Genomic DNA, 55,075 nt, shown 5'->3' on the forward strand with positions numbered 1-55,075 from the left:
GGCCACGCCCCGCTCACCGCCGATAAAGGTTCCGGCGCCCAGCAGTGCGGTTAGGGGGTTGCGGTACCACAGACGCAGGGAGACGGTGCGCGGTTTCGATCCCAGGACACCCCATTCGGTGTTGAAGGGACCACTGAGGCGCAAGCCTTGGCCGTCTTTGGCCGGTATCCAGCTACAGGTGCTGCTGGGCAACCAGTGCGGTGTCATGTTCCGCCAAGGCCTGGCCTCTCGGTGTTCGCTGGGCGGGCGGTGTTTGGTCAAGTAATCGGAGAGCTGGCTATCCCAAGGATCCCCCATCAGGCTCAGCCGCAGGTAGGCGCTACCGGGCTCGGCCCCGGGCAAGTCGATGGTCAGGGAGTCGATGGTGCTTTCGCCGCCCAACCCCAAGGGACTAGAGTGAAAGCCCATGTCCAAGTGGCTCTTCATGCTGACTTGAACGCTATCGTCATGGCGCTTGTCCCCACGGTGGGAGCGGGCTTGACCCGCGATGCGATGTGACTGAAGAGCCGCTATCGCGGGGCAAGCTGAACTGGTCAAGTAATCCTGGACACCCGTTAAGGTTTACGCCGCCAGCTTCTCTGCCTCGACCGGCGACCGGTATCCGTTGTAGCTGTGAGGCCTAGTGGTGTTGTAGCGGGTGATAAAGCGCTGCACATCCATTCGGGCCTCATGCTCCGAGTCGTAGCCATCTTCGGGTACCCACTCAGATTTCAGGCTTCCAAAAAACCGCTCCATCGGGGCGTTGTCCCAGCACTCGCCTTTACGGCTCATGCTCTGCCGGTGCCCATGCTCGCGCAGCTCATTTCTGAACTTGTGGCTGGTGTACTGACAGCCTTGGTCAGAGTGAAATAGCACACCCTTGGGGCGTCCGCGCAGCTCGGTTGCCATGCGTAAGGCCGCGCAGGTCAGTTCAGCATCCGAGATCATCGAGAACGACCAGCCGACAATCCGCCGTGCAAACAAGTCCAAGACAGCCGCGAAGTACAGCCAGCGCTTACCAGCCTTGATGTACGTTACATCTCCGCACCAGACCTCATTTGTCGCCCGCACATCGAATTGCCGTTTGAGCTCGTGCGGTGCGGTCAGGGCTTCAACGCCTGAAGATTTGTATTTGTGGCGTCTGCGTTGACGGCTGCTGATCCCAGCTTCTTGCATCAGGCGGCGCGCCTTGAAGCGGCCGACTGGGTGTCCACTGGCTTGCAGCATCTTGGCCAAGGTGCGCGAACCTGCCGCCCCTCTCGACTCACGATGATGTCTGATCAACTGGGCCTTGAGTTTTTCCCGTCCGGGGTAACGCCGGTCCTTACGCTGGCGCCAGCAGTAGAAACTGCTGCGGCTGACCCCAAGCACCCGACAACACTCATTAACGCCGTATTGCTCACCCAGCTCATCGATCAACGCGAGTGATCTTTGGCGTCCAAAAGCAGGAGAGCGCTGGCCTTTTTTAGGATTTCGATATCCCGGTCTTTCTGCTTGAGCAGGGCTTTGAGCCGTTGGATTTCCTGCTGGTCTGCCGTTATTGCCTTGGCACCCACAGGGGTTAAGCCTTGACGCTCCTGGCGCAGTTGATCGACCCAACGACGCAACGCTGTAGGGCCAATGCCTAAACTGGCACAGACCTGTGGAACTGATTGGCCTTCGTCCAGCACCATGCTGGCCGCCTGTAGCTTGAAGTCACTCGAGTAAGAATTACGCATATCCAAACACCTCAGGTTTGGGCGCCATCATAGCGCCCGATTGAGGTGTCCAGGATCATTAGGCCAGTTCAAGCCCGCTCCCACCGAGCCAGGTTTTCCGTTTCGCTATTTGAAAGCTGCATCAGGTTTGTTTCTGTGCCGCCAGTGCAGCCAATTCAGCCTCACGCTCGGCGATGGCGATTTCCAATTCAGGGGAGCGCTTGGCCCACTGTTCGGGCGGCAGTGGTTTGGACCACTCGATGATGGCGGGGTAGGTCAGGCTTGGAGGTGGGTTCAGTTTCCAGCGCTCAATAACGTCTATAAGTAGCGTGTTGAAAATGAAAATTCCGCAGAAACCTTCCCAAATAAGAGTGATGAACCAGCCCCTTAACTTTGCAGCCTTGACAAGGTCGTCCAGGTAGGTCGCCCATATACCTTTAGATCTGTCGAAGCGTGCAGTCAGATCTTCAACGGCGTCCGGTCCAACTTCCATGTAACTGCGGATGCACTCCCACAACGCCATGGCGGTGGTGCCGCCACCACAGTTGAAGCCCATTGAATAATGTTTGTGTTCGTCCTTGGCCTGCGGGTCGGGGTTCTCAAAGCCGATGACCAATAAGCCCATGGTATTTTTACCCGCTTGGCTTACCGACGAGTGTTGTGTCGCTGCGGCCGTCACGCTTTCCCACGGGACAATCCAGTACTCGCCATCCGCCTGAGGTACGCACACTTCGCGGCGTTGTCGATTGAAACGCACGGGTAGAGGGGTGTCGCGGAAAAGCCCCAATATAAACAAAAATACACCGGGGGCCATAATAATTGCACCCATTATCAAAGTAACTTGACTGTCGTCAGTATTGAAGTTTCGGGTGAAGTAAGCGATGGTTAAGAACAGCATTACCATCGGCCACATCACTAGCACTGCCGAACCGATGTTGTAATTGCTGATATCAAGAAATACCTCGTTCTTGCGCCAAATGATGTTAAGCACATCAGAAGGCTTTCTACCCGTAGGAATAGGCAACGGGGCCAAATAGTCATTACGCGAAAACAAACGTTTTTTCGTGGTACCTGCTGGTGGCGTACTCATGTGTTGTCCTTGGGTTGCAGGTAATGGGCACCGGGAAGGCCTGCGCCGAGCTCGAATTTCGGCATCTGGTCCAGTTCTGGAGTTGGGTCGTTGCGCAGGGCAACGACGCCTGCGTGGTCATTCAGGGTGAAGGCCACGCCCCGTTCACCACCGATAAAGGTTCCGGCGCCCAGCAGTGCGGTTAAGGGGTTGCGGTACCACAGACGCAGGGAGACGGTGCGCGGTTTTGATCCCAGGACACCCCATTCGGTGTTGAAGGGACCACTGAGGCGCAAGCCTTGGCCGTCTTTGGCCGGTATCCAGCTACAGGTGCTGCTGGGCAACCAGTGCGGTGTCATGTTCCGCCAAGGCCTGGCCTCTCGGTGTTCGCTGGGCGGGCGGTGTTTGGTCAAATAGTCGGAGAGCTGGCTATCCCATGGATCACCCATCAGGCTAAGTCGCAGGTAGGCGCTAGCGGGCTCGGCCCCAGGCAAGTCGATGGTCAGGGAGTCGATAGTGCTTTCGCCGCCCAACCCCAAGGGACTAGGGTAAAAGCCCATGTCCAAGTGGCTCTTCATGCTCACCCGGGGGGTATAGAGGATGTTGTACAGGTGGTTGAGTTCGGCTTGTTGGGCTTTGGCTGGAATAGGCCCCAGATTGCCTGCCCGCAGTTTTGACCAGCAACAGCCGCTGAGGAAATTCTGCGTCGGTGTTTGTTGAAACAACCAGGTGATCAGGTACAGCACGCCCAGCGCGACGATGATCCAGTTCAGCGGGCCCATGAACAGTGAATAGCGCATGATGGCAACTTCAACTTCCACTAAACCGGCTAAGGCTTTGCCCGTCTGCACTACTCCCAATAGTGCCTGAGCCCCATAGGCCGCTATCTGGCCCCCGACCACGGTCTGACGCATCTCTAGCCATGGGTCGACCCGAGTCTGGGCACTTTCTAGCTGACCTTTCAGGGACTGGAATTCTGCAAATGCTGCACGGGCGGATAATCCACCAATCACCCCACCAAACAGGGTCAGGGTGGGGGTCGGAGCTGAACGAAATAGGAAGCGATCTTTTCCAAGCCCCTTGCGCACCTGATTATCAATCACCGCCGTCAGCGCGGCAGCGGTATACAAAGTCGTGGAAACAGTGTCTTTAACACGCTGATCGTCCATCCCCTCCAAAGCCCCAGCCTGACTCAGGTAATTACTCGCATTCAGCGAATTCAGCAGCAAAACCAACAGTGGCACCACCCCACCGCTATTGGTCACAAAGGGGGAACCAGCAATCCGCTTCACGTGCCCGCCACCAATCGCTTTCCCGGTATCACGCGCCCAGCGGGTCAACCCTTCGGCGTTTTCCCCGAGCAACCGCCAGAGCCGTCGGCCACCCTCGGTCACTGACTGCAAACGCGTGCCGCTGCCCAGGCGCTCAACGATGAACACGCCGAGCCAGGCGCTGCTGAAGGCGTTGCCGTCTTTGAGCAACAGCAAGGCCGCCGCCAGGCGGTTGACCAACACGCTCCACGAATGGGGGGCGTGTTGGGCCATGTTTGCCAGGTCGTCCAGAATCAACTTGCCCAGTGGCGCCAGGACTTGGCGGGTGGCGTCGAGGTTTTCGGCGGCCAGCGCTGTCAGCAGTTCGCCCAGGCGTGTGGAGGTGTTGAGGGCGGCATCGAGCGAGGGCGTCCAGGCACGGAACAGGTGAGTGAGGGCACCACCATCGGCAGCACGCACGTAGTCGGCGTATTGTTCGGCGCCATGGGTGCGGATGCACTGGGCGGTCAGGCAGGCGGTGGCCAGTTGGGTCAGCCATTGGCGGTGGTCGCGGTCGTGGTAGTCGACAAACCAGGTGCCGTTGTTTGAGCGCTTGAGGAATACGCCCCGGTCACGATACAGGGCGGTATGGCGTTGTTCGACATGCTGGAAATGCGCGGGCGCGGTGGTATCAAGCCAGGTGTTCATCGCCTCGAGGTCGATGTATTCAGCGACCTTGTCGCTGAGGAAATCGTTATCGAGGTTTGCCTGTTTTTTCTCGCGGTATTGGCGCACCAGTTCTTGCGCGTCGTAGTACAGATCTGCCGGAATAAAGGCCCTCACCGGTGCAAGGATTGCGGCAATGCGCGCATCGCGGGCATCGGCTTCAGCCTGGGTGGGGTGACCACCGTAACGGCGCGCCTGGGTTTCCGCTTTAAGTTCAGCGTCCAGTTGGTGCTGGCGATCCCGGGCGTCGAGCATGACCTTGCCCTGTTCAGGCGTGAGGCTGAAGCCGCGGCCCCTGTAGCTGTAGTTGAGCGTACCCGCCAGTTCAGCACCGTCTTCGCTGACCAGGCTGCGCACAAACCCGCCGACGCTCAGGCGCAGGTTGTTGTCGCCGACCCACTGTTCGTGTCGCGCTTCCACCCACTCTTGCTCATGGTTGATATCACGCAGTACGCCGAGGTCGTCGTCCAGGCAGGCAAACACCGGGTACCAGCCTTTGGCCTGGGCCTGGGCGCTTTCCAGCCAGTCCCGGGTGCTTTGCCCCTGCCATGCTTCGGCACTCCACTGGCCCGGCGCCTCGTCACTGGCCTCGGGGTGTTGGTGGATGAAATTTTCCCGTTCACGGGCGCGGTGCATCGCCTTGGTGTAGGCATCGATAGTGGCGGTGGTGGGTTCTTTCATGACCGCCGCCCCCAGCGCGGCGGTGTCGTCATCACCGTTTTTGTAATCGGCCTTCAACGCGCGGGCGTAGGTGGTGGGGATCAGTTCGGCGATGACCTGATCGGCGCAGCTCAGCGGTGGGCAGTGCGGCGCCTGCAGCTCGTTGGCCACCGTGCGCAAGGCGATGCGGCGCATGTGCGTGTTGCGCAGGGCATTGCTGGTGCTTAACGCCTCGCACTGTTCCAGGGGCAGGGGGTATTCGCAGTAGAGCATCCAGGCGTCATGGACTTTTGCCAGGGCCAACCCCGCCAGGGTGCCTTCGATCAAGCGGGTGTCGTCTTCGTCCAGCGTTTGTTCGCTGAGCAAACCGTTCTGCCCGACGGCATAGCGCTTGAGCGGGCCCTGGTGTTGCCACAGGTAGAGAAAGCCGCTGCGCAAGCGGCGAGCCGCCAAGGGATGGCTGCGGGTGGTAACGCCGGGGGTGCAACTGGGGTGGGCTGCGGGTTCTTCGGCCAGGGCATAGCGCACCGGGACCACGAACAGGTCAGGTTTACTGGCAAGGCAGGGCGTGATGTAGCTGTTGATATCTTCGTGGGGCAGCGCTTTGGCGGCGCGGTCGGCCTGAGCCAATCGGTCGACCATTGCCAGTTTTTCTGCACTCATGCGATCAGTTCCTTCTCGGTGAGCAGTTGGCGTTGAAGCTCGGCACTTAGGTTGTCGAGACGTTGTGCAGGCAATACGCCTTTCTTGTCCAAGATCCGGCGGTAAACCGCGTGGTCTGCCGCGTTAGGGAATTCGTCGCCTAGCACGGCGCGAAGGTTGGCCCAACACGTGACTTGATCGACGGCGCTGTAGCCGTGGCGCTCAGCGCTGCACTGACAATCCAAAGCCCACTGCTGTTGTGCAGCGAGATCCAGGCCTTGCAGACGCTGGGGAACGTATTGCTGGCAATGCTCGATCAGTTGCTCGGTCAGGCGCTGGCGTTTGGCACCGTTCAAATGCGCCACCTGTTCGGGGGAAAGGAATAGCCAAGGCTTATCCCTGTACTGCGCGATGGGCTGCTCAGGGCTTTCCTGGCGAATGATCCCGCCGGGGTACAGCGACTCCGGCAATGAAATCAGGCGGATCGGCCCCATCAACCGATCCCGCTCCCGGGGTTCCAGGCCTGCCAGCCATAGGTGCGTGATTCGGGGGTCGTAGTAACGAAAGAACACGCTGACGTCACCCTCGACGCGGACGTGAACCAGGCTGCGCAGGTGCTGCATTAGCACTGACTCTTTCGCCTCGGACTCCAGCCAAATACCCGACGTCTCATTCCACTCCTGGGCAAAATGCAGTGCTAGCGGGCTGCCCGGAATAACCGGCACCAACACCGGGCTCACCGCCAGCAGCGCGCGGTACGCCGTGTGTTGATACAGCGATTGATACGGTGTACTGCCGGTAAGCGCCAGCAGGCGGCCCGGCAGGTTATCGATCAGGGCACCATCGAGCAGTAGATAAGCCTGATTCATGGGTTCGGCTCCGCCAATTTTTGACAGGCGGCACAGAAAGGGGCGGCTTGCTGAGCGGTTTGTATCAATGTCGCTTGTTGGTCAACCAGCGACAACGCAGGCGGCGCCTCGGTGGCTATCGGTGCAACTGGCAAAGCCTGCTCTACGGGAGTCCCCAAAATCGGCGCGCCACCCAGAACGATGGGTACGCTACTGAAAACACCCCCAGGCCCGATCACAATGTGCTGACCACCACCGTTCAAACTGATGCTGGCCCCGGCATCGAGCACCACCTGGGCTCCGGCCTTGAGGTGCACTTGCTGACCGGCATCGGTCACCAGCGTTTGCCCGACCTGGGAATGACTGCTGTTGGCGACGTGCAGGTAGTCGTTGGCTTGCAGCTCGACTTTACGGTCGCCGCTCACCCTGTGCTGCTCTTCAGCTTCGAGCATCACGATGCTGTTGCCCTTGATGGTTGCCCGCCGCTCGTTACCGACTTCCAGGCGGCTGTCGTTCTCGATCTTTTGCGCCATATCGCGCTGGGCCCGCAGGTAGATCAGCTCCTGACCGCTGCGGTCTTCGATCGACAGTTCGTTGTAGCCGCTGCTGTTGGGCGTGCTGCGGCTGCGCAACACGGTCTTGGTCTTGTTGGCGGGCAAAGGGTAGGGCGTTGGTGTGAGCTTGTTGGCAATGCAGCCGCTGATCAGCGGCTGGTCGGGGTCGCCCTCCAGATAGGTCACCAGCACTTCCATGCCGATGCGCGGCACCGTCACTGCGCCAAACCCCGGACCCGCCCAGTTGGAGGCCACCCGCAACCAGCAACTGCTTTTGTCGCTGTTCAGCTCGGCACGGTCCCAGTGGAACTCGACTTTCACCCGGCCGAATTCATCGCAGTAGATTTCTTCGCCCTCGGGGCCGGTGACGCGTGCGGTCTGGCTGACCAACACCGCTTCACGGGTGACCAGCGGCGGTCGGTAGAACACGTCCCAGGGAATGGTGCTGAAACTGTTGCGATAGCCTTGGCTGAAGCCGTCTTCGGTTTGCCCGCCGCTGTTGGCTGACTCCTCAAACACCTGCGGCTGCTTGCCTTCGTGGGTCACGCTGAGCAGCAGCCACAAGTTGTTGCAGGCTTTGCGCGGGTGTTCGATCAGGTCGAAAAAATGACCGCTGCGCAACTCGGGTTGATCGCTTGTTCCTTCGACCAGTTGGTAGTCGATCCGGTGCCGCTCCAAGGCTTGGCGGGCCAGCCGTTTGCTGTGCTCTTCAGTGTTGAAGGGTATGGGGTAGCGGTAGTCTTCAAGGACAGGGCTGAAGTCGGCGCTGGATTGGCTTTCCAGTAACCGGCTCGGGCGTTTAAGGTCATAGTCGCGGTGAGTGACGCGGCTGGTACGTGTGCTGAGGCGTTGGGAGAACCGGTTGACCACTGGGTGCTCGGCCACCCTGCCGCTGTCCTGCTGAAAAGGCGTCGCCCCGAGTTTGGGGAAGAAGGTCTGATGGTCGGTGAACACCAGTTGGTGGCCATCGCAGCTATGCTCGTGGTGCCAGGCAATGCCTTCTTCGCTGCATAGCCTCTGGATGAAGTCAAAGTCAGAGGCATCGTCATACTGCGTGCAGTATTCGCGTTCCGGGCTGGGGCTGACATGGAAGGTAAAAGCATCGGCCTGAATGCCATGCTCCTGGAGCACCTGGGTAATAATCTGCGGCACGCTCAGTTGCTGGAAAATCCGCTGGTTGTGGCTGAACTGCAGGTAATGCAGGGCCGGGACCAGGGTGAGGTGATAGCGGGTCAGGCGTGTGCCCGGCTCACTGATCTGGGCGTTTTCGATCTGGCCGTGGAGGCCTTCGCCGTTGCGGCCGAATTGCAGGAAGGCGGGTTGGCCGAGCAGGCTTTCGATAGCGAAGTTGGCGTATTCACTGACCAACTCCACCTGAATCGCGTACAGGGAACTGATGGTTTCAGTGCCGTGGAAGCCCAGGACCTTGAAGTCGTTGCGAACTGAAGGGATTTCTAGCGTAAAGTGCGCAGTGTTGGCAGGCATGTGTTTTTCCTTAAACGGGAAGAAAATCAACCCGGAAACACTACCTGGCTCTGCTGGGAGATGATGTCAGACGCTTCCGAAAATGCGTCGGCATTTATCGATGGTGGGGGCTACTGATTGGAGGCCTTGCCCGAGTGACCGTTGACCAAGAGGCCAGCGCGCCGCCACTGGGCAAGACTGTTGCTCTACCGTGTGAGTGTGGATTACAGGTCCAGCACCAGGCGTGCTGAACGTGCGCGCGACACGCAGAGCATGATGCTTTGCTGTGCGGCTTTTTCGTCATCGCTCAAGTACTGGTCGAAGTGCTCGGCTTCACCTTCCAGGATGGCGGTTTCGCAGGTGCCACACACACCTTCACGGCACAGGCACTCGACCTTGGCAGCCTTGGATTTCTCGATGGCCTGAAGAATGCTCATGCCTTCTTCTACCTGCAGCTCAATACCTGATTGCGCCAGTACCACGGTGAAGGCAGCACCGCTCACCGGTGCGGCGGCGAACTGTTCCCAATGCACGCGCTGCTCGGCAATACCGGCCTTGGCGGCCGTGGCGATCACGGCATCGATCAACGGCTTGGGCCCGCACACGTACAGGTGAGCATCGTCAGCCAGGTTGGCGCACAGGGCGCTCAGGTCAAGCTTGCGATCCAGGCTGTCGATGTAGAAGTGGGTGTTGTCGGCATGTGGGCCGCTGGCCAGTTGCTCCTGGAACGCACCGTGCTCCGGCGCGCGGAAGGCGTAGTGCAGTTCGTAGCCGGTGGCGCCGCCTTCGAGCTCGTGCAACTGGGCCAGGAACGGGGTGATGCCGATGCCGCCTGCGATCAACACATGGCGACCGGCAGTGGGGTCGAGGGCGAACAGGTTGTTGGGCGAGGAGATGGTCAAGCGGGTGCCAACCTGCACCTGCTGGTGCATGAACGCCGAACCGCCTTTGGACTGCTCTTCCAGGCGCACACCGATCTGGTAGCTGCGGGTGTCGCGCGGGTCGCTCATTAGCGAGTAAGCATTGCTGAGCTGGCTGCCATCAGCGCCCTGCATCTGTACGATGACATGGCTGCCGCCGGTGAAGGCGGGCATTGGCGCGCCGTCTTCGCGGGCCAGGGTGAAGCGCTTGATCAGCGGCGTAGCCTGTTCGACTGCGGTTACCTGGACGCTGAACATTTCATATTTGTTGGCCATGATTCACCTCGACTGCAAGGGCGCGCGGCAGGCCCTGCCGCGTCCCGAAACCCGTGTTCGCTCAAACGGCGAGGCACAGGTATTTGATTTCCAGATAATCTTCGATGCCGTATTTGGAGCCTTCACGGCCCAGGCCCGATTGCTTGATGCCACCGAACGGCGCGACCTCGTTGGAGATCAAGCCGGTGTTGACGCCGACCATGCCGTACTCCAGTTGCTCGGCGACCTTGAACACCCGGGCGATATCACGGCTGTAGAAGTAGGCGGCGAGGCCGTACTGGGTGGCGTTGGCCAGGGCGATGACTTCGGCGTCGCTGCTAAAGCGCACCAGCGCTGCCACCGGGCCGAAGATTTCCTCTTCCAGCAGTTCCATGCCCGGGCCGATATTGGCCAGCACGGTCGGCTCGAAGAAGTTGCCACCCAAGGCATGCGCCTGGCCGCCAAGGACCAGTTCGGCGCCTTTGCCGACGGCGTCGTCGATCAGGCTGCGCACCTTGGCCACTGCCTTGTCGCTGATCAGCGGACCGATCTGCGTGCCTTCGGCGCTGCCATGGCCGACGCCCAGTTGCTGCACACGCTCAATGAAGCGTTGGCTGAACTGGTCGTACACGCTGTCGTGGATGTAGAAGCGGTTAACGCACACGCAGGTCTGACCGGCGTTGCGGTACTTGGCGATCAGTGCGCCTTCGACTGCCGCCTCGATGTCGGCATCGTCAAAGACAATGAACGGCGCGTTGCCGCCCAGTTCCAGGCTGACTTTCTTGATGGTTTCAGCGCACTGGCCCATCAATAGGCGACCCACTGGCGTGGAACCGGTGAAGCTCAGCTTGCGGACCGAAGGGTGGCCCGTGAACTGCGCGCCAATTGCCGGTGCATCACCGGTTACTACGCTGAACACGCCGGCCGGTACGCCGGCACGTTCGGCCAGTTCAGCCAGGGCCAGGGCGCAGTAGGGCGTTTCGTTGGCGGGTTTGACCACGATGGTGCAGCCGGCGGCCAGGGCAGGGGCGACCTTGCGGGTAATCATCGCTGCCGGGAAGTTCCACGGCGTGATGGCGGCGCACACGCCGATGCCTTGCTTGATTACCAGCAGACGCTTGTCATTGGCCGGGCTTGGAATCACGTCGCCGTAGATGCGTTTGCCTTCTTCGGCGAACCACTCGACGAACGATGCGGCATAGCGAATTTCGCCCAGGGCTTCGTGCAGCGGTTTGCCCTGTTCGAAGGTCATCAGGCGTGCCAGGTCCTGCTCGTGTTCGAGCAGCAGTTCGAACCAGCGGCGTAGAATCTGCGCACGTTCTTTGGCGGTGCGCGCGCGCCAGTCGCCCAAGGCGGCTTCGGCCGCTTCGATGGCGCGGACCGCTTCGGCACCAGCCATCAGCGGCACGCTGCCGAGCACTTCACCGTTGGCCGGGTCGGTGACCGCCAGGCTGCGGCCATCATCGGCGTCGCACCAGCGTCCGGCGATGTACGCCTGCTGGCGGAACAGCTTATTGTCATTGAGTTTCACGCAAGGCACTCCGAAGGCCGCCGCAGGCTGTGAAGCCTGCGGCGCGGGTTATCAGTCGTTGAGGTGGGCGACGGCGATCAGGTTGTGGAAGTGGGCGATGCCGTGCTCGCTCATGCCGCTGCGCTCACGGTCAGCCATGATCCGGCCCTGGCCACGGTAACCGCGGGACTTGAGGCCCTTCTGCACGCTTTCGACCAGACGCAGGTCTTCAGGGCGGAACACTTCGCGGTACCAGTCGATCAGCTTCTGCTGCTCTTCGGTGATGTCCTTGTTGAGGAAGTAGATGTCGTAGTGCTGCAGGGTGGTTTCAGCGTCAACCGGGAACTCGTAGATCACGGTCATGAAGTTCGCTCCTGGCGGCACGTTGAACATGGTGCACGGCCAGGCCCAGAAACCGGCGAAGGAGGGGTCTTTGACGTCTTCGTCGAACTTGAACGACTGCTCCGATGGCTTGGCCAGACCGTACTGCAAGGTCCAGTTGCCGAACATGGTGTGGCTGTACTGGCCAACGTCGACCGAGTCGGAGAAACCAGGGTGAGCCGGAGCGCAGTGGTAGCACTCGAGGTAGTTGTCGACGATCGATTTCCAGTTGGCTGGCGTGTCGCTGACAAAACGCGCGGCCAGGTGCAAGTCGTCGATCACTGCGCAGGCTTCACGCATACGCTTTTGCAGACCTGGCAACTGGTCTTCTACCGAGCCTGCTTCCATGTCCATGTTGATGAAGATAAAGCCTGCGTACTCTTCGACGCGCAGTTGCACCAGCGACGAGTTCTCTTTGTCGAAGTTCACCACGTTGTCGCAGTTACGGGCGTGGGCCAGGTCGCCATCGAGCTTGAAGGTCCAGGCGTGGTAAGGGCAGGTAATGACGTTCTTGGCCTTGCCGTTGCCGCTGAGCAGCTGGTGACCACGGTGCGGGCACACGTTGTAGAAAGCGCGCAGCACGCTGTCGCGACCGCGCACAACGATGATGCTCTCGCCGATCACTTCGCGGGTGATGTAGGCGTTGTTTTCTGCCACTTCACTGCGGTGGCCGACGCAGATCCAGCTGCGCGCGAAGATGTTTTCTTTCTCGTGCTCGAACACTGCCGCTTGGGTGTAGAAGCTGGCAGGGATGGTGAACGCCTCTTCGGCGTTGGCGCAGAAATCGGCGGGCAGGCGTTTGAAGTCATTCATGATCAGGTCTCACAAGCTCGGTTTTTTAGTTATCAGTTAACGTGTATCTATCAGTTAACAAGCAAGGCAAAAAAATTTGTCTGGTGGGAGCGGGCTTGCCCCGCGATGCGTCATGGCTGACACACCGCGATCGCGGGGCAACCCCGCTCCTACAGCGGGTGTTTAGTGCACGGCAGCAGCGCTGCGTGGGGCCTGGTGTTGCGGCTCCTCACCGGCCATACGCGCCGCTTCTTCTTCAATGCGGTAGGCCGGTACCTGGCCGTAGTCCTGGATCATCCACTTGAAGAAGCCATAGATCTTCACCAGCAGGATCACCATGAACGGGATCGCGGTCAGCACCACAGCGGTTTTCATGGTCGACAACGAGGCCTTGGCAAACAGCATGGCCAGCGGCACCAGGGTCAGCACCACACACCAGAACAGGCGATGGGTTGGCGTCGGGTCGTCGCCTTCGCTGAGGTTACGGGTGCTGGTCGCGGCTACCGCATAGGCGGCAGCGTCCATGTGCGATGCACAGAAGATCGCCATGATGAACAGGTACACGCCAAGGAACACCTGGCCCCACGGCAAGGCAAGCAACAGGTGGGTCACGGCCGACTCACCGCCTTGTTCGCTGAGCATTTTCGGCACGTCCACGGCACCGCTGATGAACTGGTGCATGCTGTAGCTTTCCAGGGCGCCGAAGAAGAACCAGCAACCGAAGCTACCACCGAGCAGCAGGGCGAAGACCACTTCCTTGATCTGCCGGCCGCGCGATACGCGGGTCACGAACATCGCCACGCCTGGAGCGTAGGACACCCACCAGAGCCAGTAGAACACGGTCCAGTTACGGGTGAAGGCACCGTCGCCGGCCGGGTCGGTGAACAGGCTCATGTGCACGTAGTTCTGGATCATCAGACCCACGGCATTGGCGGTGTTGTTGATGGTGAACTGGGTCGGGCCGACCAGCAGCACCACCGCTGCAAACACCAGTGCGCCGATGCACACCATTTTGCTCAAGCGCTGCAGGCCGCCATCAATACCGATGTAGGAACTGAGCGAGAACATGATTGCCACCGCACCGATCACCATCAACTGCACGGTGAAAGTGTCCGGGGTGCCGGCCAGGTCATGCAGGCCGCGGGTCAGGGTCGAGGCGGTGAGGGCCAGCGATACGGTCAGGGCACCCATCATGGTCAGCAGGAAGATCAGGTCGACGGTACGGCCGACAGGGCCAGTGGCCTTGAAGCCGGTAACCGCTTCAACGATCGAGGCCAGGTTCAGGCCGCTTTTCTTGCGGACATGGAAGTGATACGCCATCGCCAGCGACGCCAGGGCGTAGATCGACCAGGCACTGACGCCCCAGTGGAAGAACGAGTAGCTGATACTGTACTCAAGCGCCTTGGGCGTCGCCGCGGCGATGTTCAGGCCAGGGGTCTGGTAGTAGTAAGCCCATTCCATCACCCCCCAGTACAGGGTCGAGGACCCCATGCCGGCGCAGATGAACATGAACACCCAGGTCGCCGTGGCGTACTCGGGTTTACCACTGCCAAGGCGGATGTTGCCGTATTTGCTGAAGGCCAGGTACAGCACAGCCAGGGAACTACCGAACACCAGCACTTGAACGCTGGTGCCAAAGGTGCGGGTAGACAATTCGAACAACTGGTTAGCGGCGCTTTCAGCTTCGCTAGGGAATACAGCAAGGCCTATTACAGTGAGCAGCACGGCAATCAAACTCACAGCAATCAGGAACACATCAATCTTTTTATTTTTGTGCGACATCATCGTCTCCTGGACGTTGGCGTACTTATCTATACCCGGCAGGCGTTCCGGGGTGTTGCGGTGTAGCTCCTTCCTTGGTTTGTTAACTTAGGGTTAACGTGAATCTTTTGGTTAACAGATTCTGCATTCAATCGTTGCCGCTCGCAAGAGGGAAGGGGCCGGTTTGTCAGACAATTCTGATAATCGGCCCCCACTCATCACGCTTCGATCAATGCAGTGATCGCCTGACCCACTTCCTGGGTCGACTTGCTGCCACCCATGTCGCGGGTGGTGTTGCCGCTGGCAATGACTTGCTCAATGGCCTTGAGAATGTCGTCATGCGCGGCGCGATAGCGCGGGTCACTGCCGTCATTGCCGAGGAATTCGAGCATCAGCGCACCGGACCAGATCATCGCGATCGGGTTGGCGATGTTCTTGCCGAAGATGTCCGGGGCCGAGCCGTGCACCGGTTCGAACAGCGACGGGAACTTGCGCTCGGGGTTGAGGTTGGCCGATGGCGCGATGCCGATGGTGCCAGCGCAGGCCGGGCCGAGGTCGGAGAGGATGTCGCCGAACAGGTTCGACGCCACCACCACATCGAAGCGCTCCGGCTGCAGCACGAAGCGGGCGCAGAGAATATCAATGTGCTGCTTGTCCCAGCTGATTTCCGGATAATTGGCAGCCATGGCGGCGGTGCGCTCGTCCCAGTACGGCATGCTCACGGCCATGCCGTTGGACTTGGTGGCCGAGGTTACGTGCTTGCGCTCGCGGGTTTGCGCCACATCGAAGGCGTACTTGAGGATGCGATCGACACCACGGCGGGTGAACACCGACTCCTGCAGGACGAACTCGTTTTCGGTGCCTTCGAACATGCGTCCGCCCAGCGACGAGTACTCGCCTTCGGTGTTCTCGCGGATCACCACGAAGTCGATATCACCGGGCTCGCGACCGGCCAATGGGCACGGCACGCCGGGGAACAGGCGCACCGGGCGGATGTTTACATACTGGTCGAAGTCGCGGCGGAACTTGAGCAGCGAGCCCCACAGGGAGATGTGGTCCGGGACCTTGTCTGGCCAACCGACGGCACCAAAGTACAAGGCGTCGAAGCCCTTGAGCTGCTCGAACCAGTCGTCTGGCATCATCTTGCCGTGGGCCAGGTAGTAGTCGCAGCTGGCCCATTCGAAGAATTCAAAGCTGATATCCAGGCCATGCTTGCGGGCAGCGGCCTCGACCACGCGGATACCTTCAGGAAGTACTTCGATGCCGATGCCGTCGCCAGGGATCGCAGCGATTTTGAATGTCTTGCTCATGAGGGGCGCACTCGTTGTCTAGGGAACAGGTGCGGCTCATGCTATAAGGGCTTGATTCAGAGATAATCTCGCCATTCATAGATTCTTAGTGCACAAAACGTGAATAATCTACCGAGCCTCGACGACCTCAATATTTTCTTGCAAGTGGCCAAGCGTGCCAGCTTCGCCGCCGTGGCCGACGAACTGGGCATGTCGGCGGCGTTCATCAGCAAGCGCATTCGTGTGCTTGAACAAACGCTGGAGGTGCGCTTGCTGCACCGCACCACCCGGCGGGTGACGGTGAGCGAGGAGGGCGAGCGGGTCTACCAGTGGGCGCAGCAGATTTTCGATGCTGTGCAGCGTATGGGCGATGACATCAGCTCGCAGCACCGCGAACCAGCCGGGCAACTGCGGATTGCCAGCAGCCTGGGCCTGGGGCGGCGGTTCGTGGCGCCAGCCTTGTCGGAGCTGGCCGAGCGTTATCCGCGCCTGGACATTCGCCTGGATGTGCATGATCGGTTGGTCGACCTGATCGAAGAAGGCGTGGACCTGGATATCCGCGTAGGCAACGTGATTGCCCCTAACCTGATTGCCAAGCCGTTGGCCCGCAACCGCCGGGTGCTGTGCGCCTCACCGGCGTACCTGGCGCGGCGTGGTACGCCGAAAGTGCTGGCTGAGCTGGCCAGTCATGATTGCCTGGTGATCAAAGAGCGCGACCACCCCTTTGGGATCTGGCAACTGGAAGGGCCCACGGGTGAAGAGAGTGTGCGCGTCACTGGCAGCCTGTCGAGCAACCATGGTGAAGTGGCACACCAATGGTGCCTGGATGGGCGCGGGATATTGCTGCGCTCATGGTGGGATGTGCATGACAGCCTGGCCGATGGACGCCTGGTGCAGGTGTTGGCCGACTACCATCAACCGGCGGATATCTGGGCGGTGTACACCTCGCCGCTGGCCAGTTCGGCCAAGGTGCGGGTGGCGGTGGAGTTCTTCCGTCAATATTTTGCCGAGCGCTACACCCTGCCCGCTCCTACAAACCGCGCCTCCGGTGGGAGCAGCTTGCCCCGCGATCGCGGTTAGTCAGGCACATCGCCTCGCGGGGCAAGCCCGCTCCTACAAACCGCGCCTCCGGTGGGAGCGGGCTTGCCCCGCGATCGCGGTTAGTCAGGCACATCGCTTCGCGGGTCAAGCCCGCGCCTACGGCGAGATCTTTAGCCAGGGCCAACGGGACTGGTAACTTTTGGCTTTTTGCTCAAACAGATCCGGCTGCGGGTTTTTCGGGTTGATGCGCAACAGTCCGTGTTCAATGTCTTCCAGGCCATACGGCGCATACACCTCGCCACTGGCAACATCCAACCCGATACAGGTACCGGCAATCAGGTAACGATCAACGCCATCCCTGGCCGAAAGCAACTGCGGATAAGGCCGACCAAAACGCGCTGTGTACCAAAGGTGCACGCGCGCCTGGTTCTTGACCTCGATATTCACCTCAAGGTCTTGAAACAGCTTTTGCGCCGCCTGAATCACCTCGTTCTCGGCTTCCCAGGACAAGTCATTGTCGAAGTAAAAAACGTCGTAATCCTTGATGCCCCACGCCGTGGGCAATTGCGCCTGATGGTTCCACACTGCCTGAAACAGGCAGCCCGCAGTGAGCAGGCACTGGTCCACGCCCAACGCTGGCAGACGTGCAGTAAGCTCGGCGTTTATCGGGTTGCTCATGGCAATGCTGAGCAGGCCTTCGGCGGTCAGTGTCATGCAGGGTTTCCTTGACTGCCAGTCAGCGCGGCGTGGGTCTTGAGTTCCTCTTCGATGAAGGCCTCGATCATCGCCCGGTACACCCGTTCAACTACCTGCGGATTGGCGCCGGTTTGCACGGCGATACCCCGCACCTTGGCGATCACCTGCTCGACCCGGGCCGGGGCGCGGACATCGGCGCTGCTGCGCTTGAAGGAGGCGGCCTGGTTCACCAGATGACCACGACGGGCCAGCAAGACGACCAGGTCGCGGTCGATGCAGTCGATGTGCTGGCGCACCTCGTCAATGGATTTGCACTGTACGTCCATGTGAAACCTCTCCTGAGTGTGTGGGGCAATGCAGCCGCCATGCTACCCGGATCAACCCTTCAACGCTGCTTCAATCCCGGCAATATCGATCTTGCCCATCTCCATCATCGCTTCGAACGCGCGCTTGGCCGCAGCTTTGTCAGGATGGGTGATAGCCGCCGTCAGTGCCCGTGGTGTGATCTGCCAGGACAGGCCCCACTTGTCCTTGCACCAACCACAGACACTTTCTTCGCCACCGTTGCCGACGATGGCATTCCATAAGCGATCGGTTTCGGCTTGATCATCGGTCGCGACCTGAAAGGAGAAGGCTTCGCTGTGTTTGAACACTGGCCCGCCGTTCAGGCCCAGGCAGGGAATGCCCATGACCGTGAACTCTACGGTCAATACATCGCCTTGCTTGCCTGAAGGGTAGTCGCCAGGGGCAGGGTGCACCGCCACCACGGCGCTGTCCGGGAAGGTTTGAGCGTAAAAAGTTGCCGCGTCCAGGGCGTCACCCTCGAACCACAGGCAAATGGTGTTCTTGCTGGTCATGGTCAGTCTCCGCAGTCGGGACGGGGACTGTCAGTGTAGTCGCTGGCAAATGGGCCTCCTTGCCCGTGTTCAGCTTCAGGCAATCAGCTCGACTTTACCGGTAGCCAGACGATAGACACCGCCGACTATTTTCAGGGTGCCTTTGCCCAGCGCATCGGTGATCAGCGGCGTAGCGCCTTTAAGGCGCTGCACCGAGTCTTTGACGCTTTGAGCCGTGGCGTTTGCCAGCAGATCGCCGGGTTGGTTGACCACCTTTTCGATAGAGGGTTTGAGCGCCTCGGTCAGTTTCGGGATGTGCCCGGGGAATACGGTGTGATCTTTCAACGCTTTGATCCCGGCATCGACAGCGCCACAGCTCTCATGGCCCAGCACTAGAATCAACGGCGCGCCGAGCACTGCCACGGCGTATTCCAGGCTGGCCAGGCCTTCGTCGGTGACAAAATTGCCGGCCACGCGGATGGCGAAAAGATCACCGCGTGCCGTGTCGAAGGCATACTCCGGCGCGATCCGTGAGTCGGAGCAACTGAGCACCGCGACGAACGGGTTCTGCCCGGAGACCAAGGCTTCGCGCTCATCCTTGAAATCGTGGGTGTCTGAGTTGCCGCTTACGTAGCGCTCATTACCAGCAAGCAAACGCTGCAACGCCTGGTCGGGGTTGATCGCGTTCTGGGGTTTAGGGGGCGTTGAGGTTTTCTCCGCAGCCAAGGCAAGCCGGTCAGGCAGCGCGCCGGCCAGCAGCAAGGCGCTGGTGCCAATCCCTGCGATACGAAGAAATCCACGACGGTCGGTTGTATTGGATGAGGAAGTTGAATCGCATGATTTACACATGATGGTGTGTACTCAGGTCAACTCGGTGGGAGTAACTACTGTTGGGAACCCGGTGCGTTGATGCGCTCGCCGCACCGGGACCCTGAAGTTTAGTAGAGCGCTGCCACTATGTTTTTTGTGCCGCGCTGACGGGCTGATCACCTGCTTGGGCCGACGTTTTTGCCGAAGCCGGTTTCAACCGTGAAACCCCGAACAGCACCAAGGCCAGGCCGATCATCTGGTAGACCGATACCTCCTCACTGAGCAAGGCCCAGGATGCCAGCACCGTGAGTACCGGCCCCAGATTACCGATCGCCGCGGTGTGGGTGGCGCCCATGCGTTGAATCGCCAAGGCCACCCAATAGATCGGCAACACGGTCGAAAACACAGCCATCAGCGCGGCATACAGCCAGACTGATCCCGGCAACTGCGCAACCCGGGTGAAATCGGCGACCAGCACATAGTGCGTCAGCACCATCAGCGAAGAAGCACCGCCTGCCAACCCTGCCAGGCGCATCGAGCTCATACGCTTGAGCATGACCCCGGTGCCTGAGTAATACAGGGCGTAGGTGACCGCACTGGCGAACACCCAGGCAGCGCCGAGCACCACCTGCCCACCCAGCCCGGCGACACTGACGTCGTGCACAAAGGCGATGCCCAGGCCCAAATAGCACAAGCCCATCGCCAACAGGGTGCGCGGGGTAGGGCGCTCACGCAGTGCAATGGCCTGGAACACCAGCACCAGTGTGGGGTAGGTAAACAGAATCAGGCGTTCCAGCCCGGCGCTGATGTACTGCAGCCCATAGAAATCGAACAGGCTCGCCAAGTAATAGCCGAACAACCCCAAGAGCATTACTCGCAGGCCATCGCCGAGGCTCAGTGGCGCACTTTTCGGGTCGCGGCTGGCCCATACCAGCCAGGCAAACAGCGGCAGCGCCAAGCCCATGCGCATCGCCAGCAGGGTAATCGCATCGACCTGGCTGGCCGCATACGACAACTTGACGAAAATCGCCTTGAAGCTGAAACCCAACGCCGACAACACCGCAAACAGGCTGCCGTTGTGCACGCAGCGCTGGAGCAACCCACGTAATGTATTCATCAGCAGCTCAATAGAGGGGAATAGACTGGCGTTATTCTAAAGTGAAGGCAGTTGGCGCAGAATCGCATTTATCAGAACGAAGCCTTCGCCAAAAGAGAAGCCCTGTGCACTTTGATCTCGCCGATTTGCGCCTGCTGGTTGCGATCTCCACCTCCGGCAGCCTGAGCAAGGCCGCTGCCAGCATTCCGGTCGCGGTCTCCGCCGCCAGCACCCGCCTGCGCCTGTTCGAGGAGCGCTGCGGTTTTGCAGTATTCACCCGCAAAGCCGACGGCATGCAACTGACGCCGGCCGGCCGCCTGGTGCTGGAAGCGGCGAGCAGCGTGCTGGGCGAGGCACAGAAGCTCAACGACACCCTCAAAGAGCTGACCGGTCGGCGCCGTATTACTTTGCGCCTGGCCGCCACCACCGTCACCACCAGCAGCCTGTTGCCCGCCGTGCTGGGCGCGTTCCTGGCCGATTACCCGGAAGTGGATTTGCAACTGACCGAGTACAGAAGCGCAGACGTCATGCGTGCAGTGCTCACGGGTGAATGCGAAATCGGTGTGTATGACGGCAGCGTCATCAGCGATGGGGTGTTGTCGTTGCCATTTCGCAGCGAACGCCTGGTGATGCTGGTGCCCACCGGTCACCCGCTGGCGGAACGCGAACACACGCAGCTGCGTGACGCCTTGGGCTATCCCTTCATCGGCATGCCGGCCGAGCGGGCCATGCAGCGTTTTGTCGAAGAGCGGGCGATGAAACTGGCGATGCCGTTGCAGATACGCGTGCGCGCCCCCAGCTTCGAAGCCATCGCCCAACTGGTTGCCCAGCGTGCCGGCATCGCCATGCTGCCGCAAACCACGGCGCTGCGTATGGAACAGGAGCTACCGGTACGCATGGTATTGCTCGAAGAGCGCTGGGCAACGCTTGAGCTGCGCCTGTGCATCAAGGGCTGGGAGTCGCTGAGTACGCATGGTCGTCAGTTGGTGAGCTTCTTGTCGGATGAGCAACAGCGGCCGACCTGACACAACCTGCGGCTATTGCTTCAAATAGGCCGTTGGCACCGTCTGAACTCGCCGCGTTGTTTCTTGTTCAAGGGAAAGTCCTTTTTCATGGAATGTCAGTGTGTTGATTTCACCAGCGGGTCAGACGTTCGTTAGCGACGAACGCCTTGATGTGCTGGACAAAGCGCTCATGAAACTTCGACATTTTTTTCTGTGGCGGCAACAACATGGCGAAGTCCATTTCAATGGCCGGTTCAAAGCGTCTGAAGACAATACCCTGTCCCTGATACTCCCGGGCGCTGATGACATCCACCAGGGCTACCCCAGTCCCTTGCTCGACAAACTTGCACATCGCCGTGGACAGCTGGGTTTCCACATTCAACTGACGCTCTACCGCGTGCGCGGCAAAGATGGCATCGATGTGTTGCCGAGACGCCACCGTTTGCGGGAACGAGATGAACGCCTCGCCTTCCAGGTCTTCCGGAACGATCACCTCCTTGGCCGCCAGGCGATGCGCAACCGGCAGTGCGCAGAGCAGATACGAGGTAATGAGCTTCTCACCCCAAGGGCTGGCGTAGGCGTTGGGTTGGGCGATGAAGCCTATGTCGCAGCGTTCGCCGACGATGGCGTCGACGACTTCTCGCGACGACTGCACCACCAGGCTGACCTGCGCCTGTTCATGGGTCTGCAAAAAGGCATTGATCGCGCGTGGCATGAACGACAACCCCAATGCCGGAACGCAGGCAATCTGCAATGAGCCTCGGGTGAGGTTGGCGATCTCTCGCGCGGTGCGTGCGATGCGCTCGACACCGAGCAACGAGCGCTGGACTTCCTCATACAGCACCAGGGCTTCTGCGGTGGGTTGCAAGCGGCCCTTGGTGCGTTCGAACAGCGCAAAGCCGATGTTTTCTTCCAGCGACAGGATCAGCCGCGTGGCGGCAGGCTGCGAGATATGCAGCATTTCGGCGGCGCGCGTCACGGTCTGGCCGAGCATCACCGCACGAAAGGCTTCCAGCTGACGAAGGTTCACTCAAGGACTCCATAACAAAAAGACATGGCTTACCCAAAATAAAGCATTTTTCAGCGCAGCATAAGCGCCCTAGCATCTGAAAAAACAAACGTTCTATCCCGATTTCCGGCATCTGCAGATGTCTTGCTGACCCGGAAGCAGATGAAGCAGGCCTTATGCAAAAATGTGATTTCACCGTTGTCGGTGGCGGTCTGGTGGGTATGGCCATCGCCTACGGCCTTTCAAGGCAGGGGCTAAGCGTCCAAGTGCTGGATGAAGGCGACACTGCGTTCAGGGCTTCGCGTGGCAATTTCGGTCTGCTCTGGGTGCAGGGCAAGGGTTACAAAATGGCGCCCTATACCGGTTGGACGCGCGCGTCCGTGGCGCTGTGGCCGGAGCTGGCGGCCATGCTGCTGGCCGACACTGGCATTGAGGTTCATCTCAAGCAACCTGGTGGCTTTCAGCTGTGCCTTTCCGATGCGGAACTGGCTGAAGAGGTCCACATGCTGCGCTCGATTCAGACGGCGCAGGGGGGGGAGTATCCCTTCGATGTGCTTGAGGGCGCAGAGCTGCGCAAGCGTCTGCCTGGCGTTGGCTCAGGCGTGGTCGGTGCTTGCTACTCGCCGATGGATGGCCACGTCAATCCGCTGAAATTGCTCCATGCCTTGCACGCCGCCTGCAAGCGGCGGGGGGTACAGATTCTCAACGGACGCAAGGTCACTGGCATCAGCCCGCTGGCGAGCGGTTACAGGATTGAGACCAATGAGGGGCCAGCCACGTCTGCGCGTTTGGTGCTGGCCGCCGGGCTTGGCAACAAGCCGCTTGCCGCGATGCTTGGGCATCAGGTGCCGATTGAGTCGAGCCGCGGACAGATTCTGATTACCGAACGGATGCAGGCGTTTCTCCATCATCCGACCACTTATGTGCGCCAGACCGATGAAGGCACGGTTCAACTGGGCGATTCGGCGGAGCGTGTGGGGCTCGATGACCGCACCAGCGCCTCGGTCATGGCACTCATTGCCGCCCGTGCCGTCACCTGCTTCCCGTTACTGGAAAACGTCCGCTTGGTCCGCGCCTGGGGCGCCTTGCGCGTTCTGAGTCCGGATGGCGCACCAATCTATGAAGAGCTGGACAACGCGCCCGGCTGTTACCTGGTGTCTTGCCACAGCGGCGTGACCCTGGCGGCGGCGCATGCCTTGAAACTGGCTCGCTGGATTGCCGGGACCGAGCCTGTTGCGCAAGTGAGCGCCTTCACCCTCAGTCGTTTTTCCCCTGCACAGGACCTTGCACATGTCAGCTGACAGCCTTTTTACCCAGCTGCCGCGTGAGCAGGGGGTGAGTGATATTGAGTTTGATGGCCAGCGCGTGTCGGTGCCCGCCGGGATCTCGTTAGCGGCGGCACTGCTGGTCAGCGGTGTCAGAAACTGCCGCCGCACGCCGGTCAGCGACAGCCCCCGTGCGCCGTATTGCCTGATGGGCGTGTGTTTCGAATGCCTGGTGGAGGTCGACGGCGTGCCGAATTGTCAGGCCTGCATGATCACCGTGCAGAGCGGGATGCGGGTATTCAGCCAACACGGTGCGCGTGCTGTGCCAGCCGGTGCAATGAATGAGGGTAGCGACAATGAGTGCTGATACGGTCGACCTGTTGATCATTGGTGCAGGCCCGGCAGGCATGAGTGCCGCGGTGCAAGCGATGCGCCATGGCTTGTCGGTGACGGTGCTCGATGAGCAGCCCGCGCCGGGCGGGCAAATCTATCGCAATGTCCAGCACACCGATGCGTCTCAACGCGCCGTGCTCGGACCTGACTATGAAGACGGTCTGCGTCTGGCCGATGAATTTCTGGCCTCTGGCGCCCGCTACATCAAGGGCGCGTCAGTCTGGTTGGTTGATGAGCATAAGCACACGCACTACGTGCTCGACGGCCAGGCCTACGTGATCAAGCCCCGATGCTTGCTGATCGCCACCGGGGCCTATGAACGGCCAATGCCGGTGCCGGGCTGGACATTGCCAGGGGTGATGACGGCCGGCGCCGGGCAGATCCTGCTGAAAAACGCCGCACTGTTGCCGGCTAAACCGGTGGTGCTGGCTGGGTGTGGGCCGTTGCTGTATCTGCTGGCGGTGCAATACCTCAATGCCGGTGCGAACGTCGCAGCACTGGTCGACACCTCGACCCGCGCGGATATGTTGCGCGCCTGGAAGCACGTACCGCGCGCACTTAAAGGCTGGCCAGACCTGCTCAAAGGGCTGTCGCTGCTCAACCGTTTGCGTCGTGCCGGCGTTAAACACTATCGCGGTGCACACGCATTGCGGATTGAAGGGCAGGCGCGTGCACAAGCGCTGTCGTTCGTGAATGCCAGTGGCGAGCAGCGTATCGAAGCCGAACTGATTCTGCTGCACCAAGGTGTGGTTCCCAATACGCAGATCAGTTGGTCTTTGCGCCTGGAGCACCAGTGGAATGAAGCCCAGTTGTGCTGGCAGGCAACCCGCGATCGCTGGGGCGAAACCAGCCTGCCAGGGGTGTTCATCGCCGGTGACGGCGGGGCTATCAGCGGCGCCTTGGCGGCGGCGCTGCAAGGACGGTTGGCTGCGCTGGCGGTTGCGCAACAGTTGCAGCGCCTGAGTACCGACCTGTTCGAGCGTCAGGCACAGCCGCTGCAGGCTGCTTTGAGTCGCCACCTGGCAGCGCGGCCACTGATCGATGCGATTTATCGCCCCCTGGTGCAAACCCGCATTCCTGCCGACGAGGTCATCGTCTGTCGCTGTGAGGAAGTGACGGCCGGCGAAGTGCGCCGCTATGTCGAGCTGGGGTGTCAGGGCCCGAATCAAACCAAAGCCTTTGGCCGTTGCGGCATGGGCCCCTGCCAGGGTCGGCTGTGTGGCCTGACCGTGACGCAAATCATTGCCGATCAACGCAACGTACCGGCGGCGAGTGTTGGCTACTACCGCATCCGCCCGCCGATCAAGCCAGTGACCCTCGGTCAACTGGCCAGTGAATCCACCCTTGGCTGATCAGGAGTTGTCATGAGCACAATCGAACGGCTGCAAAGAACCCCGCGCCTTAGCCGGGCCGTTACACACAACGGGCTGGTATGGCTGAGCGGGATTGTCGCGACGGATTTCAATGAAGACATCGCAGGCCAGACCCGGCAAGTGCTGGCGCGCCTGGACGAGCTGCTGGAAACGGCCGGGACGTCGAAGTCGCGACTGTTGAACGTGCAAATCTGGTTGAAAGACATGGTCGGCGATTTTGCCGGAATGAACGATGAGTGGAGCCAGTGGGTAGCCCCCGGAGCAGAACCTGCGCGTGCAACCGCAGGCGTTTCGTTTGATGACGACAATATCCGCATCGAAATCGTTGCGGTGGCGGCGCAGTAATCAATAGTTGCTGCATTTCAACAGCTCAATGTACTGATAAAAATAAAGCGTTCTGGAGCAATGTATGAAATTGAAAACGGGTCTTTCGGTGGTGGCTTGGCTGTCGGTGTTTGCGCTGTTCACGAATGCCCATGCCAGTGAACGAGAGCTGCGCATTGGCATTGAAGCGGCGTACCCGCCGTTCGCCTATAAAACCCCTGACAACAAGCTGGTCGGCTTTGACTATGACATCGGCGAAGCGTTGTGTGCCAAGCTGCAGGCGAAGTGCAAGTGGATCGAAATAGAATTTGATGGCTTGATTCCATCGCTGAAGGTTCGAAAAATCGATGCCGCTATCTCATCGGTGTCTATTACCGAAGAACGGCTGAAATCGGTCGATTTCACCACCAGCTATTACCGTCTGCCCGCCCGCGTGGTCACCCGCAAAGATAGCGGCATCACCCAGGTTCCCGCTGATTTGGCCGGCAAACGCATCGGTGTGCAGCGCGCCACCAACTTTGACCGCTACGCAACCGAGCGCTTCGAGTCGTCAGGGGCGCAGATCGTCAAATACGGCAGCCAGAACGAGGTGTTCCTGGACCTGCTCTCCGGGCGTCTGGATGCGGCCCTGGCAGGCTCGGTTGCCATCGAGGAAGGGCTGTTGAAAGTATCGGGTGGCGCAGACTATCAATTCGTTGGCGAGCCCTTTACCGAAGAAAAGTACTTTGGCACGGGCGCAGGTATTGCCGTACGTAAAAAGGATCCTTTGGCTACCGAGTTGAACCAGGCATTGGCAGCTATTCATGCGGATGGGACTTATGATGCGATTCGCAAAAAATACTTCCAGTACGACATTTCCGGCACGCCTTGATGAGGTCGAGCTGCAAGCGTTGAAGTACTTGTTTGATGATGAGTCTTGTCTGGCAGGGTGGTGTGTTGAGCGTGAACACTTTGTGGTGCAGGCGCGTGAACTCACCACAACGGGTTTCTATTCAATCATCAAATGCACACTGCCGGGCAAAATCGTCAGCGCCTCAAGGGAAATCAGCAAAACATTCAAGTACCCCTCATTGGCCAAGGGTGGGGCGTATGTGTGCTGGATCGAGCACGACGCTACCCTGTGCCTGGAGGGCTTTGCAGAACGAAGCTGGCCAAAGGCGCTTACGCCTTTGGCCCTGCAGTAAGCCAGCACTTGGTAGGAGCGGGCTCAGTAACTCATGCCGTCTTCGATCGCGATGCCTTTGGCGCGCATCTGGGTGATCAGGCCGCCGCGCACCGTGGGCACGTTGAGCAACGACTGGCGCCGCACCGCGGCCACTTCCTCGCCGGTGTAGGGTTGGTAGTGTTCGGGCAGGCTGCTGCCAGCAATGCCGTCTTTGCGCATCAGCCAGTTGATGAGCATGGCCAGTTGTTCATCGTTGAGTGCCGACTGAGCCATGCCCGGCACCCGCACGAGGAACTCTCGTCCACCGTCAACCTTGAGGAAGTTGCCAACGAAGTCCTTCATGCGCGGCACATCATTGGCCCGGGAGCCGCTGCCGTCGCCAAGGTGGCAGCCCGCGCATTGCAACTGGTAGTTCACCGCGTTGCTGTAGCCCGCCTCGGCGATCGGCGTTTGCACGGCCTCGTTGCCCGGGGCGTGCTTCTGGTTCGGATTGGGGATGGCGCGCGCCATGGCAAGCGGGGCTGCCAGGGCGCAGGTCAGACCGACGATCAGTAATGAGCGCATGGTCCGGGCCATCTCAGATCGCGACGCCGCGGATGATCGACACGGTGCAATGGTAGATGTGCGATTTGGCCGCCAGGCACCAGTTCACGTCGTTGTTGTTGAACGGGCGATAGGCCGGCTCCTCACTGTCGTTGCGGGTACAGGCGCACTGGTTGCAGCTGTGCTTACCGCAGCAGTCGTTATAGGAAATGATGTAGTCCTTGCCATCGGCCGGGTTGCGGCAGGTGCCGATCCAGGTGACCTGGGAGGCTTCGGTGCCAGGTGGGCAGGCGTTCACGCTACCGCCGCAGCAGGAGCACAGAAAGCCGTCGACCGAGCAATAACGCCAGTAGTCGCAGCTGTTCGGATCTCCCGGGTCACCTGCCATCGGCTTGTCGGCGGCCAGTGCCTTGCTGGTACGGTCGATCGGCAACAGCACGGGCAGGGCGGCACCGGCAATCATCAGCGAGCCGAGGCGGCCGAGTAGTTTGCGTCGCGAGGTGGTGTCGGCGACGTGGCGGGCGGAGCGCTCGAACAGGCGGTCGAGGAGTTTCATGGGGCTCTCCTTTCGTTATCGTTATGCGTGGGAGTGGGGCGTGCTGTGATCATGCGCATGCGCGTGGTCATGACCGTGCAGGTACTGCTGCAGGGTGGCGCTGCCCAGGTGCTCGGCTTCGAACAGGCTGTCGAGGTGTTCACGGGAGTTGACCAGGCCTTTGGCACGCAGCACACCGTGCTGGTCGATCAGCGCGGCATAAGGCAGCTTGCCGATCTGGTAGGTCATGCCGATTTCCGGGCCGACCACGTAGGTGGCGTCTTCGAGTTTGTGTTCCTGGATCAGCTTTTGCTGAGCGTCCATGTCGCCGTCACTGACGAACACCACGTCGAGGCGGTTGGCCTGGTCTTTGGCAATCGACTTGATCGCTGGCAGCAGCGATTTGCAGATCGGGCAGGTTGGCGAGAGGAAGAACAGCAGTTGGGCTTTCTCACCGGCGTAGCCGAAGTTGACCGGGCGGCCGTTGCGGTCAGCGGCGGTGACTTGTGGCGCCGGTTCGTTGACCGCGACGCCTTTGTCGACCATCAGCGCGCCGGCCGGGGCCAGACGCGAGTGCAGTACACCGATCTGACGGACCAGGCCCATGACGGCGAAAGACAAGGCGATCAGCAGCGCCCAGAGCAGGATGTTGGAGACGATCAAGCCTTCCATAATTCACCTTCCAATAAGTTTGAACAGACGAGGGCCGTTGGCCAGCAGGCCTTCGGCAGCAGCGTAAACAAGCAGCAGAACGGTGCTCGCGGCGATCACCACGAAGCCGTCGAAAAAGCCAAGATCGCGGGCCTGTGGGGCAATGCCGGCAACCAGCGCCAGCGCCACCAGCACGCTGTTACGGGCCAGCAGCACCGGGCGCAGCGGTTGCGCCTGATCGGGGCCGGAGCAGCCGCAGTCGATGTCGGCGCGGCCACGCCACAGGTTGATGCCGATGGCGGCGGCGTACAGCGCCAGCAAGGCGGCGGCCAGCAGCGCAGCGCTCGGCCGGCTGGCCGGAACCAGCAAGGCGAACGCCACGCCGATTTCCACCAGCGGCAGGCCACGGGCAATCAGCTTGAGCAGCACCTTCGGCAGCAACTGGTAGTCTTCCAGTTGCCCAGCGAAGCGGGCCGGCGCGCGGACTTTGTGGGTCGCGGCGCTGGCCAGGATCACCGCAACGGTGATCGCGCTGGCGAGAATGTAGATCGGGTCGATAAGCATGGGCTCACCTCGCTCAGTGACTGAGAATCTGCGTGGCGGTTTTATGCAGCTTTTCCATGGTGCCGGTGTGTTTGTTGCTCTTGAGGTCGAAGATATCCATGCCGCCGCCGACGTTGATGCCCAGCAGCAGCGGGTTGGCATCGCTGGTAGCCTGCAGGCTCCAGATCGGCGCGCCTTCAGTGCTCAGGGTGGCGATCTTCTTCTGGGTTTTCAGGTCGAAGGCCCAGATGGTGTTGCTCGGGTCTTCCCACTTCATCGCTTCGTGGGCGTCGTGCATCAGCACATACAGGCGGTCGAGTTTCGGCGCCACCGCCATCAGCTGCCAGCCACCCGGCGCCCAACCAGCCTTGCGTTCTTCATCGCTGACCAGTGACCAGGTCGGCAGGATCTTCGCTTCCTGGCCAGACAGGTCGAGGGTGTGCACAGTGCCGGTGGTGCTGGTGAAGTAGAAAGTGTCACCGACGTTCACCGCACGCTCGACCAGTTTCTCCGCGTTCGGGTCGAAGAACTTGGTCTGGGTACGGGCGGTTTCCTTGCCGTCGTCGCCGAGGGTCAGCAGCTGGATGCTGCCGTCGCCGCACAGCGAGGCGATGCGGCGTTTGCCCACCGGGTAGCTGAGCACGCAGCCGGGAATGGCGATTTCGCCGACCACAGCCTTGGCTTGGGCGTCGACCACGGTGATCGAGGTCGAGGGGGTGAAGTTGTAGATATAGACGAAACGGTCGTCGGCGCTGGTGGACAGGCCGAAACGCTGCGTCAGCGATTCAGAGCGTTTGGAAGGAATCTGCACTTCCCAGTCCGGCGACAGCGTCGAGGTGTTCCATGCGGTCAGCACGTCGGTGCGGGTGCCACGGGTGCCGCGCGAATAGAAGATGTCAGCGCTGTACAGCAGCTTGCCGTCACGGCTCAGGGTTGAGGGCGCGGCGAAGCCGGTGCTGACCATGCCGAGGAAACGCTTCTGATCCGGGTCAATCACGATCACGCGACCGGCGACGAAACTGTCGAACTCAACGTCGATCATGTAGGCGCGGTGCGGCGAAGGCGGCGAGGGCAGCACGGTCTGGCCGATGCCGGTGTCGGCGGGCAACTCGGCCAGGGCGGTGTGCAGGCCGGCGAGTGACACACCAAGAGCCAGTGTGGTTTGAGCAAGGATCCTGGTTATTCGCATCAGGGGGGGCTCCCTTAATTATTGGATTTAGCGGGTCGCGAAGGCATCGACAGGGTTCACTGGCCTAGTCTGCCCTGAGGGCGTGCAGGGGACATTGCTGTGTCTGCCAACCCGTTGTGTGCCTGTGCCAGTCCGCAACCGCTGCCTGTCACTGGCCGTTGGCCGGGCGGGCAGGGGCTGCGGACTGCACAGCGGGGAAGGTGCCTCAAATGCGGAAACTGTCCACCAGGTGCTTGAGGCGGGCGGCCTGCTGTTCCAGGTCGGCGCAGGCACGCAGGGTGGCGTTGAGGTTTTCCACGCCTTCCTGGTTGAGGAGGTTGATTTCGGTGATATCCATGTTCAGGGCCTCGATCACCGAGGTTTGTTCTTCGGTGGCGGTGGCGACCGACTGGTTCATTCCATCAATATCACCAATACGCTGGGTCACGCTGCCGAGGCGATCACCGGCCTGATTGGCGATTACCACGCTGTCGGCACTGTGGCACTGGCTTTCGCTCATGGTCGTGACCGAGTCGCGGGCATCCACCTGCAGGCCCTCGATCATGCTCTGGATTTCCTGTGCCGAAGTTTGTGTGCGATAGGCCAGGCTACGCACCTCGTCGGCGACCACGGCAAAGCCGCGCCCGGCTTCACCGGCCCGTGCTGCCTCGATGGCGGCGTTGAGGGCGAGCAGGTTGGTCTGTGCAGAAATGGCCTTGATCACTTCAAGGATCTGACCGATGTCGACGGTCTTGCTGTTGAGCGTTTCGATCGTGCTGCTGGAGGCGCTGATTTTGCTCGACAGCTGGTGCATCGAGGCGATGGTTCTGGCCAATACCTGGCTGCCTTCTTCGGCGAGCTGGCGTACGTCAGAGGCCTGATGCGAGGCGTCGGCGGCGTTGCGCGCTATTTCCTGGGCGGCCGCGCCGAGCTGGTTGATCGCGGCGGCGACGCTGTTGGTGCGGCTGGCCTGTTCGTCGGAGTTGGCCATCGACGAGTTGGACGCGTTGACCACCTGAGTGGCTACCTCGTTGAGCTGGCGTGTGGCCGAAGACACTTCTCGGATCGAGCTGTGGATGCGCTCGACGAAATGGTTGAACGCTCTGGCTAACTGGCCGATCTCATCGCGCGACTGCACGTTCAGGCGGCGGGTCAGGTCGCCGTCTCCTTGGGCAATGTCTTCGAGCATGTGCGTCAGGCTCTGCAACGGCCGGGTGATACGCAGGGCCGCCAGCCAGATCAGCAGTACGCCAAGCAGCGCCGCACCGCCGCCGAGCAGCAGTTCAAGGTTGGTGGTGTGCTCGCGTTGCTGGTCAAGGGCGTGCTCCAGGCGTTGCACTGGTGCCAGGAGGACCTGCTGCGGTACGCCCACCAGAATGCCCCAGGGCGCGGCGCCGTCGATCGGCTGCAGCGGTTCGAGTACCTTGATCTGCGTCGGGTCGGCGAACACCTTGGCCTGCTGGCGCTGCAAGGCGCCCATGACCTCGTCGGCAGCGCTACCCAATACCTGGTTCAAGCGTTGGCCGAGTTGGCTGGCATCCTGGCTGTGCGCCGCCATCACCCCGCTGGGGCTGATGATGCTGATTCTGCCGTTGCCGTCGAACAAGCCACGGCTGCTGCTTTCGCTGCTCTGTTGCAGGGCGGCGAGGTTGATGTCGAGGCCGATAACGGCGATGACTTTGCCGTTTTCCAGCAGCGGGAAGGCAATGCTGGTGACCAGTTTGCGGGTGCCGGAGGCTTCATCGAAGTAGGGTTCGAGCACACACGCAGCCCGGCGTTCGCGGGCGCAGGTATAGAAGGCGTTGTACGGGCTGCCGCTGGGACCGGGTTGGGTGTTGGCCAGCAGGCCCTCGTCGCCGATCACCGCTTGCAGCTCGCCGGGAGTGCTCTGCACCCAGTACAGGGCGAAGCGTCCGGCTTCATTGCTGCCCAGCTCGGCCTGACTGGCGAACTGGCGGTCCTCGCCGTCCAGGGCGTTGGCTTCGAAAATGACATACAGCCCGAGCAGGTCGGGCTTGTCGATCAGGGCCTGGCGCAGTTGCCGGGTCATTTCCTGGCGCAGTTGTTGCGGCGCCAGTTCACCGTGTTGCGCACGTTGGCGCAAATACAGCAGGTAGCGTGACAGGCCCTGGCCGTATTCATGGGTCTGCATAAAGGTGCGTTGCACCTGCAAGGCCTGCACTTTGGCCAGCGCCTGCATGTGACGCTCGGCGGCACTGGCGAGCATGCTGCTACTGGCCTGTTTGACCTGCTCGCTGCTTTGTCCGGCCTGATACAGCGACAGCCCCACCAAAAGGGCGACGATCAGTAACAGGCAAAGGCTGGCGAGCAGGGTGATCTTGTTCTGGATAGTCAGGAGACTGCGGCGCATGACAGGGACTCAGATCGGGATGCATCCAGGGCGGGTGACGGCAGCGCCATCACCCGCAAGGCTTCAGAAGAAGGTGGCGAACACCAGCTGGCCGTAGAGGTTGTTGTCGTTGCTGCCCAACTGAGTGCCGCCTTGCTCGGCGCTCTTGTCCGGTTGGTAGAGGCCGATCAGCGGCATCACCATCAGGTGCTCGTTGACGGTCCATTCCGCATACAGGTCGAATTCTTGGCCGTCGGTGTTGCCCAGGTCACGGTCGATGGTGTCGAAGTTGAACCACAGTGCACCCACATTCAGGTTTTCCAGCGGCGACACGGTGAATCCGACTTTCTGGATGCGCGAGTTGCTGTTGAACGGACCGGCGTAGTTGCCTGCAACTTCACCCTGGAACCAGGTGCCAAAACCGCGGCTCAGGCCGTAGAACAGGGTGTCGTAGCCTTCCGAGAAGCGGCTGTAGCGATAGCTGAGGTTTGGCTTCCAGGCGACGTCGGCGAAGGTCCAGCCGGCCTCCAGGTACCAGGCGTCTTCGGTGGCGGTGTGCGGTTTGTCCTGATGGGCGTATTCGCCGGAAAGGAACAGGTTTTCCACCCCGGCATTGCCGTTGGCGCGCAGGCTGTAGGTCTTCATGCCGTCGCGTTCCAGTTGCGCTGGCGAGGCGTACTGCTCATCGACATCGGTGGTGCCGATGTAGGTCAGGCCAACGGTACCAGCCTCGGCCACGTGCTCGAGGGTGGCGACGTGCATTTCGGTCTTGGCCTGGGCACGGTTGTCCGATTTGAGCCACATCAGGTCGCTGCGCCAGCCTTCCTTGCCACCCAGACGCAGCACGGCAGTCTGGTCGAAGCTCTTGCGCGCAGCCAGGTAGTAGGCACCACCGCGGTTGAACTCGCCATCGGCCAGACCTTTACCGATGTTCAGCGAGTCGCCCTGAATCAGAAAGCCATCGCCGACACTGACGTTCTGGCGACCGAATGACAGGTCGACACCATCTTCGCCCAGGGCTTGAAACAGGTTGCCGGAACGCCAGCCGAGGTAGGCGTCTTCGATCTTGGTGGTGCGCTCGGAGCCATCGCTGAACCCGGCGGCATCGCCGTCACCCCAGGTGCCGGAACTGAGCAGGGCGAAGGCACCGTAGGCGCTACCGGCACCGCCCAGGCCCTGGTCGCCACTGAGGCCGTACTTGATGTAACCCTCGCGCCACGACGACGAGCCAGGCGCCAGGCGCCCGGAAGTCGCGTAGTTTTCCTCACTATGGAACACACCGAACACCGCTTCGAGGTTGGCGTTCAGGTGGCTGTTGTCATCGGCGTACAGCTCATAGGCACCCACCTGGGTGGCGGCGCTGACCAGCAAAGCGAGCGTTGAGAGGTGAAGCAAGGGCGACTTGTACATGGACGGGGTTCCGTTCTTATTAGTGTCGGCGAGCAACTCGAATGAGTAGCTCCGGATACTAAGTCGTCGCTGCGCGCCGTCCTTGTGCCTGCTTGCCATCTGTTTGCGTGTGTCTGCCAGATTGTGCCCCGGGCCCACACGGGCGGTTTATGCCTGGCCTAAAGCTGCTGATTTTTTTGGTTTTTTTATAAGATTTCGCTTTACGACAGGTACATACCTGCGTAATATGCGCCCCACAGCAGGCACATAGCTCAGTTGGTTAGAGCACCACCTTGACATGGTGGGGGTCGTTGGTTCGAGTCCAATTGTGCCTACCAAATCTCGACAAAAAGGGCGATCCGCAAGGATCGCCCTTTTTGCATTTGGGCACTGTAGGAGCGGGCTTGCCCCGCGATTGCGGTTTGTCTGACTCACCGCATCGCGGGGCAAGCCCGCTCCTACACGCCCGCGTCTCAATCGGCAAAACCATGGAAACTCGCGAAACCTGCCAAGGCTTCGCGCGGCGTCTTCAAGCTGTTTTCCGCCGCATCCCGTACTTCATGCCCCAAGGCGATACCGCACACCAACAGTTGCTCGGCAGGCAGCGGCACATGTGCACGCACAACCTGGTGGTATCCGGCGAAGGCAGCCTGGGCACAGGTATGCAGGCCGCGGGCCCTGGCTGCCAGCATAAAGGTCTGAACGAACATCCCCAGATCCAGAAAGCTGCCAGCGCCGAGGCGGCGGTCGAGGCTGATCAACAGGCCAACCGGCGCGTCGAAGAAGCTGAAGTTGCGCAGTTCCTGGCGGCGGCGTGCGGCGTTGTCGTCGCGTACGATCCCCAGGGTTTCGTAGAGTTCGAAGCCCACGTCACGGCGTCGCGCCTGGTAGGGTTCGAACCAGTGCTCGGGGTAATAGGCATACTCGGGTTGCGCTGCACCGGCATCGGCTACGTGGCGCAAAATGTCGCTGCACAGTGCCTGCTTGCGCTGGCCGGTAACGACCTGCACCTGCCACGGTTGGGTGTTGCTGCCACTGGGCGCGCGGGCGGCCAGCTCAAGCAGTTGCTCGATGGTCGAGCGCGGCACTGGCCACGGCTGAAAACGGCGGACAGATTTGCGCGAGCGAATCGCGGCGTCAACGTGCATGGTGGTAAGTCCTTGGGCTCAGTGTTTGTTGTCGCTCAAGTGTTCGCGACGGATGCCGAACAGTAGCAACAGCGTGCCGATGATCAGCGTGATCGCGATCATGTCGAAGGCCAGGTACAAGCTACCGGTGGCCGATTTGATCGCGCCGACTGCCGCCTGACTGACCACACCTGCCAGGCCGCCGATGCAACTGATCACGGCAATGCCGATGGCGGCGCTGGACGGTGTCAGCAGGGCCGGAGGAATGGTCCAGAACAGCGACACCGCCGACAGCGCTGCGGCTGCGCCCACGCTCATCAGGATCACCGATGCAAGCAGATGGCCCTGGGCCGGTCCCAGCAGCAGGAAGCACAGGGCACTGAGCAACACCGTGAGTGCGACATGCCAGCGGCGTTCCAGGCGACGGTCGGAACTGCGCGCCAGCACATACATGCCGACAATCGCCCCGGCGTAAGGCAGGCTGGAGATCAGGCCGATCTGCTTCAGATCCTCGACGCCAAAGCTGCGGATCAGGGTCGGCATCCAGTACGACACGGTGTTCGAGCCACTGTAGATACAGAAGAACACCAGGCCGGCAATGTACACCCGTGGTTGGCGCAACACATCGATCAGGCGTGCCGGCGCGGCTCCGGCGCCTGCTTGCTGTGACAGGGTCGCAGCGATCACCGATTTTTCGCGGTCGTTGAGCCAGCGCGCGTCCGCCGGGCGGTCTGCCAGGCAGCACCACACCAGAATGCCCAGCAGGATCGCCGGGATGCCCTCAAGCACGAACAGCGCCTGCCAGTCCTTGAGCCCCAGCCAACCATCGAAGTGGCTCATGATCCAGCCCGCCAGCGGGCCGCTGATCATCCCGGCGCTCATCGCCGCCATCAGCAGTACGGCGGTGATGCGCGCCCGCCAGGCAGCCGGGAACCAAAAGGTGAGGTAAAGAATCATCCCGGGGAAGAACCCGGCTTCCGCCACCCCCAGGCAAAAGCGCGCAACAATCAACTGGGTAGGCGTGGTGACGCAGGCTGTGGCCACGGTCACCAGGCCCCAGAGAATCATAATGCGGCCCAGGGTGGCCCGTGCCCCGACCCGTTGCATGTACATATTGCTCGGCACTTCGAAGAGGATATAGCCGAGGTAGAAGATGCCCGCGCCGATGCCGTAGGCCGCGTCGGTCAGGGCGATGTCTTCAGCCATGCGCAGTTTGGCGAAGGCGACGTTGGCACGGTCGATGGTGTTGATCACATAGCCCAGAAACAGCAGCGGCAGCAGGCGCCAGAGGGCCTTGCGCAATACGGCGTCGGCTTCGGCGGTGGACGGTGGGGCAAACGACAGGACCTGCTCGGATGGTGATGACATTGACGGTCTCCGTGGCGTGGGCGCTTGTTTTTGTTGTGCGCCAATGTGCGAGGGTTCTGGGACCTTAGGGCAAACGCGCAAGAAATGTCCCTACCCGAGTAGGGGGGCGCGGCATACCAGCGGTGTGGGTAGAGTCTGAACAGACAATCCGCGCCGCCCGCCGGCGGTGCCCCTTTAAGATGAGGCGATGCCGTGACCCGTAGATTCACTGTTCTGAATGCGCCCGGCCGCCGCATGGATGGCGGTGTGCTGTTTGGTTCTACGCCGCAACAGGTGTGGTCGGACTGGATAAGGCCCGATCATCAGAACCAGGTCGAGCTGCCTTCGCGTGCCTTGTTGGTGCAACAAGAGGGACGCAATATTTTGCTGCTCGCCGGTGCCGACATACTGCTTGCGCCGCTGCCCACGACCTGTCGCTGCCAGCAGCACCGGCATGGTTTGCTTGAGGGGCTGGCCAGGCTGGGGCTGAGCGAGAACGACATTCATGTTGTGCTGCTCAGCCATTTGCATGCACTGCTGCCTGCGGATATGCAGGCGGCCGCTGCCGACGGAGAGCTGCCGCGGCTGCTGTTTCCGCGGGCGCGTTATCTGGTTGGCGCGCGCCACTGGCATCGGGCGAACAATCCGCATCCGCGTGACCGGCGGTTGTTCGTACCGCAGATACTCGGTCGTTTGCAGGGCAGTGAACGGCTGGACCTGGTTGAGGGTGGGTCTTGTGAGCAGTTGGGGGAGGGCTGGCGCCTGCACCTGAGCGATGGTCATACGCCTGGGCAGTTGTTGCCAGAGATCGATTCGCCTTCAGGCCCGTTGATTTTCGCTGGTGATTTGGTGCCGGGGACCCATTGGTTGCAGCTGGATGTGGCCAGTGCTCATGCACGCAATCCTGAGTGCCTGGTGGAGGAGAAGGAGCAGTTGCTCGATCATCTGATCGCCCGTCGCGGCAGGATGGTGCTGGCCCGTGATCCGCGGGTGGCGATGATTCGCGTGTGTCGGGATCGGCAGTCACGTTATCAGCCGTACGATGAGCATGCTTCGTTGCTTCGCCTTGAAGCTTAGCTATTGGCTTTGAGCCCTTTCGCGGCGCAAGGCCGCTCCCACATCTTCTGTAGGAGCGGCCTTGCGCCGCGACAAGCAGCCCAGTCCCATGCTGGGCATCACCCGCTTAGCGTTGCGACAGAGACGGGGTGGCGCTGACTTTTTCCATGCGCGTGGTGTCCATCAGCACCAGGCCGAAGGCCATGCCATACATCAGGCGACCTTGGCGGTCGACTTTCACTGGTGCGTACATACCATTGAACAGCGGGTCGCTGCCCGAGGCGATTTCCAGTGCGGTTTCGCCGGTGTCCAGATCCAGACCAATGTGGTAACCCTGACCCGGATGTTTGGCGTAGAAACCGTTGATGATCGCCATGCGGCTACCCCCGCTGATCATCGGTACCACCGAGATCGAGCTGACATCGCTGCGTGCCCATTCGGCCGCCCAAGCGTCCTTGTCGCTGTCCCACTTGAGCATGGCCACACCCTGGGGCATCGGCCGGGTTACGCCATTGAGCAGGGTCACGTAGTAGTTGGACTTGGCCAGGCTGGCCTTGGGCTGGGCCGGAATGTTGTTGACCACGAAGGCGTGTTGGCCATACACCGCCACCGATTGCTCGGACTGCACGGTGTCGATGCCTTTCCCGACTTCCACTGTTTTCTGGTCGGCGATGCGCGCCGACAGGGTACCGGGTTTCTGTTTCCAGCCTGCCGGAATGCCGTCACGCCAGAAGGCCACCAGGCGCATCTTTTTCGCCCCGTCAGTGATCACCACCAGTTTGTCTTCGTCGGCGCCGAAGCCCATCAGCGTCGGGGTCGAGCCGGTGCCATCGGCAATCTTCACGGCATCGAAGCGTACGCCACGATCATAGGCTGCTTTCCACGCACCGCTGTTTTCGTCTGCATGGATCTTGCCGTTGGCGTCCACCACCAGGCGGTACATGTTCTGGTTCGAGGCCACGTAAACGGCGCCGCCGTTAAGCTCGGGGCCGGTGGCAAAGCTGTTGAGGAACAGCTCGTCGCTCCCTTCAAGGCGGTAACTGTCGATCAGTTCCAGGGTGTTGCGGTCCAGGGTGGCGACGGCACCGCCCATGGTGTTGACCACCAGGAAACCGTTGGCGGTCATGCCCATGCCGAAGGTCACGTCTGCCGGGATACCCAACGCAGTCTTGACCTTGGCATCGTTGAACAGCTCAGCGGGCAACTTCACCTCATGGCTGAGCTTCATCTTCGAGAGCGGGTCTTTCGGATCGTTCTGGTCGATACGGAACACTTTGCGCCCGCTGGCACCAATGAAGGCATTGTCGCGGGTCAGCAATGAGTAGATCGCGCCGCCCAGAACCTGGTCGGTGGTCGCCGTCAACATGCGGTTGGGTTGGCTCTGCATGTACGTCAGCAGGCCCTGCTCGTCGCCAGCTTCAAGCAGCTTGCGGGTGTCTGCAGCCTGCTTCAGGCGCTGCTCAGGGCTGATCGGCTGGTAGTTGGGCAGGTTCATCGGCACATCGACACGGGCGATTTCGGTGAACTGGAAGTTGTCTTCAATTTTCAGCTTGCGCAGCGAGAAACCGGCCCAGTACCAGTAGACATCCGTACCGTTTACCTTGTCGTAGTACTGAATCAGGCTGGCCGACTCATTCGGCACAACCCGATAGGAGTCTGGGGTGACCTTGTACGAGCCACGGGCCACGCTGATGTCGGTGCTATCCGATGCAGCGTCGTTCCAGTGCGTCTGGTTGTTGTAAGACTGTGCCAGGTATGGATTGGCCGGCGCCTGTTGGCCTTCGGCGCTGGCCAGCAGGGGGAGGGCGAGGCAGGTCGCCAGGACGGTCAGGCGGGAGCAAGCAGCGTTCATCTTGATTGTTCTCTTGTTGTCGATGGAGGGCCCGGTACTTGGCGTACGAAGGGGCTTCTGCACATTGCCAAGGGGACCCTATAAATGTTCAAGCTGTAGGTCGCCACCCGTGGTGGGGGGCGCTTTAATCGGCCCCGCGCGCCGTTATCAATGCTAGAATCCGCCGCTTGCATTGAGGAGATAAGCGCGTGCGCAAAATCGCGGTGGTAATGGCTGTGCTGGCCCTGGCCGGTTGTGAAAATGAAGTCGAAGGCGTGCACAAGCAGATTGCCGAGCAACTGCCCAACCCGAAAACGGCCAAATTCGGCAACGTGCGAATCGACAAGCTGGGTGCGATCTGCGGCCAGGTCCGCAGCAAAGACGACAGCGGCACTTTCTTGCCTTACCGCAGCTACGTGGCCATCAAGCAGGCCGACGGCTACCAGATCACCCTCGCCGACAAGGGCAGCAACCTGCAGATTCGCGAACACTGCGGCGGTGCCGATCTGCAGCGCCGTGCCGATGCGCTGGCCGAGCAACCGGCCCCTGAAGGCTGGGACGTGGAAATAGTCCAGGGCCCGAATATGGGCGCACTGAGCGACATGACCGCACGCCTGATCGAAAAACAGATCCCGTCTTCGGTGGAGTACCGCGACGGCAAACCTGTGGTGCTGCTGGGCCCGTTCCCGAGCAAAGCCGATGCCGAAGCCCGCCAGGCCGACGTGATGGCGCGTCTGGGCACTGACTCCATCGTCATTCAGCACGGCGCTACCCGCTAGCCAGCGCCTTCGCTTGCCCCGTACACTCACGGCTCACCTCAAGGAGAGCCGTGATGAAGGATTCATCCCCCGCCATAACCTTGCAGCGCGCCACCGAACAGCACATTGACGGGCTGGTTGCGCTGTACAGCGACCCCAGTGTCTCCCGCCAGGCCTTGCAGTTGCCCTATCAAACCCAAGAGAACTGGCGTAAGCGCCTGGGCCCTGGGGTGGACTACGAGCGCTTGTTGTCGCTGGTCGCCCTGCATCAGGGGGAGGTGATCGGCAATTGCTCGCTGGAGCAGAATCCCCGGATACGCCGTAGCCATTGCGGCAGCATCGGCATGGGAGTGGCCGCAGCCTGGCAGGGGCAGGGGGTCGGCAGCCGCTTGTTGGCCGCGGTGCTTGAAGTGGCAGACAACTGGATGGGGCTGCAGCGTATCGAACTGACGGTGTTCACCGACAATCAACCGGCGCTGGCCCTGTACAAGCGCCAAGGCTTTGAAGTCGAAGGTCAATTGCTTGACTATGCTTTGCGTGACGGGGTGTTTGTCGATGTCTACAGCATGGCGCGCCTGAAGCGCCGGCAGCGATAACCAGGAGGGCCTTATGTCTACGCTGGAGCGGGCCATTGCGGTGGCGGCCAGGGCGCATGAAGGACAGCAGGACAAGGGCGGCAGCGCTTACATTCTGCATCCGTTGCGGGTCATGTTGCGGGTTTCAACGGTCGAACAGCGCATTGTTGCGGTGTTGCACGATGTGCTCGAAGACTCCGCCATCACCTTGTCGGATCTGGCGCGAGAAGGCTTTGCCCTGAAGATTCTCGCCGCCGTGCAGGCCTTGAGCCGCCGTGAAGAGGAAAGTTACGAGGCGTTTGTCATTCGCCTGGGGGATGACCCATTGGCGCGGGAGGTGAAACTGGCCGACCTTGCCGACAACAGCGATCTTTCGCGCATCGCCATGCCGGGCCCAGAAGACATGGCCCGACTGGCTCGTTACTAACAGGCCAGCGCCTATCTGCAGGCGCTGAGCCGTTGAGGTTGTTCAGGCAATGCGTTGCTTTGGCTTGCCGGGGCCAGTCAGCAACTTCGGTTACTTGCAGTTGCCTGCTTTACGATATCCCGCCGCTTGCGCTTCAACTTCCGATGCAAAAGTGACCTGGTTCTTCGCCGAAACTTGCGCGTAGCCAGGGCAACCAGAAGCTAAGTGATAGACGTGGCTTTTCTGGTTACCAATGATCAAACCGCTTGTGCCTGCACTTGCCAGGGTGGCTTGGCTTGCTGCTCGTGCAGGGCTGGCGGCAATGTTGCTGACAACGCCGTCACCCACTGGTTTGTAGCCTTGCGTCCAGTGCCGCTCGCCGGTTACGAACGGGTTGGAATGCCCCATGACTGCCGCGATGCGCCGATTGCGTTCTTTTTCCCAGGCGGAAACCGGATGCTGTTTGTCCCAGGCCATCAGTAGCTGTTGCTGCTGTCGAGACATGTTCAGTTTGTATCGGTCGAACATGTAGAACGTGGTTCTGGCGACCAACCCTTTGACCTCATCGCGCGGCTCGGCGGCGCGTTGATTGAAGTCGACCCGGGTGGTGCATTGGCCATACTGAGGCGCGACCCCAGAGGCCATGCCGTAGTTGAAATTGCTGCGGTCGCCATTCACTTCGCCCACCGAAGGGTAGAGGTTGAACAGGTTGGCTTCCATGGCGCGAAATACCGGGTCTTTGTCCACGCAGTTTTCGCGGCCGCCGCTTTTCCAGCATTGACGTTGGTTGCCGAGCGTCCAGGCAGGAACAATATGTTCCCACTCAGTGCGCTCGGCACGATTCTGTTGTTTACGGGTCTGGTAACCGCAGGATTCAGGGTCAATGCGGCCACCCGATTTCCCCACCCACGTCCACTTGCAGCCGCAGTACAACTCACCCAGCGCACTGTTGGCCTGGTCGAGGTAGATTTTTTGTTTAGCGACGACTTTGGCTTCGGAGAAAGTTGCCGGAGGGGTGGCGAAGGCAGCGGAAATAACAGAAAAGGCGAGTGTTAGCGCGCAAAGCAGTTTCTTCATAAAAGACGTTTCAAACTCAGGTGGCGGATGCTGCGCACGCTCTCCACCTCAGTGGGTGGAAAGCGAAGTTCGGGGTCGTTATCGATGAGCCGAATGTGCGGTGTGTAAGAAGGGGGGCTCAATCTTCCTTGGGTACAACCCAGAAGATCTGCACGCCGCCATCATCGCGATAGGCGAGGGTGACGTTGTCGTTTTCGGCGATTTCTTCCAGCAAAGTCGCCCAATCATCAGGAGACTCCTGCTCCAGGCGAAAAATCAGCGCGGCGCGGGCCTTTTGTGCGGTCGGTGAGTTGATGATTTTCTGGATGCGAATACCCAGTTGCTCGTAACTGCTGACAGGAGCGGAGGTGCTGGCCACGAAATGTTCCTTATTTTGCTGTATGCGCATACAGTATTTCACTGTAAGCAAAATCGCAACAGCTTGTCGGTGAAACAGCGCATGAGACCGCGAACTGTGCAGATTGCTGCAGCGTATTTAGCTTTTTTTAACGAGGACGCGGGGCTGCTAGTTTTATTTCCTACTGCGGAAGAGAGTGTTTTCGCCAGGCAGGGCTGAGCCTCTGCGGAATATCCGCTAAGGTTGCTCTGACGGTGAATGTTCGGAAATCCGAATGCCACCTACAGTGGGGGGTTCGGTTTTTGCTGCGTTTTGACGATAATTCAGACGCGCAACTTCCAGAGTGTTTCCGGTTGTTAATTTGACAAAGTCTGGTTGCCTTCGCATAGTTGGCTGATGCAAACGTTTGCGACCCGATAAAAATCATAAAATCCGGAGTAAACCCATGAAATTGCCATTCGCAGGACGCCTCCTGGCGATTGCTGTACTGTCTTCGCTCTCGCTTGCCATGCCCTTGTCCCAGGCCGTGGCTGAAGAAAAACCCAAAGTCGCGCTGGTGATGAAGTCCCTTGCCAACGAGTTCTTCCTGACCATGGAAGACGGCGCCAAGGCCTACCAGAAAGAACACGCCGGTGAATTCGATCTGGTGTCCAACGGCATCAAGGACGAAACCGACTCAGGCAATCAGATCCGTATCGTTGAGCAAATGATTGTCTCCGGCGTTAACGCGCTGGTTATTGCACCGGCCGATTCCAAGGCCTTGGTACCGGTGGTGAAAAAGGCCATGGATGCCGGTATCACCGTGGTCAACATCGACAACCGTCTGGACCCTGACGTGCTCAAAAGCAAGCACCTCAGCGTGCCCTTCGTAGGCCCTGACAACCGCAAAGGTGCACGCCTGGTGGGTGAGTACCTGGCCAAAAAACTCAAGGCCGGTGACGAGGTGGGGATTATCGAAGGCGTTTCGACCACCACCAACGCCCAACAACGCACCGCCGGTTTCAAGGATGCGATGGAGGCGGCGCAGGTCAAGATCGTTTCGCTGCAATCAGGCGACTGGGAAATTGCCAAGGGCAATGCCGTCGCAGCCTCGATGCTCAATGCCCATCCTGAAATCAAGGCACTGCTGGCCGGTAACGACAGCATGGCGCTGGGTGCCGTCTCGGCGGTGCGCGCGGCGGGCAAAACCGGCCAGGTCCAGGTGGTGGGTTACGACAACATCAATGCCATCAAGCCGATGCTTAATGACGGTCGCGTGCTCGCCACGGCCGACCAGTACGCGGCCAAACAGGCAGTGTTCGGTATCGAGGCGGCGTTGAAGATGCTCAAGGGCGAAAAACCTGAAGTGGATGCCGACAACGTTATCCAGACCCCGGTTGAGTTAGTGACCAAACAGTAGTCGCACGGTGTGCGCTAGCCTGCGGGCAGGCGCCAGGAGATCAGGCAATGTCAGCGACTGCGGATGTCGTACTTTCAGTCAGCGCGATCGGCAAGACCTACGCCCAGCCGGTGCTCGGCGACATCGACCTGAGCCTGTACTGCGGCGAAGTGCTGGCCCTGACCGGCGAGAACGGCGCGGGCAAAAGTACCCTGTCGAAAATTATCGGTGGCCTGGAGTCTCCCACCACCGGGCAGATGCACTATCAGGGGCAGGCATACCGGCCTGGCAGCCGCGCTGCGGCCGAGCGGCTGGGTGTGCGCATGGTCATGCAGGAGCTCAACCTGTTGCCGACCCTGACCGTGGCCGAGAACCTGTTTCTCGATAACCTGCCCAGTCGCGGCGGCTGGATCAACCGCAAGCGTCTTCGCCAGTTGGCCCAGGCGGCCATGGCCCAGGTTGGCCTGGAGGCGATCGACCCCGACACGCCGGTGGGCGAGCTGGGCATCGGTCATCAGCAGATGGTCGAGATTGCCCGCAACCTGATCGGCGATTGCCATGTGCTGATCTTCGATGAGCCTACCGCCATGCTCACCGCTCGCGAGGTTGAGCTGCTGTTTACCCAGATCGAACGCCTGCAGCAGCGCGGAGTGGCCATCGTCTACATTTCCCACCGCCTGGAAGAACTCAAGCGCATCGCCCAACGCATCGCAGTACTGCGCGACGGCAAGCTGGTGTGTGTCGAGCCTATGGCCCGTTACACCAGCGCGCAGCTGGTCAATCTGATGGTGGGGCGCGAACTGGCCGAGCATATCGACCTGGGGCAGCGTCAGATCGGCGCGCCGCTGCTCAAAGTCAACGGCCTGAGCCGTGGCGATAAAGTGCGTGACGTGTCGTTTACTGTGCGCAGTGGCGAAATCTTCGGTATTTCCGGCTTGATCGGCGCTGGTCGTACCGAGCTGCTGCGCTTGATCTACGGTGCCGACCGCGCTGACAGCGGCAGCATCGAACTGGGCAATCCGTTGCGCCCGGTACGGGTCGATTCGCCGGTGGCGGCGGTGCGCGAAGGTATCGCACTGATCACCGAAGACCGCAAGGGCGAGGGCTTGCTGTTGTCGCAATCGATCAGCGCCAACATCGCCCTGGGTAACCTTGCTGCCATTTCCCGTGCCGGGGTACTCAACAGTCAGGCTGAGCGTGAACTGGCCCAACGTCAGATCGGCGCCATGCGCATTCGTAGTTCCAGCGCCGAGCAGATCGTCGGCGAGCTGTCGGGTGGCAACCAGCAGAAAGTGGTGATCGGCCGCTGGCTGGAGCGCGACTGTGCGGTGCTGCTGTTTGATGAACCTACGCGGGGCATCGACGTCGGTGCCAAATTCGATATTTACGGCTTGCTCGCCGAACTGGCGCGCCAGGGCAAGGCGCTGGTGGTGGTCTCCAGTGACCTGCGCGAGTTGATGCTGATCTGTGACCGTATCGCTGTGCTCAGTGCCGGGCGCCTGATCGACACCTTTGAGCGTGAGCACTGGACACAGGACCAACTACTGGCCGCGGCCTTCGCCGGCTATCAGAAACGTGACGCGTTGCTGCATGAAGCGGCACCCAGGATGACGCCATGAAAACCCCACCACTGGACAGCACCGTCCCTAACGCCAAACGCAGTGGCAGCTACTACGGGCTGGGTACCTACCTGGGCCTGGCCGGTGCCTTGCTGGCGATGATTGTGCTGTTCTCGCTGCTGAGCAGCCATTTCCTGTCGTACGCCACCTTCAGCACCCTGGCCAATCAGATTCCCGACCTGATGGTCCTGGCAGTGGGGATGACCTTCGTGCTGATCATCGGTGGCATCGACCTCTCGGTAGGTTCGGTGCTGGCCCTGGCGGCGTCGGCGGTCAGCGTGGCGATCCTCGGCTGGGGCTGGAGCGTGCTGCCCGCCGCCTTGCTGGGCATGGGTGTAGCGGCGCTGGCCGGGAGCATTACGGGCTCGATTACCGTGGCCTGGCGGATTCCGTCGTTCATCGTCTCGCTGGGCGTGCTGGAAATGGCCCGTGGCCTGGCCTACCAACTGACCGACTCGCGTACCGCCTATATCGGCGATGCCTTTGCCTGGCTCTCCAACCCCTTGGCCTTTGGAGTGTCGCCCTCGTTTCTCATTGCCTTGCTGGTGATCATCGTCGCGCAACTGGTGCTGACCCGCACAGTCTTCGGCCGCTACCTGATCGGTATCGGTACCAACGAAGAAGCGGTGCGCCTGGCCGGTATCGATCCGCGTCCGTACAAGATCATGGTGTTTTCACTGATGGGGCTGTTGGCCGGCCTGGCCGCACTGTTCCAGATTTCCCGCCTGGAGGCCGCCGACCCTAACGCCGGTTCGGGCCTGGAGTTGCAGGTCATCGCTGCAGTGGTGATTGGCGGTACCAGCCTGATGGGCGGGCGTGGCTCGGTCATCAGCACCTTCTTCGGCGTCCTGATTATTTCGGTGCTGGCCGCAGGCCTCGCCCAGATCGGCGCGTCAGAACCGACCAAACGCATTATTACCGGGGCGGTCATCGTTATCGCCGTGGTCCTCGACACCTACCGTAGCCGACGTGCAAGTCGGCGGAACTGAACCATGGCAACCATCAAAGACGTCGCAGCACTGGCGGGCATTTCTTACACCACCGTCTCCCATGTGCTCAACAAAACCCGGCCAGTCAGCGAACAAGTACGCTTGAAAGTCGAGGCCGCCATCGCTGAGCTCGACTACGTTCCTAGCGCCGTGGCCCGCTCACTCAAGGCACGTAGTACCGCAACCATCGGCCTGTTGGTACCCAATAGCGTCAACCCGTATTTCGCCGAGCTGGCTCGCGGCATCGAAGATGCCTGTGAGCGCAACGGCTATTGCGTGATTCTGTGCAACTCGGATGACAACCCGCAAAAGCAGCGTAGTTACCTGCGTGTGTTGCTGGAAAAACGCATCGATGGCTTGATCGTCGCCTCGGTTGGTGAAGACAGCGACCTGCAGGGCAGCCTGGCCAGCGTGCGCACGCCGATGGTCATCGTGGACCGTGCCCTGGAAGGTGTGGAAGCTGATCTGGTGAGCATCGATCATGAGCAGGGTGCCTACCTGGCGACCCGTCATTTGTTGGAGCTGGGGCATCGGGACATCGCCTGTATCGGCGGCCCGGCCAGCACCAGTACCGCGCAACTGCGTCTGGCCGGTTTTCAGCGCGCCCTGGCCGAAGCCGGTATCAGCGTGCCTGACCACCATATCGTCAACAGTGACTTCACCAGCCTCGGTGGCTACGGCGCCGCTGCACAGCTGCTGGATGGCGAGCGGCCGACGGCGATCTTTGCTGGCAACGACATGATCGGCATCGGCGTGCTGCGCGCTGCCGCCGAGCGCAATATTTGCGTTCCTGGCGAGTTGTCGGTGATCGGTTTCGACGACATCCAGCTCAGCCGCTACGTGTTCCCGGCACTGACCACCGTCGGCCAATCCATTCGCGAACTGGGTGAGAGCGCTGCAGCGCTGCTGCTGTCGCGCATCGCCCAGCCACTGCGAGGCGCGCCGGAGCAGCGTATCGTTGCACCGAAGATCGTGCTGCGCGAATCCACTGCACCACGCCCGGACCTGTTCAATGATTACCGCTGAGGGTCAAGCAGCCATGCGAGCCAACGTCGTGGTGGTGGGTAGCCTCAACATGGATTTGGTGGCGCGCGCCCAGCGGCTGCCGCGGGCTGGCGAGACTCTGGCAGGCGAATCGTTCGCCACCGTACCGGGCGGTAAAGGCGCCAACCAAGCGGTGGCGGCGGCGCGTCTGGGTGCCACAGTGGCGATGATCGGCAACGTCGGCGATGACGCCTATGGGCAGCAGTTGCGTCAGGCCTTGCTCGACGAACAGATCGACTGTCAGGGCGTCGCTGTTTGCCCTGGCGAATCCAGCGGTTTGGCGTTGATCGTAGTGGATGCCAGTAGCCAAAATTCGATCGTCATCATCCCCGGCGGTAACGGTCAGTTGCGCCCTGAGTCAGTGCAGGCGTTCGATGCCTTGCTGCAAGGCGCCGAGGTGATCATCTGCCAGTTGGAGGTGCCTGCGCCGACGGTGGCCTATACCTTGGAGCGAGGTCGTGCGCTGGGTAAAACGGTGATCCTCAACCCCGCACCGTGCACAGGCCCATTGCCATTGAGCTGGTGCAGCGCTATCGATTACCTGATCCCCAATGAAAGCGAAGCGCAGGCGCTGACTGGGCTCCCCGTAATCGACTTGACCAGCGCCGAGGTTGCTGCCAGCCACTTGCGCGGCCTCGGGGTTAAAAACGTGATTATCACGCTCGGTGCGCAAGGTGCCTTATACGCCGATGCCCAAGGTTTTCGGCACTTTCCGGCACCTCAAGTGCAACCGCTGGACACCACTGCAGCAGGCGATACCTTTGTCGGTGGCTTTGCCGCTGCTTTGGCGCGTGGAGAAGAGCAGGGCGCAGCGGTTGCCTTTGGCCAGCGCGCGGCGGCACTGTCGGTTACCCGCGCTGGCGCCCAGCCATCCATTCCTTACCTGGCCGAGTTGCAGCCATGAAAAAGACGCCGTTGCTCAATATCGCGCTGTCACGGGTGATCGCCTCACTAGGGCATGGTGACATTCTGGTGATTGGTGATGCCGGCCTACCGGTGCCGGTCGGCGTCGAACTGATCGACCTGGCGCTGACCGCGGGAGTGCCGGACTTTGCCAGCGTACTGCGAACAGTGTTGAGCGAGATGCAGGTGGAAAGTCATGTGCTGGCCGATGAAATATTCAAAGCCAACCCTCGGGGTTTGACTGTTATCGAGCAGTATCACGCGCATGGCCAGCTCGGAGTTCGCAACCTGCTCAGCCATGCCGAATTCAAACAGCTCAGTCGCGGCGCCCGCGCGGTGGTGCGCACGGGTGAGTGCCAGCCCTACAGCAACATCGTCTTGATCGCTGGTGTTACGTTCTAGACGCTTGATCACCTGGGGCGCTGCTGTGGGTGTCAGGGAGCCGCTCAGCTAAACGTTTGCCTAAAGGAATAAGGAGTGCAGCTGATGGCTGTGTTGTTGGCAGGTGCCGCCCAGGTGGCGCCGCTCGATCTGATCATCGACACCGACCCCGGTGCTGACGACGTAGTGGCCTTGTTGCTGGCCATGGCTTCGGCTGAGGAGCTGAACATACGCGCCATCACCACGGTGGCCGGCAATGTAAGGTTGGACAAGACCTCGCGTAATGCGCGGCTGGCCAGGGAGTGGGGCGGGCGTGAGGAGATCCCGGTGTACGCAGGGGCCGCCAGGCCGTTACTGCGCTCGCCCGTTTATGCCGAAAACGTTCACGGTGGCGAAGGCTTGCCAGGGGTTGCAGTGCACGAGCCCGCACAGGGCCTGGCCGAAGGCAGTGCTGTGCAGTACCTGGTGGATACGTTAAGCACCGCTGAGTCACACAGCATCACCCTGGCCATACTTGGCCCGCAGACCAACCTCGCCCTCGCCTTGATTCGGGCGCCGGCTATCCTTCGTGGTATCAAAGAAGTGGTGGTGATGGGCGGCGCCCATGTCAACGCTGGCAATATCACCCCGGTGGCCGAGTTCAACCTGTATGCCGATGCGGAAGCCGCTGAGGTGGTGCTCAGTAGCGGCGTCAAACTGACCTACCTGCCGCTGGACGTTACCCATAAGGTACTGACCAGCGACGCCCGCCTCGCGCAACTGGCGGCCGTGAACAACCAGGCCAGCAGGCGGGTGGTCGATATCCTCAATGCCTACATCAAGGCTGACATGCAGCGCTATGGCATGCCGGGTGGCCCGGTGCACGACGCCAGTGTGATCGCCTACCTGATCAAGCCGTCGCTGTTCAGCGGGCGCCGGGTTGAATTGCAGGTGGACCGCCGTGCAGGCATGACCTACGGCCAGACGTTGGTTAACGAGTACACGTCAACTGAACAGCCTGGCAATGTTGTCTGGATCGAAGAGGCCGACGCCCAGGGCGTGTTTGACTTGCTCAGTACGCGGCTTGCGTGTCTGAAGTAGTGTGTGCGTAGCGTTCAAACACCTGCTCGACGAAACTGCGCGCCGCTTCGTTGCCCAGGTCTTTGACCAGCAGATCGACGGCAATCAGCATCAACTCTTCAGCGCTGGCGGGGCTGTAGGCACTCTGACCTTCGGGCCATTTGACCTTGATATCGGCATCAATGATGTGGCTTGTCATGAGCTGTACCGGAATAAAACTACGCGCATTGTGGATTCAAACGCCGGCCTTGGCATTTGAAGGGGAGGCTTGATTGCACTCTGCCCAAGTCTGCAGTAAATCATGCCGATGCCTGGTGAGGCACTGCTACTTAGGCATAAGCGCAAGGCTCATGGCAAACTAACGGTTTCCAGCAAGGTGGAACAGTGCGGTGCAGATCGATTTGAACAACCCTGAACAGTTCACCCTGGACGCTGTGCGCCGCTTGCTCGGCACTGGCAATAACGGGGTGCACAATCAACTGCGGGTCAGTCGTGGTGGTATCGCCTGGCTGTCGCAGGTGGTGGGGAGTCGCGAGTTGGACGGCCTGGCCTTTCGTCTGGAAACCTGGGCGGCGGGTTCCGGTTGTGTCGGCGCCCAAGCGGCGGCGGACGAGCGCTGGGTGCAGCAAGTATTCAGTGCATTGCAGGCCAACTGGCCGAGCCCGTCGAGTGATTACATCGATCTTTACTGAGTGTCGAGCAAGCCGGTGCAAAATCCGGTGACGATTGCACTTTTACCTGAGTGCGCTGGCTCAGGCAGACTTGACCGGTTTTGCAACAAATTATCAGCGAGGCTGTCAGATAGGCAGCAGCATTCCCGAATTCAAAGGAGGATCCATGTTCCGTGCATCATTGATGAGCCTGTTGGCGGTGGCCGTACTGGCTGGCTGCAGCAACACCGGTGGTTCGTCGTCGGCGCCAGCGTCTGTGGCTGACAACGATGGCCGCTGCCAGGCAAGCGGCGCTGAGTTCGCCATTGGCAAGCAAGCCACTCCGGCGTTGGTCGAGCAAGCGCGCAAGGCCAGCGGTTCGCAAATCGCGCATGCCTTGGGGCCACGTGATGCGATGACCATGGACTACCGTTCCGAGCGTCTGAACCTGCACACCGATGCTCAAGGTGTTGTCATCCGCGTCAACTGCGGCTGACCGATGTAGGAGCGGGCTTGCCCCGCGATAGCGATCTGTCTGTTACATCGCTTCGCGGGGCAAGCCCGCTCCTACAGGCACAAAAAAACCCGCCACATGGGCGGGTTTTTTTATTCGGTCAGAGATTACTCTGGACGAACTTGTGCAGCCTGCATGCCCTTCTGGCCTTTTTCGGCAACGAAGGAAACGGTCTGGCCTTCCTTCAGGCTTTTGAAACCGTCGGTTTCGATAGCCTTGAAGTGAACGAACAGGTCGTCACCGCCACCTTGTGGAGTGATGAAGCCGAAGCCTTTTTCATCGTTGAACCATTTTACGGTGCCGGTTTGGCGATTAGACATGGGTGTATCTCCAGAAACATGATTTTCAGTAGTGCGGTGTTGCCGAGGCCAACAGGGTGCACGCCGACCATCATAGTCTAATTATGGGCTTGTAGCCCCTTTTACCTTCGCAGATTGCTGATCTGGAGCAAATTAGCGATGGATAACGGGCGCAAAGCCTTAGTTTTTCGGCTTGCAAGCCGCTGCAATTTTTTCTTGAGCACGCTTCATTGTGTTGGCATCAACACCATCGGTGCTGTCCAGATCCTTGATTTCAGCATCGCTGAACTCTTTTTCCAGCACTCTGCCGGCACAGCTGCAGTGCTGTTCGGCCACGGCCTTGGTCATGGTTTTTTGCTGTGCTTGCGCTTGACTGACGCAGGTGGCCTGGTAATCGGCGGGTAGCGTGCCAGCATTGGCGCTCAGCGGCAGCAGCAGGGCAGAAGCGGCCGCCAGGGCCAGAAGAGACTGAAGTCGCATAACCAAACACTCCTTGGGGTTTAGTCTCACAAGAGTAGGATGCTTCACAAAGTCAGAGCGGAAAATTTCCCTCCAAGTTCCCCGCAATCGCCGCAAAGCTTTGTGCTAGCATGCTTGGCTTGAGTTCGCCGCAGACGCTGCTTGCAGCTTTCTGCTTAAAACTCACAACTTTTTACTATTCCAGTCACTCTGGTTCGTTCCCTGGCAGGCTTTCGCGCTTCTGCCACTGTGAGGCAGGCTTTGCATGTGCAAAGACAGGGGCGGATCGCGTACTGGCTCATCCCAACCCACGTGACCTTTGGTAGGGGTCACCACTAGGAGAGGAGGCGCCATGCCCGTTATTACTCTTCCCGATGGCAGTCAACGTTCGTTCGACGACGCCGTAACCGTTGCTCAGGTAGCCGCATCCATTGGTGCCGGTCTGGCCAAAGCCACCGTCGCTGGTAAAGTCGACGGCAAGCTGGTCGACGCCTGCGACCTGATCGAACACGATGCCCGTCTGCAAATCATCACCCCCAAGGACGAAGAGGGGCTGGAGATCATCCGTCACTCGTGCGCCCACCTGGTCGGCCATGCCGTCAAGCAGCTGTACCCGACGGCGAAAATGGTCATCGGCCCGGTCATCGACGAAGGCTTCTATTACGACATCGCCTACGAGCGTCCTTTCACGCCTGACGACATGGCGGCGATCGAGCAGCGCATGCAGCAGTTGATCGAAACCGAATACGATGTCATCAAAAAGGTCACCCCGCGTGCCGAAGTGATCGAAGTGTTCAAGGCCCGTGGCGAAGACTACAAGCTGCGCCTGGTCGAAGACATGCCGGATGAACAGGCCATGGGCCTGTACTACCACGAAGAATACGTCGACATGTGCCGCGGTCCGCACGTGCCGAACACCCGTTTCCTCAAATCGTTCAAGCTGACCAAGCTGTCCGGCGCCTACTGGCGCGGTGATGCCAAGAACGAGCAGTTGCAGCGCGTCTACGGCACCGCTTGGGCCGACAAGAAGCAGCTGGCTGCCTACATTCAGCGCATCGAAGAAGCGGAAAAACGCGATCACCGTAAAATCGGCAAGCGCCTGGGCCTGTTCCACCTCCAGGAAGAAGCGCCGGGCATGGTGTTCTGGCACCCCAATGGCTGGACCCTGTACCAGGTGCTTGAGCAATACATGCGCAAGGTGCAGCGTGACAACGGTTACCTGGAGATCAAGACTCCGCAGGTTGTTGACCGTTCGCTGTGGGAAAAGTCTGGCCACTGGGCCAACTACGCCGACAACATGTTCACCACTCAGTCGGAAAACCGCGACTACGCCATCAAGCCAATGAACTGCCCATGCCACGTGCAGGTGTTCAATCAGGGCCTGAAGAGCTACCGCGAGCTGCCGCTGCGTCTGGCCGAGTTCGGTGCCTGCCACCGTAACGAGCCATCGGGTGCCTTGCACGGCATCATGCGCGTACGTGGCTTCACGCAAGACGACGCGCACATCTTCTGTACTGAAGAGCAGATGCAGTCCGAGTCCGCTGCGTTCATCAAACTGACCATGGATGTCTACGCCGACTTCGGCTTCAAAGACATCGAAATGAAGCTGTCGACCCGCCCTGAAAAGCGCGTGGGCTCTGATGAGCTGTGGGATCGCGCTGAGGCTGCCTTGGCTTCCGCTCTCGATAGCGCCGGCCTGCCTTACGACCTGCAGCCGGGTGAAGGTGCATTCTACGGTCCGAAGATCGAGTTCTCGCTCAAGGACTGCCTGGGCCGCGTTTGGCAGTGTGGTACCCTGCAGCTGGACTTCAACCTGCCGATTCGTCTCGGTGCGGAGTTCGTCTCCGAAGACAACGGCCGCAAGCATCCAGTCATGCTGCACCGCGCCATCCTCGGTTCGTTCGAACGTTTCGTCGGAATTCTGATCGAGCACTACGAAGGTGCATTCCCGGCCTGGCTGGCGCCAATGCAGGCGGTGGTCATGAATATCACCGACAAACAGGCTGAATTTGCTCAGCAAGTCGAAAAAACTCTGGCCGAAAGCGGTTTCCGTGCCAAGTCTGACTTGAGAAATGAGAAAATTGGCTTTAAGATCCGCGAGCATACCTTGCTCAAGGTTCCTTATCTCCTGGTTATCGGGGATCGGGAAGTCGAAACGCAAACTGTCGCTGTGCGTACCCGTGAAGGTGCTGACCTGGGCTCCATGCCCGTCGCCCAGTTCGCGGAATTGCTCGCGCAAGCGGTTTCCCGGCGTGGTCGCCAAGATTCGGAGTAATTACTATTAAGCGTGATATGAGAAACGATAAACGAGCTGTACCGAAAGCCCCGATCAACGAGAATATCTCGGCACGCGAGGTTCGGTTAATTGGCGCTGACGGTGAGCAGTTGGGCATCGTCTCGATCGAAGAAGCGCTTCGTATCGCTGAAGAAGCGAAGCTGGATCTGGTAGAAATTTCTGCTGACGCCGTACCTCCTGTCTGCAAAGTACTCGACTACGGCAAAAGCCTGTTCGAGAAGAAAAAGCAGCAGGCTGCGGCGAAGAAGAACCAGAAAGTAATCCAGATTAAAGAAATCAAGTTTCGTCCAGGGACGGAGGAAGGGGATTACCAGGTAAAACTACGCAACCTGGTACGTTTCCTTACTGATGGGGACAAGACCAAAATCTCTCTGAGATTCCGTGGTCGCGAGATGGCCCACCAGGAGCTGGGCATGGAACTGTTGAAGCGGATCGAAGCTGATCTTGCCGAATACGGTACCGTTGAACAGCATCCAAAGATGGAAGGACGCCAGCTTTTGATGGTCATCGCCCCCAAGAAAAAGAAATAACCACCAGGGCACGGCAGGCCTTGCGGTTATGTTTATCAATTGAATGCGGAGTATCCGAACATGCCAAAAATGAAAACCAAAAGCGGTGCAGCCAAGCGTTTCTTGAAAACTGCTAACGGCATCAAGCACAAGCACGCTTTTAAGAGCCACATCCTGACCAAAATGTCGACCAAGCGTAAGCGTCAACTTCGTGGTAGCAGCTTGCTGAACCCGTCGGACGTTGCAAAAGTCGAGCGCATGCTGCGCCTTCGTTAATTTTTGGTTAAAGATAGAGGAAGTTACTCATGGCTCGTGTAAAGCGTGGCGTCATCGCTCGTAAGCGTCACAAGAAAATTCTGAAACTGGCTAAAGGCTACTACGGCGCACGCTCGCGCGTATTCCGTGTTGCCAAGCAAGCGGTCATCAAGGCAGGCCAATACGCCTACCGCGACCGTCGTCAGAAAAAACGTCAG

Annotated in this window: 57 protein-coding genes, 1 tRNA gene and 1 pseudogene (2 of these 59 running past the window's edge); 26 read left to right on the plus strand and 33 right to left on the minus strand. The window is 60.3% G+C overall.

Going from position 1 to position 55,075, the window contains the following annotated elements; translation table 11 throughout:
- The 11 genes from ACVWSC_RS10360 to ACVWSC_RS10410 all read right to left on the minus strand — a co-directional run.
- Positions 1-426 carry the 5' portion of a hypothetical protein gene (locus ACVWSC_RS10360; RefSeq protein WP_442113545.1) on the minus strand. The gene continues 135 nt to the left of window position 1, outside the view, so the window shows 426 of its 561 coding nt (coding positions 1-426); its start codon is at positions 424-426; its stop codon lies off the left edge, out of view.
- A 135-nt stretch (positions 427-561) separates the two neighbouring features.
- A protein-coding gene (locus ACVWSC_RS10365; protein ID WP_442108379.1) for an IS3 family transposase occupies positions 562-1,697 on the minus strand; the annotation gives its coding sequence in 2 pieces (ribosomal slippage) (positions 562-1,424 and positions 1,424-1,697; 1,137 coding nt in all).
- 121 nt (positions 1,698-1,818) lie between these two features.
- A complete protein-coding gene (locus ACVWSC_RS10370) occupies positions 1,819-2,766 on the minus strand; it encodes a hypothetical protein (protein WP_442113546.1) in 948 nt (315 codons plus the stop codon).
- Entirely contained in the window at positions 2,763-6,044 is a 3,282-nt protein-coding gene (locus ACVWSC_RS10375) for a toxin VasX (protein ID WP_442113547.1), read from the minus strand. Before ACVWSC_RS10375 ends, ACVWSC_RS10370 begins: the two co-directional genes overlap by 4 nt.
- A complete protein-coding gene (locus ACVWSC_RS10380) occupies positions 6,041-6,892 on the minus strand; it encodes a DUF4123 domain-containing protein (RefSeq protein WP_442113548.1) in 852 nt (283 codons plus the stop codon). Before ACVWSC_RS10380 ends, ACVWSC_RS10375 begins: the two co-directional genes overlap by 4 nt.
- Positions 6,889-8,910: a type VI secretion system Vgr family protein gene (locus ACVWSC_RS10385; RefSeq protein ID WP_442113549.1), complete on the minus strand. Its 2,022-nt coding sequence runs from the start codon at positions 8,908-8,910 to the stop codon at positions 6,889-6,891. Before ACVWSC_RS10385 ends, ACVWSC_RS10380 begins: the two co-directional genes overlap by 4 nt.
- Positions 8,911-9,113: 203 nt before the next feature.
- Positions 9,114-10,085: a PDR/VanB family oxidoreductase gene (locus ACVWSC_RS10390; protein WP_442113550.1), complete on the minus strand. Its 972-nt coding sequence runs from the start codon at positions 10,083-10,085 to the stop codon at positions 9,114-9,116.
- A gap of 61 nt (positions 10,086-10,146) precedes the next feature.
- Positions 10,147-11,595: an NAD-dependent succinate-semialdehyde dehydrogenase gene (locus ACVWSC_RS10395; RefSeq protein WP_442113551.1), complete on the minus strand. Its 1,449-nt coding sequence runs from the start codon at positions 11,593-11,595 to the stop codon at positions 10,147-10,149.
- Between the two features lie 51 nt (positions 11,596-11,646).
- On the minus strand, positions 11,647-12,768 hold the full coding sequence (locus ACVWSC_RS10400; RefSeq protein WP_442113552.1) for an aromatic ring-hydroxylating oxygenase subunit alpha: 1,122 nt from the start codon (positions 12,766-12,768) through the stop codon (positions 11,647-11,649).
- Between the two features lie 162 nt (positions 12,769-12,930).
- A complete protein-coding gene (locus ACVWSC_RS10405) occupies positions 12,931-14,532 on the minus strand; it encodes a BCCT family transporter (protein WP_476461727.1) in 1,602 nt (533 codons plus the stop codon).
- Positions 14,533-14,726: 194 nt separating this feature from the next.
- On the minus strand, positions 14,727-15,818 hold the full coding sequence (locus ACVWSC_RS10410; protein ID WP_442113554.1) for a tartrate dehydrogenase: 1,092 nt from the start codon (positions 15,816-15,818) through the stop codon (positions 14,727-14,729).
- Between the two features lie 99 nt (positions 15,819-15,917).
- Between ACVWSC_RS10410 and ACVWSC_RS10415 the strand changes: the two genes are divergently transcribed.
- Entirely contained in the window at positions 15,918-16,877 is a 960-nt protein-coding gene (locus ACVWSC_RS10415) for a LysR substrate-binding domain-containing protein (RefSeq protein ID WP_442113555.1), read from the plus strand.
- Between the two features lie 117 nt (positions 16,878-16,994).
- Here ACVWSC_RS10415 and ACVWSC_RS10420 read toward each other — a convergent pair whose 3' ends face one another.
- From ACVWSC_RS10420 to ACVWSC_RS10440, 5 genes are all read right to left on the minus strand, one after another.
- The gene (locus tag ACVWSC_RS10420) at positions 16,995-17,552 is read right to left on the minus strand and encodes a nucleotidyltransferase family protein (protein ID WP_442113556.1); all 558 of its coding nucleotides are present in this window, start codon (positions 17,550-17,552) and stop codon (positions 16,995-16,997) included.
- Positions 17,549-17,860, minus strand: a complete 312-nt coding sequence (locus tag ACVWSC_RS10425) for a chorismate mutase (RefSeq protein ID WP_442113557.1) — start codon at positions 17,858-17,860, stop codon at positions 17,549-17,551. The genes ACVWSC_RS10420 and ACVWSC_RS10425 overlap by 4 nt, the downstream gene beginning before the upstream one ends.
- Positions 17,861-17,911: 51 nt before the next feature.
- The gene (locus ACVWSC_RS10430) at positions 17,912-18,391 is read right to left on the minus strand and encodes a VOC family protein (protein ID WP_442113558.1); all 480 of its coding nucleotides are present in this window, start codon (positions 18,389-18,391) and stop codon (positions 17,912-17,914) included.
- A gap of 75 nt (positions 18,392-18,466) precedes the next feature.
- The gene (locus ACVWSC_RS10435) at positions 18,467-19,219 is read right to left on the minus strand and encodes a carbonic anhydrase (RefSeq protein WP_442113559.1); all 753 of its coding nucleotides are present in this window, start codon (positions 19,217-19,219) and stop codon (positions 18,467-18,469) included.
- A 106-nt stretch (positions 19,220-19,325) separates the two neighbouring features.
- A complete protein-coding gene (locus ACVWSC_RS10440) occupies positions 19,326-20,297 on the minus strand; it encodes a DMT family transporter (protein WP_442113560.1) in 972 nt (323 codons plus the stop codon).
- A gap of 104 nt (positions 20,298-20,401) precedes the next feature.
- On the opposite strand from ACVWSC_RS10440, the gene ACVWSC_RS10445 reads away from it, so the two are divergent.
- On the plus strand, positions 20,402-21,301 hold the full coding sequence (locus ACVWSC_RS10445; protein ID WP_442113561.1) for a LysR substrate-binding domain-containing protein: 900 nt from the start codon (positions 20,402-20,404) through the stop codon (positions 21,299-21,301).
- A gap of 109 nt (positions 21,302-21,410) precedes the next feature.
- Here the strand turns inward: ACVWSC_RS10445 and ACVWSC_RS10450 are convergent, their stop codons facing one another.
- Positions 21,411-22,310, minus strand: a complete 900-nt coding sequence (locus ACVWSC_RS10450) for a LysR substrate-binding domain-containing protein (RefSeq protein ID WP_442113562.1) — start codon at positions 22,308-22,310, stop codon at positions 21,411-21,413.
- 155 nt (positions 22,311-22,465) lie between these two features.
- Here ACVWSC_RS10450 and ACVWSC_RS10455 point away from each other — a divergent pair, with 155 nt between their 5' ends.
- From ACVWSC_RS10455 to ACVWSC_RS10480, 6 genes are all read left to right on the plus strand, one after another.
- The gene (locus ACVWSC_RS10455) at positions 22,466-23,590 is read left to right on the plus strand and encodes an NAD(P)/FAD-dependent oxidoreductase (protein WP_442113563.1); all 1,125 of its coding nucleotides are present in this window, start codon (positions 22,466-22,468) and stop codon (positions 23,588-23,590) included.
- Positions 23,580-23,921, plus strand: coding sequence for a (2Fe-2S)-binding protein (locus ACVWSC_RS10460; RefSeq protein WP_442113564.1), 342 nt, complete (start codon positions 23,580-23,582; stop codon positions 23,919-23,921). The genes ACVWSC_RS10455 and ACVWSC_RS10460 overlap by 11 nt, the downstream gene beginning before the upstream one ends.
- The gene (locus ACVWSC_RS10465) at positions 23,911-25,299 is read left to right on the plus strand and encodes an FAD-dependent oxidoreductase (RefSeq protein WP_442113565.1); all 1,389 of its coding nucleotides are present in this window, start codon (positions 23,911-23,913) and stop codon (positions 25,297-25,299) included. Before ACVWSC_RS10460 ends, ACVWSC_RS10465 begins: the two co-directional genes overlap by 11 nt.
- A gap of 12 nt (positions 25,300-25,311) precedes the next feature.
- Entirely contained in the window at positions 25,312-25,665 is a 354-nt protein-coding gene (locus ACVWSC_RS10470) for a RidA family protein (RefSeq protein ID WP_442113566.1), read from the plus strand.
- 64 nt (positions 25,666-25,729) lie between these two features.
- Entirely contained in the window at positions 25,730-26,515 is a 786-nt protein-coding gene (locus tag ACVWSC_RS10475; protein ID WP_442113567.1) for a transporter substrate-binding domain-containing protein, read from the plus strand.
- Positions 26,463-26,828 (plus strand): hypothetical protein, encoded by a 366-nt coding sequence (locus ACVWSC_RS10480; RefSeq protein ID WP_442113568.1) that lies wholly within the window; start codon positions 26,463-26,465, stop codon positions 26,826-26,828. Before ACVWSC_RS10475 ends, ACVWSC_RS10480 begins: the two co-directional genes overlap by 53 nt.
- A gap of 23 nt (positions 26,829-26,851) precedes the next feature.
- On the opposite strand, the gene ACVWSC_RS10485 is transcribed toward ACVWSC_RS10480, so the two are convergent.
- The 8 genes and pseudogenes from ACVWSC_RS10485 to ACVWSC_RS10520 all read right to left on the minus strand — a co-directional run bounded on the left by ACVWSC_RS10485 (position 26,852) and on the right by ACVWSC_RS10520 (position 34,009).
- Entirely contained in the window at positions 26,852-27,373 is a 522-nt protein-coding gene (locus ACVWSC_RS10485) for a cytochrome C (RefSeq protein ID WP_442113569.1), read from the minus strand.
- Between the two features lie 13 nt (positions 27,374-27,386).
- Complete coding sequence (locus ACVWSC_RS10490) at positions 27,387-27,908, minus strand: methylamine dehydrogenase light chain (protein WP_442113570.1); 522 nt, start codon at positions 27,906-27,908, stop codon at positions 27,387-27,389.
- Positions 27,909-27,929: 21 nt separating this feature from the next.
- Entirely contained in the window at positions 27,930-28,559 is a 630-nt protein-coding gene (mauD, locus tag ACVWSC_RS10495) for a methylamine dehydrogenase accessory protein MauD (RefSeq protein WP_442113571.1), read from the minus strand.
- A 3-nt stretch (positions 28,560-28,562) separates the two neighbouring features.
- Positions 28,563-29,102 carry a MauE/DoxX family redox-associated membrane protein gene (locus tag ACVWSC_RS10500; RefSeq protein ID WP_442113572.1) on the minus strand — a complete coding sequence of 180 codons (540 nt, stop codon included), beginning with the start codon at positions 29,100-29,102 and terminating at the stop codon, positions 28,563-28,565.
- Positions 29,103-29,115: 13 nt separating this feature from the next.
- Positions 29,116-30,270, minus strand: coding sequence for an amine dehydrogenase large subunit (locus tag ACVWSC_RS10505; RefSeq protein ID WP_442113573.1), 1,155 nt, complete (start codon positions 30,268-30,270; stop codon positions 29,116-29,118).
- Positions 30,271-30,475: 205 nt separating this feature from the next.
- Positions 30,476-31,240: a methyl-accepting chemotaxis protein gene (locus tag ACVWSC_RS10510; protein WP_442114287.1), complete on the minus strand. Its 765-nt coding sequence runs from the start codon at positions 31,238-31,240 to the stop codon at positions 30,476-30,478.
- A 93-nt stretch (positions 31,241-31,333) separates the two neighbouring features.
- Positions 31,334-32,620 (minus strand): annotated as a pseudogene (locus tag ACVWSC_RS10515) (methyl-accepting chemotaxis protein); the annotation flags it as partial.
- 63 nt (positions 32,621-32,683) lie between these two features.
- Positions 32,684-34,009, minus strand: coding sequence for an alginate export family protein (locus ACVWSC_RS10520; RefSeq protein ID WP_442113574.1), 1,326 nt, complete (start codon positions 34,007-34,009; stop codon positions 32,684-32,686).
- Between the two features lie 240 nt (positions 34,010-34,249).
- Between ACVWSC_RS10520 and ACVWSC_RS10525 the strand changes: the two genes are divergently transcribed.
- A tRNA-Val gene (locus ACVWSC_RS10525) sits at positions 34,250-34,326 on the plus strand.
- A gap of 135 nt (positions 34,327-34,461) precedes the next feature.
- Here ACVWSC_RS10525 and ACVWSC_RS10530 read toward each other — a convergent pair.
- Both ACVWSC_RS10530 and ACVWSC_RS10535 read right to left on the minus strand, forming a co-directional pair.
- The gene (locus tag ACVWSC_RS10530; protein WP_442113575.1) at positions 34,462-35,136 is read right to left on the minus strand and encodes a nitroreductase; all 675 of its coding nucleotides are present in this window, start codon (positions 35,134-35,136) and stop codon (positions 34,462-34,464) included.
- A gap of 18 nt (positions 35,137-35,154) precedes the next feature.
- Entirely contained in the window at positions 35,155-36,483 is a 1,329-nt protein-coding gene (locus ACVWSC_RS10535) for an MFS transporter (RefSeq protein ID WP_442113576.1), read from the minus strand.
- Between the two features lie 192 nt (positions 36,484-36,675).
- On the opposite strand from ACVWSC_RS10535, the gene ACVWSC_RS10540 reads away from it, so the two are divergent.
- Positions 36,676-37,539, plus strand: coding sequence for an MBL fold metallo-hydrolase (locus tag ACVWSC_RS10540; protein WP_442113577.1), 864 nt, complete (start codon positions 36,676-36,678; stop codon positions 37,537-37,539).
- A gap of 106 nt (positions 37,540-37,645) precedes the next feature.
- Here the strand turns inward: ACVWSC_RS10540 and ACVWSC_RS10545 are convergent, their stop codons facing one another.
- Entirely contained in the window at positions 37,646-39,370 is a 1,725-nt protein-coding gene (locus ACVWSC_RS10545) for a hypothetical protein (protein ID WP_442113578.1), read from the minus strand.
- 188 nt (positions 39,371-39,558) lie between these two features.
- Between ACVWSC_RS10545 and ACVWSC_RS10550 the strand changes: the two genes are divergently transcribed.
- From ACVWSC_RS10550 to ACVWSC_RS10560, 3 genes are read left to right on the plus strand one after another with little or no spacing between them, the layout of a single operon-like run.
- Complete coding sequence (locus tag ACVWSC_RS10550) at positions 39,559-40,128, plus strand: SPOR domain-containing protein (RefSeq protein WP_442113579.1); 570 nt, start codon at positions 39,559-39,561, stop codon at positions 40,126-40,128.
- Positions 40,129-40,181: 53 nt separating this feature from the next.
- On the plus strand, positions 40,182-40,703 hold the full coding sequence (locus ACVWSC_RS10555) for a GNAT family N-acetyltransferase (RefSeq protein ID WP_442113580.1): 522 nt from the start codon (positions 40,182-40,184) through the stop codon (positions 40,701-40,703).
- 13 nt (positions 40,704-40,716) lie between these two features.
- Positions 40,717-41,109 (plus strand): HD domain-containing protein, encoded by a 393-nt coding sequence (locus ACVWSC_RS10560; protein WP_442113581.1) that lies wholly within the window; start codon positions 40,717-40,719, stop codon positions 41,107-41,109.
- 90 nt (positions 41,110-41,199) lie between these two features.
- On the opposite strand, the gene ACVWSC_RS10565 is transcribed toward ACVWSC_RS10560, so the two are convergent.
- A complete protein-coding gene (locus ACVWSC_RS10565) occupies positions 41,200-42,165 on the minus strand; it encodes an endonuclease (protein ID WP_442113582.1) in 966 nt (321 codons plus the stop codon).
- A gap of 118 nt (positions 42,166-42,283) precedes the next feature.
- On the minus strand, positions 42,284-42,553 hold the full coding sequence (locus ACVWSC_RS10570) for a DUF1654 domain-containing protein (protein WP_442113583.1): 270 nt from the start codon (positions 42,551-42,553) through the stop codon (positions 42,284-42,286).
- 394 nt (positions 42,554-42,947) lie between these two features.
- Between ACVWSC_RS10570 and ACVWSC_RS10575 the strand changes: the two genes are divergently transcribed.
- From ACVWSC_RS10575 to ACVWSC_RS10605, 7 genes are all read left to right on the plus strand, one after another.
- Positions 42,948-43,901, plus strand: a complete 954-nt coding sequence (locus ACVWSC_RS10575; protein ID WP_442113584.1) for a sugar ABC transporter substrate-binding protein — start codon at positions 42,948-42,950, stop codon at positions 43,899-43,901.
- 47 nt (positions 43,902-43,948) lie between these two features.
- On the plus strand, positions 43,949-45,499 hold the full coding sequence (locus tag ACVWSC_RS10580; RefSeq protein ID WP_442113585.1) for a sugar ABC transporter ATP-binding protein: 1,551 nt from the start codon (positions 43,949-43,951) through the stop codon (positions 45,497-45,499).
- Positions 45,496-46,488 (plus strand): ABC transporter permease, encoded by a 993-nt coding sequence (locus ACVWSC_RS10585; RefSeq protein ID WP_442113586.1) that lies wholly within the window; start codon positions 45,496-45,498, stop codon positions 46,486-46,488. Before ACVWSC_RS10580 ends, ACVWSC_RS10585 begins: the two co-directional genes overlap by 4 nt.
- 3 nt (positions 46,489-46,491) lie before the next feature.
- A complete protein-coding gene (locus tag ACVWSC_RS10590) occupies positions 46,492-47,514 on the plus strand; it encodes a LacI family DNA-binding transcriptional regulator (protein WP_442113587.1) in 1,023 nt (340 codons plus the stop codon).
- A 13-nt stretch (positions 47,515-47,527) separates the two neighbouring features.
- The gene (rbsK, locus tag ACVWSC_RS10595; protein ID WP_442113588.1) at positions 47,528-48,436 is read left to right on the plus strand and encodes a ribokinase; all 909 of its coding nucleotides are present in this window, start codon (positions 47,528-47,530) and stop codon (positions 48,434-48,436) included.
- The gene (gene rbsD, locus ACVWSC_RS10600; RefSeq protein ID WP_442113589.1) at positions 48,433-48,837 is read left to right on the plus strand and encodes a D-ribose pyranase; all 405 of its coding nucleotides are present in this window, start codon (positions 48,433-48,435) and stop codon (positions 48,835-48,837) included. Before rbsK ends, rbsD begins: the two co-directional genes overlap by 4 nt.
- Before the next feature lie 84 nt (positions 48,838-48,921).
- Entirely contained in the window at positions 48,922-49,896 is a 975-nt protein-coding gene (locus tag ACVWSC_RS10605; protein WP_442113590.1) for a nucleoside hydrolase, read from the plus strand.
- Here ACVWSC_RS10605 and ACVWSC_RS10610 read toward each other — a convergent pair.
- A complete protein-coding gene (locus ACVWSC_RS10610; protein ID WP_442113591.1) occupies positions 49,868-50,074 on the minus strand; it encodes a hypothetical protein in 207 nt (68 codons plus the stop codon). The two genes, ACVWSC_RS10605 and ACVWSC_RS10610, sit on opposite strands and share 29 nt — an antisense overlap.
- Before the next feature lie 190 nt (positions 50,075-50,264).
- Between ACVWSC_RS10610 and ACVWSC_RS10615 the strand changes: the two genes are divergently transcribed.
- Positions 50,265-50,567, plus strand: coding sequence for a hypothetical protein (locus ACVWSC_RS10615; protein WP_442113592.1), 303 nt, complete (start codon positions 50,265-50,267; stop codon positions 50,565-50,567).
- A gap of 145 nt (positions 50,568-50,712) precedes the next feature.
- Entirely contained in the window at positions 50,713-51,021 is a 309-nt protein-coding gene (locus tag ACVWSC_RS10620; protein ID WP_442113593.1) for an I78 family peptidase inhibitor, read from the plus strand.
- Between the two features lie 125 nt (positions 51,022-51,146).
- On the opposite strand, the gene ACVWSC_RS10625 is transcribed toward ACVWSC_RS10620, so the two are convergent.
- Together ACVWSC_RS10625 and ACVWSC_RS10630 are read right to left on the minus strand one after the other, a co-directional pair.
- Positions 51,147-51,359, minus strand: a complete 213-nt coding sequence (locus tag ACVWSC_RS10625; RefSeq protein ID WP_007956027.1) for a cold-shock protein — start codon at positions 51,357-51,359, stop codon at positions 51,147-51,149.
- Positions 51,360-51,518: 159 nt separating this feature from the next.
- Positions 51,519-51,818, minus strand: coding sequence for a hypothetical protein (locus ACVWSC_RS10630; protein WP_442113594.1), 300 nt, complete (start codon positions 51,816-51,818; stop codon positions 51,519-51,521).
- A gap of 331 nt (positions 51,819-52,149) precedes the next feature.
- On the opposite strand from ACVWSC_RS10630, the gene thrS reads away from it, so the two are divergent.
- The 4 genes in view from thrS to rplT are tightly spaced (at most 60 nt apart) and all read left to right on the plus strand, a layout consistent with a single transcriptional unit that may run on beyond the window.
- Positions 52,150-54,072 carry a threonine--tRNA ligase gene (gene thrS / locus ACVWSC_RS10635; protein WP_442113595.1) on the plus strand — a complete coding sequence of 641 codons (1,923 nt, stop codon included), beginning with the start codon at positions 52,150-52,152 and terminating at the stop codon, positions 54,070-54,072.
- Positions 54,072-54,623, plus strand: a complete 552-nt coding sequence (infC, locus tag ACVWSC_RS10640) for a translation initiation factor IF-3 (RefSeq protein ID WP_197875203.1) — start codon at positions 54,072-54,074, stop codon at positions 54,621-54,623. The genes thrS and infC overlap by 1 nt, the downstream gene beginning before the upstream one ends.
- 60 nt (positions 54,624-54,683) lie before the next feature.
- Complete coding sequence (gene rpmI, locus ACVWSC_RS10645) at positions 54,684-54,878, plus strand: 50S ribosomal protein L35 (RefSeq protein ID WP_045194535.1); 195 nt, start codon at positions 54,684-54,686, stop codon at positions 54,876-54,878.
- A 29-nt stretch (positions 54,879-54,907) separates the two neighbouring features.
- Positions 54,908-55,075, plus strand: partial view of a 50S ribosomal protein L20 gene (rplT, locus tag ACVWSC_RS10650; RefSeq protein WP_010222414.1) — the 5' end (the start) only. The gene runs 189 nt beyond the window's last position; the window shows 168 of its 357 coding nt (coding positions 1-168); the start codon lies at positions 54,908-54,910; its stop codon lies off the right edge, out of view.

It is taken from the genome of Pseudomonas sp. NUPR-002 (assembly GCF_056322725.1).

What these genes read in the sequence shown, in the direction of transcription:
- ACVWSC_RS10610 (WP_442113591.1), bottom strand. Translation starts at nt 50,074, where the DNA reads ATGACAAGCCACATCATTGATGCCGATATCAAGGTCAAATGGCCCGAA.
- ACVWSC_RS10510 (WP_442114287.1), bottom strand. Translation starts at nt 31,240, where the DNA reads ATGGCCAACTCCGACGAACAGGCCAGCCGCACCAACAGCGTCGCCGCC.
- thrS (WP_442113595.1), top strand. Translation starts at nt 52,150, where the DNA reads ATGCCCGTTATTACTCTTCCCGATGGCAGTCAACGTTCGTTCGACGAC.
- ACVWSC_RS10485 (WP_442113569.1), bottom strand. Translation starts at nt 27,373, where the DNA reads ATGCGCTCATTACTGATCGTCGGTCTGACCTGCGCCCTGGCAGCCCCG.
- ACVWSC_RS10605 (WP_442113590.1), top strand. Translation starts at nt 48,922, where the DNA reads ATGGCTGTGTTGTTGGCAGGTGCCGCCCAGGTGGCGCCGCTCGATCTG.
- ACVWSC_RS10390 (WP_442113550.1), bottom strand. Translation starts at nt 10,085, where the DNA reads ATGGCCAACAAATATGAAATGTTCAGCGTCCAGGTAACCGCAGTCGAA.
- ACVWSC_RS10425 (WP_442113557.1), bottom strand. Translation starts at nt 17,860, where the DNA reads ATGGACGTACAGTGCAAATCCATTGACGAGGTGCGCCAGCACATCGAC.
- ACVWSC_RS10385 (WP_442113549.1), bottom strand. Translation starts at nt 8,910, where the DNA reads ATGCCTGCCAACACTGCGCACTTTACGCTAGAAATCCCTTCAGTTCGC.
- ACVWSC_RS10630 (WP_442113594.1), bottom strand. Translation starts at nt 51,818, where the DNA reads ATGCGACTTCAGTCTCTTCTGGCCCTGGCGGCCGCTTCTGCCCTGCTG.
- rbsK (WP_442113588.1), top strand. Translation starts at nt 47,528, where the DNA reads ATGCGAGCCAACGTCGTGGTGGTGGGTAGCCTCAACATGGATTTGGTG.
- ACVWSC_RS10570 (WP_442113583.1), bottom strand. Translation starts at nt 42,553, where the DNA reads ATGCGCATACAGCAAAATAAGGAACATTTCGTGGCCAGCACCTCCGCT.
- ACVWSC_RS10500 (WP_442113572.1), bottom strand. Translation starts at nt 29,102, where the DNA reads ATGCTTATCGACCCGATCTACATTCTCGCCAGCGCGATCACCGTTGCG.
- ACVWSC_RS10565 (WP_442113582.1), bottom strand. Translation starts at nt 42,165, where the DNA reads ATGAAGAAACTGCTTTGCGCGCTAACACTCGCCTTTTCTGTTATTTCC.
- rpmI (WP_045194535.1), top strand. Translation starts at nt 54,684, where the DNA reads ATGCCAAAAATGAAAACCAAAAGCGGTGCAGCCAAGCGTTTCTTGAAA.
- rbsD (WP_442113589.1), top strand. Translation starts at nt 48,433, where the DNA reads ATGAAAAAGACGCCGTTGCTCAATATCGCGCTGTCACGGGTGATCGCC.
- ACVWSC_RS10590 (WP_442113587.1), top strand. Translation starts at nt 46,492, where the DNA reads ATGGCAACCATCAAAGACGTCGCAGCACTGGCGGGCATTTCTTACACC.
- ACVWSC_RS10435 (WP_442113559.1), bottom strand. Translation starts at nt 19,219, where the DNA reads ATGTGTAAATCATGCGATTCAACTTCCTCATCCAATACAACCGACCGT.
- ACVWSC_RS10410 (WP_442113554.1), bottom strand. Translation starts at nt 15,818, where the DNA reads ATGAGCAAGACATTCAAAATCGCTGCGATCCCTGGCGACGGCATCGGC.
- ACVWSC_RS10520 (WP_442113574.1), bottom strand. Translation starts at nt 34,009, where the DNA reads ATGTACAAGTCGCCCTTGCTTCACCTCTCAACGCTCGCTTTGCTGGTC.
- ACVWSC_RS10400 (WP_442113552.1), bottom strand. Translation starts at nt 12,768, where the DNA reads ATGAATGACTTCAAACGCCTGCCCGCCGATTTCTGCGCCAACGCCGAA.
- ACVWSC_RS10530 (WP_442113575.1), bottom strand. Translation starts at nt 35,136, where the DNA reads ATGCACGTTGACGCCGCGATTCGCTCGCGCAAATCTGTCCGCCGTTTT.
- ACVWSC_RS10405 (WP_476461727.1), bottom strand. Translation starts at nt 14,532, where the DNA reads ATGATGTCGCACAAAAATAAAAAGATTGATGTGTTCCTGATTGCTGTG.
- ACVWSC_RS10470 (WP_442113566.1), top strand. Translation starts at nt 25,312, where the DNA reads ATGAGCACAATCGAACGGCTGCAAAGAACCCCGCGCCTTAGCCGGGCC.
- ACVWSC_RS10465 (WP_442113565.1), top strand. Translation starts at nt 23,911, where the DNA reads ATGAGTGCTGATACGGTCGACCTGTTGATCATTGGTGCAGGCCCGGCA.
- ACVWSC_RS10555 (WP_442113580.1), top strand. Translation starts at nt 40,182, where the DNA reads ATGAAGGATTCATCCCCCGCCATAACCTTGCAGCGCGCCACCGAACAG.
- ACVWSC_RS10475 (WP_442113567.1), top strand. Translation starts at nt 25,730, where the DNA reads ATGAAATTGAAAACGGGTCTTTCGGTGGTGGCTTGGCTGTCGGTGTTT.
- ACVWSC_RS10580 (WP_442113585.1), top strand. Translation starts at nt 43,949, where the DNA reads ATGTCAGCGACTGCGGATGTCGTACTTTCAGTCAGCGCGATCGGCAAG.
- ACVWSC_RS10560 (WP_442113581.1), top strand. Translation starts at nt 40,717, where the DNA reads ATGTCTACGCTGGAGCGGGCCATTGCGGTGGCGGCCAGGGCGCATGAA.
- ACVWSC_RS10545 (WP_442113578.1), bottom strand. Translation starts at nt 39,370, where the DNA reads ATGAACGCTGCTTGCTCCCGCCTGACCGTCCTGGCGACCTGCCTCGCC.
- ACVWSC_RS10535 (WP_442113576.1), bottom strand. Translation starts at nt 36,483, where the DNA reads ATGTCATCACCATCCGAGCAGGTCCTGTCGTTTGCCCCACCGTCCACC.
- ACVWSC_RS10620 (WP_442113593.1), top strand. Translation starts at nt 50,713, where the DNA reads ATGTTCCGTGCATCATTGATGAGCCTGTTGGCGGTGGCCGTACTGGCT.
- ACVWSC_RS10455 (WP_442113563.1), top strand. Translation starts at nt 22,466, where the DNA reads ATGCAAAAATGTGATTTCACCGTTGTCGGTGGCGGTCTGGTGGGTATG.
- mauD (WP_442113571.1), bottom strand. Translation starts at nt 28,559, where the DNA reads ATGGAAGGCTTGATCGTCTCCAACATCCTGCTCTGGGCGCTGCTGATC.
- ACVWSC_RS10585 (WP_442113586.1), top strand. Translation starts at nt 45,496, where the DNA reads ATGAAAACCCCACCACTGGACAGCACCGTCCCTAACGCCAAACGCAGT.
- ACVWSC_RS10625 (WP_007956027.1), bottom strand. Translation starts at nt 51,359, where the DNA reads ATGTCTAATCGCCAAACCGGCACCGTAAAATGGTTCAACGATGAAAAA.
- ACVWSC_RS10370 (WP_442113546.1), bottom strand. Translation starts at nt 2,766, where the DNA reads ATGAGTACGCCACCAGCAGGTACCACGAAAAAACGTTTGTTTTCGCGT.
- ACVWSC_RS10490 (WP_442113570.1), bottom strand. Translation starts at nt 27,908, where the DNA reads ATGAAACTCCTCGACCGCCTGTTCGAGCGCTCCGCCCGCCACGTCGCC.
- ACVWSC_RS10380 (WP_442113548.1), bottom strand. Translation starts at nt 6,892, where the DNA reads ATGAATCAGGCTTATCTACTGCTCGATGGTGCCCTGATCGATAACCTG.
- ACVWSC_RS10505 (WP_442113573.1), bottom strand. Translation starts at nt 30,270, where the DNA reads ATGCGAATAACCAGGATCCTTGCTCAAACCACACTGGCTCTTGGTGTG.
- ACVWSC_RS10480 (WP_442113568.1), top strand. Translation starts at nt 26,463, where the DNA reads ATGATGCGATTCGCAAAAAATACTTCCAGTACGACATTTCCGGCACGC.
- ACVWSC_RS10420 (WP_442113556.1), bottom strand. Translation starts at nt 17,552, where the DNA reads ATGACACTGACCGCCGAAGGCCTGCTCAGCATTGCCATGAGCAACCCG.
- ACVWSC_RS10460 (WP_442113564.1), top strand. Translation starts at nt 23,580, where the DNA reads ATGTCAGCTGACAGCCTTTTTACCCAGCTGCCGCGTGAGCAGGGGGTG.
- ACVWSC_RS10430 (WP_442113558.1), bottom strand. Translation starts at nt 18,391, where the DNA reads ATGACCAGCAAGAACACCATTTGCCTGTGGTTCGAGGGTGACGCCCTG.
- ACVWSC_RS10375 (WP_442113547.1), bottom strand. Translation starts at nt 6,044, where the DNA reads ATGAGTGCAGAAAAACTGGCAATGGTCGACCGATTGGCTCAGGCCGAC.
- ACVWSC_RS10440 (WP_442113560.1), bottom strand. Translation starts at nt 20,297, where the DNA reads ATGAATACATTACGTGGGTTGCTCCAGCGCTGCGTGCACAACGGCAGC.
- ACVWSC_RS10575 (WP_442113584.1), top strand. Translation starts at nt 42,948, where the DNA reads ATGAAATTGCCATTCGCAGGACGCCTCCTGGCGATTGCTGTACTGTCT.